The organism is Gaetbulibacter sp. M240, assembly GCF_043876815.1.
In the GTDB taxonomy this organism is placed as follows: domain Bacteria; phylum Bacteroidota; class Bacteroidia; order Flavobacteriales; family Flavobacteriaceae; genus Gaetbulibacter_A.
On sequence record NZ_JBAWKA010000005.1, the window covers coordinates 115,343 to 173,013 of the forward strand.

At 37.1% G+C, this 57,671-nt stretch carries 48 protein-coding genes and 1 tRNA gene (1 of these 49 cut by a window edge); 13 read left to right on the top strand and 36 right to left on the bottom strand.

Features of this window, described 5'->3' with window-relative positions:
* Positions 1–127 precede the first annotated feature (127 nt).
* The 6 genes from V8G61_RS13670 to V8G61_RS13695 all read right to left on the bottom strand — a co-directional run bounded on the left by V8G61_RS13670 (position 128) and on the right by V8G61_RS13695 (position 6,864).
* Entirely contained in the window at positions 128–481 is a 354-nt protein-coding gene (locus V8G61_RS13670) for a four helix bundle protein (protein WP_394876429.1), read from the bottom strand.
* A gap of 179 nt (positions 482–660) precedes the next feature.
* The gene (gene rfbB / locus V8G61_RS13675; protein ID WP_394876431.1) at positions 661–1,704 is read right to left on the bottom strand and encodes a dTDP-glucose 4,6-dehydratase; all 1,044 of its coding nucleotides are present in this window, start codon (positions 1,702–1,704) and stop codon (positions 661–663) included.
* Positions 1,705–1,707: 3 nt separating this feature from the next.
* Positions 1,708–2,784, bottom strand: a complete 1,077-nt coding sequence (locus V8G61_RS13680; RefSeq protein WP_394876432.1) for a hypothetical protein — start codon at positions 2,782–2,784, stop codon at positions 1,708–1,710.
* A gap of 4 nt (positions 2,785–2,788) precedes the next feature.
* Positions 2,789–4,474 (bottom strand): DUF6909 family protein, encoded by a 1,686-nt coding sequence (locus tag V8G61_RS13685; RefSeq protein WP_394876433.1) that lies wholly within the window; start codon positions 4,472–4,474, stop codon positions 2,789–2,791.
* 27 nt (positions 4,475–4,501) lie between these two features.
* Entirely contained in the window at positions 4,502–5,998 is a 1,497-nt protein-coding gene (locus tag V8G61_RS13690; RefSeq protein WP_394876434.1) for a GH3 auxin-responsive promoter family protein, read from the bottom strand.
* The gene (locus V8G61_RS13695) at positions 5,995–6,864 is read right to left on the bottom strand and encodes a M23 family metallopeptidase (protein WP_394876436.1); all 870 of its coding nucleotides are present in this window, start codon (positions 6,862–6,864) and stop codon (positions 5,995–5,997) included. Before V8G61_RS13695 ends, V8G61_RS13690 begins: the two co-directional genes overlap by 4 nt.
* A gap of 118 nt (positions 6,865–6,982) precedes the next feature.
* Between V8G61_RS13695 and tatA the strand changes: the two genes are divergently transcribed.
* Positions 6,983–7,165, top strand: a complete 183-nt coding sequence (gene tatA, locus V8G61_RS13700; protein WP_394876437.1) for a twin-arginine translocase TatA/TatE family subunit — start codon at positions 6,983–6,985, stop codon at positions 7,163–7,165.
* Between the two features lie 71 nt (positions 7,166–7,236).
* On the opposite strand, the gene V8G61_RS13705 is transcribed toward tatA, so the two are convergent.
* The 3 genes from V8G61_RS13705 to V8G61_RS13715 all read right to left on the bottom strand — a co-directional run bounded on the left by V8G61_RS13705 (position 7,237) and on the right by V8G61_RS13715 (position 11,062).
* The gene (locus V8G61_RS13705) at positions 7,237–8,220 is read right to left on the bottom strand and encodes a DUF4837 family protein (protein WP_394876438.1); all 984 of its coding nucleotides are present in this window, start codon (positions 8,218–8,220) and stop codon (positions 7,237–7,239) included.
* Between the two features lie 22 nt (positions 8,221–8,242).
* Positions 8,243–9,793 (bottom strand): LysM peptidoglycan-binding domain-containing protein, encoded by a 1,551-nt coding sequence (locus V8G61_RS13710; RefSeq protein WP_394876439.1) that lies wholly within the window; start codon positions 9,791–9,793, stop codon positions 8,243–8,245.
* A gap of 81 nt (positions 9,794–9,874) precedes the next feature.
* Positions 9,875–11,062, bottom strand: a complete 1,188-nt coding sequence (locus V8G61_RS13715) for a phosphoglycerate kinase (protein ID WP_394876440.1) — start codon at positions 11,060–11,062, stop codon at positions 9,875–9,877.
* Positions 11,063–11,247: 185 nt separating this feature from the next.
* On the opposite strand from V8G61_RS13715, the gene V8G61_RS13720 reads away from it, so the two are divergent.
* Positions 11,248–12,411, top strand: coding sequence for an ATP-binding protein (locus V8G61_RS13720; protein WP_394876442.1), 1,164 nt, complete (start codon positions 11,248–11,250; stop codon positions 12,409–12,411).
* 52 nt (positions 12,412–12,463) lie between these two features.
* On the opposite strand, the gene V8G61_RS13725 is transcribed toward V8G61_RS13720, so the two are convergent.
* From V8G61_RS13725 to V8G61_RS13745, 5 genes are all read right to left on the bottom strand, one after another.
* Positions 12,464–12,982, bottom strand: coding sequence for an OmpH family outer membrane protein (locus V8G61_RS13725; RefSeq protein WP_394876443.1), 519 nt, complete (start codon positions 12,980–12,982; stop codon positions 12,464–12,466).
* Positions 12,983–13,212: 230 nt separating this feature from the next.
* Positions 13,213–14,064, bottom strand: coding sequence for a class I SAM-dependent methyltransferase (locus V8G61_RS13730; RefSeq protein ID WP_394876444.1), 852 nt, complete (start codon positions 14,062–14,064; stop codon positions 13,213–13,215).
* Between the two features lie 85 nt (positions 14,065–14,149).
* Positions 14,150–16,021 (bottom strand): tRNA uridine-5-carboxymethylaminomethyl(34) synthesis enzyme MnmG, encoded by a 1,872-nt coding sequence (mnmG, locus tag V8G61_RS13735; RefSeq protein ID WP_394876445.1) that lies wholly within the window; start codon positions 16,019–16,021, stop codon positions 14,150–14,152.
* A 79-nt stretch (positions 16,022–16,100) separates the two neighbouring features.
* Positions 16,101–16,511 (bottom strand): rRNA maturation RNase YbeY, encoded by a 411-nt coding sequence (gene ybeY / locus V8G61_RS13740; protein WP_394876446.1) that lies wholly within the window; start codon positions 16,509–16,511, stop codon positions 16,101–16,103.
* A complete protein-coding gene (locus tag V8G61_RS13745) occupies positions 16,498–19,869 on the bottom strand; it encodes a DUF4175 family protein (protein ID WP_394876447.1) in 3,372 nt (1,123 codons plus the stop codon). The genes ybeY and V8G61_RS13745 overlap by 14 nt, the downstream gene beginning before the upstream one ends.
* Positions 19,870–20,021: 152 nt before the next feature.
* Between V8G61_RS13745 and gltX the strand changes: the two genes are divergently transcribed.
* Entirely contained in the window at positions 20,022–21,542 is a 1,521-nt protein-coding gene (gltX, locus tag V8G61_RS13750) for a glutamate--tRNA ligase (protein ID WP_394876448.1), read from the top strand.
* Between the two features lie 142 nt (positions 21,543–21,684).
* Entirely contained in the window at positions 21,685–22,614 is a 930-nt protein-coding gene (locus tag V8G61_RS13755) for an SPFH domain-containing protein (RefSeq protein WP_394876449.1), read from the top strand.
* Between the two features lie 60 nt (positions 22,615–22,674).
* Here V8G61_RS13755 and V8G61_RS13760 read toward each other — a convergent pair whose 3' ends face one another.
* The 7 genes from V8G61_RS13760 to V8G61_RS13790 all read right to left on the bottom strand — a co-directional run bounded on the left by V8G61_RS13760 (position 22,675) and on the right by V8G61_RS13790 (position 29,599).
* Complete coding sequence (locus tag V8G61_RS13760; RefSeq protein WP_394876450.1) at positions 22,675–22,839, bottom strand: hypothetical protein; 165 nt, start codon at positions 22,837–22,839, stop codon at positions 22,675–22,677.
* A gap of 112 nt (positions 22,840–22,951) precedes the next feature.
* Positions 22,952–23,545: an MCP four helix bundle domain-containing protein gene (locus V8G61_RS13765; protein WP_394876452.1), complete on the bottom strand. Its 594-nt coding sequence runs from the start codon at positions 23,543–23,545 to the stop codon at positions 22,952–22,954.
* 81 nt (positions 23,546–23,626) lie between these two features.
* Positions 23,627–23,929, bottom strand: a complete 303-nt coding sequence (locus tag V8G61_RS13770) for a hypothetical protein (protein WP_394876453.1) — start codon at positions 23,927–23,929, stop codon at positions 23,627–23,629.
* A gap of 99 nt (positions 23,930–24,028) precedes the next feature.
* The gene (locus V8G61_RS13775) at positions 24,029–24,661 is read right to left on the bottom strand and encodes a response regulator (RefSeq protein ID WP_394876454.1); all 633 of its coding nucleotides are present in this window, start codon (positions 24,659–24,661) and stop codon (positions 24,029–24,031) included.
* The gene (locus V8G61_RS13780; RefSeq protein ID WP_394876455.1) at positions 24,648–26,171 is read right to left on the bottom strand and encodes an ATP-binding protein; all 1,524 of its coding nucleotides are present in this window, start codon (positions 26,169–26,171) and stop codon (positions 24,648–24,650) included. Before V8G61_RS13780 ends, V8G61_RS13775 begins: the two co-directional genes overlap by 14 nt.
* Positions 26,172–26,370: 199 nt before the next feature.
* A complete protein-coding gene (locus V8G61_RS13785; protein WP_394876456.1) occupies positions 26,371–27,525 on the bottom strand; it encodes a GNAT family N-acetyltransferase in 1,155 nt (384 codons plus the stop codon).
* A gap of 82 nt (positions 27,526–27,607) precedes the next feature.
* On the bottom strand, positions 27,608–29,599 hold the full coding sequence (locus V8G61_RS13790) for a glutamine--tRNA ligase/YqeY domain fusion protein (protein WP_394876458.1): 1,992 nt from the start codon (positions 29,597–29,599) through the stop codon (positions 27,608–27,610).
* 140 nt (positions 29,600–29,739) lie between these two features.
* Between V8G61_RS13790 and V8G61_RS13795 the strand changes: the two genes are divergently transcribed.
* From V8G61_RS13795 to V8G61_RS13805, 3 genes are all read left to right on the top strand, one after another.
* A complete protein-coding gene (locus V8G61_RS13795) occupies positions 29,740–29,949 on the top strand; it encodes a zinc ribbon domain-containing protein (RefSeq protein WP_394876459.1) in 210 nt (69 codons plus the stop codon).
* On the top strand, positions 29,949–30,320 hold the full coding sequence (gene folB, locus V8G61_RS13800) for a dihydroneopterin aldolase (protein ID WP_394876460.1): 372 nt from the start codon (positions 29,949–29,951) through the stop codon (positions 30,318–30,320). The genes V8G61_RS13795 and folB overlap by 1 nt, the downstream gene beginning before the upstream one ends.
* Positions 30,321–30,358: 38 nt before the next feature.
* Positions 30,359–30,429 (top strand) — tRNA-Cys (locus tag V8G61_RS13805).
* 29 nt (positions 30,430–30,458) lie between these two features.
* Here the strand turns inward: V8G61_RS13805 and V8G61_RS13810 are convergent.
* From V8G61_RS13810 to rnr, 4 genes are all read right to left on the bottom strand, one after another.
* Positions 30,459–31,142: a LysE family translocator gene (locus V8G61_RS13810; RefSeq protein ID WP_394876461.1), complete on the bottom strand. Its 684-nt coding sequence runs from the start codon at positions 31,140–31,142 to the stop codon at positions 30,459–30,461.
* Between the two features lie 57 nt (positions 31,143–31,199).
* On the bottom strand, positions 31,200–33,473 hold the full coding sequence (bglX, locus tag V8G61_RS13815) for a beta-glucosidase BglX (protein ID WP_394876462.1): 2,274 nt from the start codon (positions 33,471–33,473) through the stop codon (positions 31,200–31,202).
* A 113-nt stretch (positions 33,474–33,586) separates the two neighbouring features.
* Entirely contained in the window at positions 33,587–34,264 is a 678-nt protein-coding gene (locus V8G61_RS13820) for a head GIN domain-containing protein (protein WP_394876463.1), read from the bottom strand.
* Between the two features lie 72 nt (positions 34,265–34,336).
* Positions 34,337–36,544, bottom strand: coding sequence for a ribonuclease R (gene rnr / locus V8G61_RS13825; RefSeq protein WP_394876464.1), 2,208 nt, complete (start codon positions 36,542–36,544; stop codon positions 34,337–34,339).
* Between the two features lie 633 nt (positions 36,545–37,177).
* On the opposite strand from rnr, the gene rpiB reads away from it, so the two are divergent.
* From rpiB to V8G61_RS13840, 3 genes are read left to right on the top strand one after another with little or no spacing between them, the layout of a single operon-like run.
* Positions 37,178–37,612 (top strand): ribose 5-phosphate isomerase B, encoded by a 435-nt coding sequence (gene rpiB / locus V8G61_RS13830; protein ID WP_394876609.1) that lies wholly within the window; start codon positions 37,178–37,180, stop codon positions 37,610–37,612.
* Positions 37,613–38,536, top strand: coding sequence for a cation diffusion facilitator family transporter (locus V8G61_RS13835; RefSeq protein WP_394876465.1), 924 nt, complete (start codon positions 37,613–37,615; stop codon positions 38,534–38,536).
* A gap of 3 nt (positions 38,537–38,539) precedes the next feature.
* A complete protein-coding gene (locus tag V8G61_RS13840) occupies positions 38,540–38,983 on the top strand; it encodes a GNAT family N-acetyltransferase (RefSeq protein ID WP_394876467.1) in 444 nt (147 codons plus the stop codon).
* A 7-nt stretch (positions 38,984–38,990) separates the two neighbouring features.
* Here the strand turns inward: V8G61_RS13840 and V8G61_RS13845 are convergent, their stop codons facing one another.
* The 5 genes from V8G61_RS13845 to rnpA form a co-directional block, all read right to left on the bottom strand.
* The gene (locus V8G61_RS13845) at positions 38,991–39,698 is read right to left on the bottom strand and encodes a PepSY domain-containing protein (RefSeq protein WP_394876468.1); all 708 of its coding nucleotides are present in this window, start codon (positions 39,696–39,698) and stop codon (positions 38,991–38,993) included.
* Between the two features lie 23 nt (positions 39,699–39,721).
* Positions 39,722–41,095, bottom strand: coding sequence for a T9SS type B sorting domain-containing protein (locus V8G61_RS13850; protein WP_394876469.1), 1,374 nt, complete (start codon positions 41,093–41,095; stop codon positions 39,722–39,724).
* A gap of 72 nt (positions 41,096–41,167) precedes the next feature.
* Complete coding sequence (locus V8G61_RS13855; RefSeq protein WP_394876471.1) at positions 41,168–41,962, bottom strand: OmpA family protein; 795 nt, start codon at positions 41,960–41,962, stop codon at positions 41,168–41,170.
* Positions 41,963–42,136: 174 nt separating this feature from the next.
* Positions 42,137–43,774, bottom strand: coding sequence for a S41 family peptidase (locus V8G61_RS13860; RefSeq protein ID WP_394876472.1), 1,638 nt, complete (start codon positions 43,772–43,774; stop codon positions 42,137–42,139).
* A 6-nt stretch (positions 43,775–43,780) separates the two neighbouring features.
* Positions 43,781–44,158, bottom strand: a complete 378-nt coding sequence (rnpA, locus tag V8G61_RS13865) for a ribonuclease P protein component (RefSeq protein WP_394876473.1) — start codon at positions 44,156–44,158, stop codon at positions 43,781–43,783.
* 191 nt (positions 44,159–44,349) lie between these two features.
* Between rnpA and V8G61_RS13870 the strand changes: the two genes are divergently transcribed.
* Positions 44,350–46,203, top strand: coding sequence for a CBS domain-containing protein (locus V8G61_RS13870; RefSeq protein WP_394876474.1), 1,854 nt, complete (start codon positions 44,350–44,352; stop codon positions 46,201–46,203).
* Positions 46,204–47,391 (top strand): succinylglutamate desuccinylase/aspartoacylase family protein, encoded by a 1,188-nt coding sequence (locus V8G61_RS13875; RefSeq protein WP_394876475.1) that lies wholly within the window; start codon positions 46,204–46,206, stop codon positions 47,389–47,391. It abuts the gene before it with no gap.
* Between the two features lie 47 nt (positions 47,392–47,438).
* Here the strand turns inward: V8G61_RS13875 and V8G61_RS13880 are convergent, their stop codons facing one another.
* The 5 genes from V8G61_RS13880 to V8G61_RS13900 all read right to left on the bottom strand — a co-directional run bounded on the left by V8G61_RS13880 (position 47,439) and on the right by V8G61_RS13900 (position 54,957).
* Complete coding sequence (locus tag V8G61_RS13880) at positions 47,439–49,277, bottom strand: M1 family metallopeptidase (protein WP_394876476.1); 1,839 nt, start codon at positions 49,275–49,277, stop codon at positions 47,439–47,441.
* Between the two features lie 29 nt (positions 49,278–49,306).
* Positions 49,307–50,914, bottom strand: a complete 1,608-nt coding sequence (locus V8G61_RS13885; protein ID WP_394876478.1) for a S8 family peptidase — start codon at positions 50,912–50,914, stop codon at positions 49,307–49,309.
* Between the two features lie 7 nt (positions 50,915–50,921).
* Positions 50,922–51,782: an MBL fold metallo-hydrolase gene (locus tag V8G61_RS13890; protein ID WP_394876479.1), complete on the bottom strand. Its 861-nt coding sequence runs from the start codon at positions 51,780–51,782 to the stop codon at positions 50,922–50,924.
* 122 nt (positions 51,783–51,904) lie between these two features.
* On the bottom strand, positions 51,905–54,109 hold the full coding sequence (locus tag V8G61_RS13895; RefSeq protein ID WP_394876480.1) for a SulP family inorganic anion transporter: 2,205 nt from the start codon (positions 54,107–54,109) through the stop codon (positions 51,905–51,907).
* A complete protein-coding gene (locus V8G61_RS13900) occupies positions 54,106–54,957 on the bottom strand; it encodes a universal stress protein (protein ID WP_394876481.1) in 852 nt (283 codons plus the stop codon). Before V8G61_RS13900 ends, V8G61_RS13895 begins: the two co-directional genes overlap by 4 nt.
* Positions 54,958–55,132: 175 nt before the next feature.
* Here V8G61_RS13900 and V8G61_RS13905 point away from each other — a divergent pair, with 175 nt between their 5' ends.
* Positions 55,133–56,983, top strand: a complete 1,851-nt coding sequence (locus tag V8G61_RS13905) for a cation:proton antiporter (protein WP_394876482.1) — start codon at positions 55,133–55,135, stop codon at positions 56,981–56,983.
* Positions 56,984–57,044: 61 nt separating this feature from the next.
* Here V8G61_RS13905 and V8G61_RS13910 read toward each other — a convergent pair whose 3' ends face one another.
* Positions 57,045–57,671, bottom strand: the 3' end of a protein-coding gene (locus V8G61_RS13910; RefSeq protein ID WP_394876483.1) for a glycoside hydrolase family 31 protein. 1,773 nt of this gene lie beyond the right edge of the window; the window shows 627 of its 2,400 coding nt (coding positions 1,774–2,400); the start codon falls outside the window, past its right edge; the stop codon is at positions 57,045–57,047.

The window sequence follows — 57,671 nt, forward strand, 5'->3', positions numbered from 1 at the left end:
ATTACCACGATATAACCTCTTAACTTTATAACCTTTTAAACTTCGTTATTGGTACACGGTTATAAAGTTATATGGTTTCTATTTAATTTTAAATTCATAACCTTGGAACTTTACAACCTTTTTCAAATCAACTTATACTTTTTATCAATTTTGAAAGCATATTTCTTATGAAATAAATACTCTGATTTATCATTTCTGTATCCTTGATGTATCCAAGTCGTAAAGAAATTTCTAATTGTGTTTCCAGTTCTGAAAGCGAACCGAAGGCTATAAATAGAAACCTTGAAAACTCTTTATTTCCATTCCGACCAGCACCTTCTGCTATATTACTCGATATGGATACTGCTGATCTTCTAATTTGTGAAGTCAATCCGTATAGTTCGTCTTTAGGAAAATCTTGAGTCAACTCATAAACTTTAGTAACCAAATCCATAGCCTCCTGCCAAACTCTCAAATCTTGATGTGACTTTACTTTTTCCATTTTTATAGTTATAAAGTTATATGGTTAAACGGTTATATGGTTATAGCGTTTCATTTCAATTCTAACTTTATCATCTAGTAACTGTGTAACCTTGTAACTCTTTAACTCTGTAACTCTGTAACTGTGTAACTGTATCACCTTGTAACTTCATAACTCCATAACCTCTTAACCTCGTAACCTTACAAATACTGCTTCTTATAATACTCCTGATACGCACCACTAGTCACATGCTCCAGCCATTCTGTATTCTCCAAATACCAGTCGATGGTTTTAGACAAACCTTCTTCAAAGGTCACCGAAGGCTCCCAACCTAATTCCTTTTTAATTTTTGAGGCATCGATAGCGTAGCGGAGATCATGGCCAGGACGGTCTTTCACATACGTGATTAACTTTTCCGAACTTCCTTTGGGTCTGGCTAATTTCTCATCCATTTGTTGGCACAATAAGGTCACCAGATCGATATTTTTCCATTCATTGAAACCTCCAATATTATAAGTGTCTTTGGTTTTTCCTTTATGAAACACTAGATCGATAGCTCTGGCATGATCGATTACATAGAGCCAATCCCGGGTATAATTACCATCACCATAAACAGGCAATGGTTTGTTATTAATGATGTTATTAATAAATAAGGGGATCAATTTTTCAGGAAACTGATTAGGTCCGTAATTGTTAGAACAATTAGAGATCACATAGGGCAAACCATAAGTTTCACCATAAGCGCGGACAAAATGGTCGGAACTGGCCTTTGAGGCCGAATAGGGTGAGTTTGGATCGTAAGCTGTAGTTTCAGTAAACAGACCTGTTTCACCCAGAGTCCCATACACCTCATCAGTACTCACATGGTAGAACAATTTATCCTTAAGATCATCGTTCCAGAATTCCCTAGCCGCATTCAATAAGTTCAGAGTGCCCAAAATATTGGTTCTGGCGAAGGCCAAGGGATCTTTTATAGACCGGTCTACATGCGATTCGGCAGCCAAATGAATCACGGCATCAAACTGATGTTTTTTAAACAGAGCGTTTATAAAACCCTGATCAATAATGTCCCCAAGAATAAAGCTGTAGTTCAGTTCTCCTTCAACATCCTTTAGGTTTTCCAGATTACCGGCATAGGTTAAGGCATCCAAATTAAAAATTTGGTGTTGTTGATATTTGCTAACAAACAGGCTTATCAGATGTGAACCGATAAACCCCGCGCCGCCTGTTATCAAAATTTTCATGCATTACAGCTTTTGTTGTTTACTTTCTTTTTCCAGGTAATTTCCGATGCCAAAAAACAGGAATAATAAAAACGTTAATGAAAATAAAGCAATAGGGAGCGTAAACTTCATTTTCTCATGCCATTTACTTATGTCATATCCTGTTTTAGGGAAACCTGCGAGCACATTCACAACGCTTTGTTGTTCAACTTTTTCAAGATTCACTTGAAGTCTTTGATTTTCTAGATTCAGACGTTTTTCTATAATTTTAGATTCATCGACCACTAAATTACCGGATTCGGCATCACCCATGTACAAATTAGTCCCCGAACCGGGTATGGGTTCTTTATTCGATTCATTTATTCTAATAGTAAGGTAGGCATCAACCAAAGAGTCTGTTTTTCGGACCTGCTCTAACAACGTCTTATCCCTGCGCTCCAAATTTTGTGTATTCACCTCTAAAAGATCTTCTAAATAACTATTATTAGCCAATTCCTCGGTAAAATATTTTTCAATTTTTTTATAAATGGTTTTATCCGTGGACGCCACTCCTATTCTATGAACTTTAAAATTGAATGAGTTCAATGACGCTTTATAAATATCAAAGGTCATGGTAGCACGCGATAAGGAATCTAACCTCAAATAAAATTCGGAATACATCTCGGCTATTTTATTCTCATCCAAATCAGGCTCAATATAAAACCCTTTGAGTTTAGCGGCTTCCGTTGGACTGATATTAAACCGTTTTGCCAGTTCAACTGTGTCCTTATCGACCTCCGCTAATTGATGGAACTGCTTGACATTCTCATACACCTGCCGAGCAGAATTAAAATTTGTTTCTATAAACATGTTGGCACCGTACATTTTATCAGAGTTCATGTCGATAATAAAACCTGCTATCGTCCCAATAAGGATCGCCCCGGCGTACCAGACAAAACGTTTATAAATATGGATGAGAAATAGTAATACAACTTTGTAAAGCCCAATAAAAATACTGGCTATAAATTTGAAAAAGCGGTCGAAAGCATTTCCTATCAACTTGAATAACTGCCCTAAGTCGACTTCCTCTGAAGCTTGTGGTTGTTGGTTTTCCTTGCTCATTATATTATGTTAAGATTTGTTCTAAAATGGTTCGTGTTATTAAATAGGTGGGTTTTACCCCTGAGGTTCCCAGACCACCGGAGGCTAGAGTTGCCCCCGTTTCTAATGGGTTATCACTGGCGTAGTAGGCGTAGCGTACTTTTACATCTGGACTGATACTACTGCGTACTTTGGCTGCTGCCTGGATCGCCTTTTGATAATGCGCCCCTTCCATTTCTAGGCCAATAACCTGCCAGGTTGAGTTATAAAAGAACTTCAATATGTCCTTATTCTGTAACGAGGTCCCTAATACCGTGACCATCGTACCTTCATAAACCGCCACACCTTTTCCTTCCAGATCCGCTTTTTTCAACTCGTTCTTAAAGGGGTAGTTATCTGCCGTGCCTTCAAAAATATGTGCCGAAGGGATCATAATATCGCCTTTGCCACCTTCTAAGATCCCGGCTTTTCCCATAATGGAAACGGAGTCCACATTCAGATGGTGTTTTTTCTTTTTTAATCCGTAGGGCTTCAATAGCTCATCAATAGTCTCATAAGCCTGCTCTCCGAAGGCATAATCCATCACCAGGATGACCGGTTTTTTCTCATGAACTACCTCTGCATTCACGGTAATATCCAGTCCTGACAGATCGATCTTCGTTGTATCAAATATTTGAACATCGATATTCGTTCCTGAAGTATCTTCAATATAGATCATTCCTTTTTCTTCTCCTTCTTTATACACACGATTTCTCAAGACCTGATTTCCTTTTTTGCTTAAGGATTCATAGACCTTAAATACATCTTTTTTCTCTGCCTCTGTTTTTAAGGCTTTAGGTGTGAACAAGGTATTCATCACACTATGCATGTTGGCACTTATAATATGTAACGGTCGATCAATCAAATTGTTTTTGAACAACACGTCTTTAATATTATCAGCCCAGATCTCTCCGTGTATATGATGCCCAATGCGCTCTCGCAACACCGGACTGAAAGTCACCGTACGTTTGTTATCATTCACCTGTTCGTCAATGGCTAATTTACCTAACCAATAGATCAAATGCAAGAGACGCTCAGGTTGTGAAGGTGTCGCAAAATCTTTATAAACCGCCGTAATTTCTTTAAAGGTATGCCCCAGAATATTTGCCATGTGGGTAATGGCTACCTCACGGTCTTCACGGGTAAGTTTCTTTTTTAATACCGCATTTTCCAACTTTACCCAATCACGGGTCGTCGCGCCATCTTCATTAATAACAACTTTATTACTGATCTTATGTGATTCGATGAATAAAAATGTAAGGTGTGTCAGGATATCGTAGATCTCAGAACGGCCACGTGTAATTTCAATATTCATTTGCTCCGCATCAATACGGTAACAGTTCCGACGTCGTTTTTCAGGGATAATGGGTTTAAAATGCGATGAGGCGTAGCCTTCATCACTGGTCAGGTTTATAAAGCGACATTCTTCAATCCCTTGCGGTAAGCGGTCTACCACATAATGCAAGCCCGCCAGTTCTGCTTTTTCTTCACCTATAGAACCATAAATTTCAGGCCGTAATAAGAGCAAAGACTGTCTCAAGGTTTCCCCCGAAACACCCATAGGTTTGTAAAACCCACGGTTAAACAAATGACGCATCGTGATGTACATCCGTTCAATGGCATTCGAACTTTCCTGCGCCCGTGTTCTCCCTTGTAATTTCTTTTTAGCCATCTTAAAATATTCTTGCCAAAGATAGTATTATTTCGAACTTTTGTAAGTAAATGTTTCTACAATTTTCCGGTCATTCGATAAGCGTGGAAGCTTGTTTTGACCGCCTAATTTCCCAACAGATTTCATATACTTTTTAAACCCATTCTTTTCAACCGATTGTATTTTAAGAGGTTGTAATACTTTCCCCTGTATTAAGTCGTAGTAGTAGCTATTTTGTTTTTGAAGGGCTTCGTCTATTTTTTTCGCTAAAGCGGAAAGGTCTTCCGGTTTTTTATCAAACTCGATGAACCATTCATGGTAAGGCAATTCGCCTTCAGTATTGATCTGTGGTGCTACCGTGAACTCTGAAACGCTGGCTTCCGAATCGGTTAAAGCTTCCTGCAAGGCCTGTTCCACTTCTTTTCCAATAACGTGTTCCCCAAACGCTGAAATAAAATGTTTGATACGCCCGGAAACGATCACGCGATAGGGTTTCAAGGACGTAAATTGTATGGTATCTCCAATATTATAAGCCCATAAACCGGCAGTACTGGAAATGATCATCACATAATTAACACCCAATTCAACATCCTTAATGGTAAGTCGCTTTGGGTTGTCATTAAAGAATTCATCCGCTTTTATAAATTCATAAAAAATACCTGAATCCAGCTGAAGCAACATGCCTTTTTCATTTTGCTTATCCTGAAAGGCAAAAAATCCTTCACTGGCCGGGTATAACTCGATACTGTCGACCTTCCGACCGATCAATTTTTCGAATTTGGCACGATAGGGTTCATAATTCACGCCGCCGAAAATAAACAGGTTGAAGTTCTCAAACAGTTTACCCACCGGCTTTCCGGTTTTTTCATTAAGTCTTTCAAAATACATTTGAACCCAGGAGGGAATGCCCGAGATCACCGTCATATTTTCGTTTTTGGTCTCTTCAACGATCGCATCTACTTTTGTTTCCCAATCTTCAATACAGTTGGTTTCCCAAGAGGGCATGCGGTTTTTTTGCAGATATTTGGGCACATAGTGCGCCACAATACCCGAAAGTCGACCTAATTTTATGCCGTTCTGCTCCTTTAAAACCGGACTACCTTGTAAAAAGATCATCTTTCCATTCACAATGTCACTCTTTCCTGTATCATGGATATACATGAGAATGGCATTTTTTGCCGCATCAATATGTGTTGGCATACTTTCCTTTGTGATTGGAATGTATTTTGCTCCTGAAGTGGTTCCTGAAGTCTTCGCGAAATACGTGGGTTTACCGAGCCATAGAATGTCTTCCTCACCGGCTACCACCCGCTCTACATAAGGTTTTAAGTCTTCATAGTCTCGGATGGGAACCTTTTTCGCAAAATCCTCATAGGTGTTTATGGACTCAAACCCATGATCTTTTCCAAATGCCGTGTTTTTAGCCTGACTGATGAGGCTTTTAAAAACCTTTTGTTGCGTTTCAACAGGGTTTTCAGACCATTTTAAGATCTGTTTATGGACTCGTTTTGCCAGAAGTTTTGCTAGGTATGCTTTAAAGATCATGCGCTAAAATCGATAAAATTCATGGGGTTAATGGGATAACCATCATTCCAAAGTTCAAAATGAAGATGTGGGCCTGTAGATAGTTCTCCGGCATCACCTGCCGTGGCGATCACTTCTCCCGATTTCACCAGGTCGCCCTGGGCTTTCGACAGCGCGGTATTATGTTTATACACCGAAATTAAACCATAACTATGCTCCAGAATAATGACGTATCCTGTGCTGGCAGTCCAACCGGCAAAAACAACAACGCCATCAGCCACTGCTTTTACAGGCGTATCTTTGGCTACCGCAATATCAACAGCGTAATGTTTCGTTTTTACATCATATACTGAAGTGACCTCACCACTTACCGGTGGAAACAAAACAAAATTTGTAGCTGTTGTAGCAGATTCGAAAAGGTTGTACTTATCTTCCTTGTCCACCCTTTCTCGCAACAGTGAATCTTCCGCCGAAGGCGCAAAATCCACTTTACTTGCTTCCACTTTGGTGGCTTCTATAATAGAATCTTTATTGAAATCCTCAGGGCTAACATCACCTTTTAACACTTTTCTGATAGATTCAAAATAGCGTTCATTCATAAGGATAACCTGAGTTAATGAATCGGTCTTGTAGCTTAGTTCCGTGGCCTTTTGTTTCAAGGCTGTAGACGAATAGCCCGGAATATATTCCCGTAAAGGGGTGTAGGCAATAGCGGCAAAAACGCTTACAGATAACACTATAGTGACCAAACAAGCAATAACAAAAACATTGAGGCGCGTGAGTTTAAGGGATAGTCGTTCTTCGAAAGTATCTTCGTTAAGAATGACTAGCTTGTATTTGTCAAGGAGCTTTCGTCCTATTTTTTTCTTCTTGTTCATTTTCGCCATAAAAAACAAAATTAAATAAAATTACGCCACAACCTATTTTTTTAAACCTATTAAAGTTTATGCCAAGAACGCTTTTATTTCACTTTAATTATTAACTTTGTAACCTAAATTAGAAATTATGAGTTTATACATGATTCCATTAGCTATAGGGCCTTGGCAAATAGCTTTAATTGTTGTGGTAGTATTGTTATTATTTGGAGGAAAGAAAATACCAGAACTCATGCGTGGGTTAGGCAGTGGTATCAAAGAGTTTAAAGATGCCAGTAAAGAAGAAGATACCGCCGACAAAAAGAAAGAATAACAACATATAACCATAAAAAAAAGACCAATTTTTGAAAAATTGGTCTTTTTTTTGTTCTTGATTTTCCGGGTTTATTGGAGCTTTATAGATCTTAAAATAGCTTCAACCTCCAGCATATAATTGCGTTTATCAACCGAAGGGGCAAATACAAAACCTTCGGCTACAACCCAGCGATTGTTCTTTTTATCTTCAATGGTGTAATTTAAGAATGGCCCGGCCATAAAGGCGTTTTTCAAGTCCCACAATCCTTTCGTTTCATAAGTAAATTTTCCATCTACAGTGGTTTCCCCATGAAACGGTGCATAGGCATCCTCCGTACCCATGTAGGATCCTTCCAAACGTCCTGGAACCTCTGTTTTTCCCACAGAGTCTCTGATCTTTATGATCTGATGTATTGTACTGTCATTCTTCTTAATGGCATCTAGCGGAAGTTCATAGAACATTAAATGCATTGATCCGGTATTGATATCTTTAGAGTACCAGAAAAAAGGACCATCTTTTTTAATGAGTTCATAGATCGAAGGAAATTCAAGAGTTATCCCTAAGCTATCCTGTAAATTTTTTGTGCTGTGCAGCGATAAGTTCATTTGACGCAGGCGCTCAGCCATTTCTTCATTTCTGAATAATTTGATGATCTCGTCCTTATTCATTTCCAGTCCCTTGATAATAGCCTCCTGAGATTTCCCTGATACAGTGATCACTTTTTGTGGCTGCGCATATACGTTATCTTTAATGGTTACGGCTGCATCTTTTCCGGGCTCGATCATTAAAATGGTTCTGTTCTTTGTTACAAAACCTGAAAAAACAGACGGCGGAATATGTGCAATGGTGAACATGGGTTCGTCTTGAGGCAGGCCATAAATAGGCGTTGCCAAAACATTGCGAACGGCATCACCCACCGGACCATTCCAAAGCTCATTTGAGATCACAACCGACACATGATTTAAGTTTCCTGTTGAATTGAGCAGGACGGTTTCTTGTGATCCTTTTTTGTCATTGCACGATACAATGACCATACAAATTAAGGCTATGCCTAGAACATTTTTTATTGTCATAATGAAATTCATTTTAAAGGACTTAGCTCTTCGAAATTTTCAAAGTCATCCCCGGTTTCAATTTAGTGCCACTAATACCGTTCCAATCTTTAATATTTTGGACAGAAACTCCAGGAAATTTTTGAGAAATGCTCCAAAGTGAGTCGCCACTTTTCACAACATAGCTTGTTATGTCGCCTGATAATGGCTTCGAAGGTGTTGTATTTACTGTCTTTTTCGGCGGTGGCGCCACATAAGGTTTACGTGGGTAAATGGTGAGTCGCTGTCCCACACTTAAATTGTTAGATCTAAGACCATTCCAGCTTTTTATATCACTGACACGAACTCCATAGCGTCTTGAAATCAGTCCTAGATAATCACCGGAAACCACACGATAACGAATACGATCATTAGCATTAAAGAACTGCGGTAGTGGTTTTTCGCGTTTTTCAAATTCCGCTTTAGCGTAAGCATAGATACTATCCTCGTTAGAAACAAATTTCCCAACAACCTCGTTTGGCAAACGCAAACTGTAATTTTCATCTTTTATAAACGGAATGATATCAAGCTTGTAAGATGGATTTAAAAATTCCAATTGTTCGATAGGCGTTCCCGTGACTTCTGAAACCTGATCGAGACTGATCATTTGTTTTACCCGAACTGTATCGGTCTCAAAATAGGTTAATTCCGGTTTGTAGCGTTTGAATCCATGCTCATTGGCATATTCAAAAATATACATGGTGGCTAAAAAGGCAGGTAGATATCCTGCGGTTTCCCGAGGTAAATAATGTCGTAGATTCCAATAATTCTGATAGCCTCCCGAACGCCGAATGGCTTTGGTAACATTTCCTGGACCCGAATTATAGGCCGCCAGGGCCAGATCCCAATCACCAAAAATCTCGTAGAGCTTGGCTAAATATTTTGACGCTGCCACCGTAGATTTTATCGGGTCGCTGCGTTCATCTACATAACTGCTTACATCTAAGCCATACATTTTTCCTGTGGCAAACATAAACTGCCACAAACCCGTTGCGCCAACACGCGATTTCGCGCGTGGTTTCAAAGCCGACTCTACAATAGCCAAATACTTGATTTCGAGAGGAATGTTTTGGTTGTCCAATTCCTGTTCGAACAGGGGAAAGTAAAAGGCGCTCAGCATCATAAGGTGTTGCAAATGCTCATGACGGTTTTTTAAATACGACTTGATAACGCTTTCTAACGAAGGGTTATATGCCACATTAAATGGCGTTTTCGCATTCAATGCTTCCAGCCTGGCCTTTAAGGTATCTGTTGGTAATTCAGGATAGTCAACAGGTTCGAAATCCACATCGGCCAGATCGCCGTTAATGCTATCGAAACTATTTTCTTTGTAAAGTTCCTGATACCATTTTTTGTCAATTTTAGCCAATAATGGATCGTCTTCAAGAGGTTTCTCAGGCATACTGTCAACCGCGATCATTGGTTTGATCGTCGTTGGGGTGCCATCAATAATGGTGGTTTTTGGGGTTTGGCCTTCTTGTGTCCCACCTCCATTGGTTTGGGAAAACCCAATCAATCCGCTTAAAAAAACTAAAATAAAAATTCTCATAACCATATAACTAATCTGCTTTCACTTGTGAACGCTATCATGGCTAAATTCGTATTTTTTAAGCGCAATTAAAAGCTAATTTTTAATTTATTCTAAAATAGCAGCGATACCCGGGAGTGTTTTTCCTTCTAAACTTTCAAGCATAGCCCCACCGCCGGTGCTTACATAACTCACCTTTTCTTCAAAACCAAACTGTTTTACAGCAGCTACAGAATCACCGCCACCAACAAGTGAGAATGCGCCTTTTTTGGTTGCTTCTGCGATAGAATTTCCTAAAGCGATCGTTCCTTTTGAAAATGCTTCCATTTCAAAAACACCTAAAGGTCCGTTCCAAAGTATCGTTTTAGATTGTAATACAACATCATGAAATTGTGCTATAGATTTTGGTCCGGCGTCAACACCTTCCCATCCATCTCGAATGGCGTTAATAGGCACGATCTGCGTATTGGCATCATTGCTAAACGCATCAGCTGCCACCGTATCTACCGGTAAATGAACCTCAACATTTTTCGCTTTAGCTTGTTTTAATATATCGAGTGCTAGATCCATTTTATCATCTTCGCAAATAGAATTTCCAATACTCCCACCCTGTGCTTTAATAAAAGTGAAAGCCATACCGCCACCAACAATAAGGTGATCGACCTTATCTAAAATGTTTTCGATAATAGTAATTTTTGAAGATACTTTCGCGCCACCTAAAATGGCTAATACCGGTTTTTCTCCCGTTTTCATTACCTTATCAATGCTTGCGATCTCTTGTTCTAATAATTTCCCAAAACATTTAGAGCCTTCAAAAAATTTGGCAACAATTGTTGTTGAAGCATGCGCACGATGCGCTGTTCCGAAGGCATCATTCACATAAATATCACCTAATTTAGAAAGTTTTTCGGCGAAAGCCTCGTCACCTGCAGTTTCCTCTTTATAAAAACGTAGGTTTTCCAATAATAAGATCTGACCGGGTTCTAAAGAGGCTACGGCTTTTTCGGCTTTTTCTCCAACACAGTCGTCCACAAAAATGACTTCAACACCTAAAATCTCTTCAACTTTAGAGGCAATATGACGTAATGAAAATTCGTCCTGAACGCCTTTTGGGCGGCCCAAATGTGACATCAGCACACAGCTGCCGCCATCTTCTAATATCTTTATAATCGTTGGTTTTGCTGATACAATTCTGGTGGCATCGGTAACCTCAAATTTATCATTTAACGGCACATTGAAATCCACGCGGATTAAAGCCTTTTTATTTTCAAAATTAAAATCCTCTAAAGTCTTCATCTATATATAATGTTTTTGTTTTTAAGCTATTGAATCACAAATGTAACTAAATAAACAAGCAATTAAAATGGGTTTTTTTACGAAAACGTTTGAAGTGTCAAAGATTTTTAAAAATTGGCTAATTCATTTTCTTCGAATGACCTATTTCATTAGAAAAGTTTTAAAAAATTATGTAGGTTTGTTTTATGCTATTCTCAGAGATCTTAGGCCAGGACCACATCAAAAAACACCTTACGCAATCCGCGGATAACGGGCGTATTCCTCATGCGCAATTGTTCGTTGGACCCGAGGGTTGTGGCACCTTACCTATGGCTATTGCCTATGCGCAATATATCCTCTGTGGCAATATTAATGGTGAAAATAATAGCGGGAATGAAACCTGCAATTTGAAGTTCAACCATTTATCGCATCCCGATCTGCATTTTGTCTTTCCGGTTACCACGAGCGATAAGGTGAAAAAACACCCTGTTTCAGCACATTATATGGAAGAATGGCGGCAATTACTAAAGGAACAGCCTTACGGCAATCTGTTTGACTGGTACCGTTTGCTGGGTGTTGATAACAAGCAAGGACTGATTAGTGTTGATGAGGCTCAGGATATTATAAAAGCCTTGTCTTTAAAAGCCTATGAAGGCGGTTATAAGATAATGATCATTTGGATGGCAGAGAAAATGAATGCTGCCAGCGCCAATAAATTATTGAAACTTATTGAGGAGCCTCCAAATAAAACCATTTTTATATTAATTGCTGAAGACGAAGAGCAAATCATCAATACCATCCGATCGCGATGCCAGGTCTTACATTTTCCGCCCTTGGCGGAAGCCATCATTAAAAAAGCTTTGATGGAAAAACAAAACGTTCCGGAAGCTGTAGCCACGAAAATAGCACATCAAGCACATGGTAATTATAATAAGGCCTTTGACCTGATAAACAAAAGTTCTGAGGACCTGCAATTTGAAACCTGGTTTATTTTCTGGATCAGAAGTGCCTTTAAAGCCAAGGGGAATAAAGCAGCTATCCGTGATCTGATCTCTTGGAGTGAGGACATTGCAAAATCCGGTCGCGAAACTCAAAAACAATTTTTACATTTTTGTTTGGATTTCTTCCGGCAGGCCATGTTACTTAATTATAAAGCCCACGATCTGGTGTATTATGAACCTGAAACTGATTCATTCGACCTTAAAAAATTTGCCCCTTTTGTTCATGGCGGAAACATTATAGAAATAAACAACGAGCTTCAAGACGCCATGTATCATATAGAGCGTAACGGTAACGCTAAGATCATTCTCACCGATCTCTCTATAAAGCTCACTCGATTACTCCATAAAAAGGAAACTCCCGCCCAATAAAAAACCCTGAAAAAAGTTGTTATTCAGGGTTAATTATTTGATAATCAGTATTTTAATTTGTTTTGTACGCAGCATTAAGGGAATCCAAAATGGTCTGGGTAAGGTCGTATTGTTCGTCACCATAAAGAACCGAAGAGGTTGCATCGGTAGTTCCAAGAACGAACGAATACCCATGACGTTCGCCATAAGCTTTTTCATAGTTACGAACTTTCTGGATGATCGAATCAAGTTCTGCCTGAAAGGACTCTCTAAAGTTTTGAGCTTCCATCTGCTTTCGCTGATCTTGCATTTGCTTTTTCTGACCTAATTCCTGGTACTTTTTCTGAGCGCTGTTCTGAGACATTTTACCAGCGTTATTCTGAAAGTCCTGAACCTCGGTTTGAAAGGAAGCATCAATACTATCGAATTTTTTTCGGAAGGCATCTTCCTTTTTTTGGAACTCTTTTTCAAGATCCAATTTTTCTTCATACTTATTAATTATAACACCGTTGTCTACAAATCCGATTTTAGTTTGTTTCTGACACGACGTAAAAGCCAAAAGGGCCAAAGCTATAACAGCGAAATTTTTCATGGTTTGTTCATTTAACTGAAACAAATGTAATAAAGTAAAACTTAAGAATTCCCTAAATATATATTGTGGTTTTGTTAAATAGCTAAAAACTATTTAAAACAAGAATCTCGATAGTTTTTTGTTATTCAATTTGAATTGAAATAAAGCGATTTAAGCTCGTTTCAATTTTTGGAAGGGTAATGTCATCTCCTTTAACCAAAAAAACAAATTAAACCAGTCTCAAGCTTTTTTTACTCCTTTTTTAGAATATAAATCAAGGAAGAGGCTTCTTTTGTGAAAAGCGCCTTAATGTTTGAGCGTAAGCCTGTCCAAAAACCTTTCACCGGATTCATTTTTCCGGTTTTGTATTTTTCTGAAAGCATGCTTACATAAAATGCATCAAACCACATGGGTTTTATTTTTATAAGTTTTAATTGAAAATGATCGGCCAATTTCTTTATCGCGTTTTTATTAAAATGCCACAAATGTCTGGGCACATCATAAGCGGCCCAAAATTTATGGTAGTAGCCCGCATCAAAACTATTGTGATTGGGTACAGCGATCACTAAAACACCGCCAGGTTTTAAAAGTGATTTAAAATGTTGCAGCTGTTTTTCAAGATTGGGTAAATGTTCTAATACATGCCACAAACAAATAATATCAAATTGCCCCTTTTCAAATTGAGATAAATGGTCGGTATCAAAAACAGTATTACCTGTTTTCTGGTTAGCAATAGTCCGCGCTTTTTCATTTGGTTCAATACCATAAACAGCCCATTCATTTTTTTGAGCAGCTTGTAAAAAATCTCCAGTGCCACAGCCAACATCTAAAAGTTGTTTTCCGTTTGAAGCGTACTTCGAGATTAATTTTATTTTTTGCTTTACAGAATATGCCCGAACAGCATGATATACTTTTTCAAAAAGATTTCTTTTGGAATCGGTGTGTGAAATATAATCTTCACTTTCATAGTAGTCTGAAAGCTTATCCGGTTCCGGAGCGGGAACGGTCTCTAAATAGCCGAAGGTTTCGTTTTGTTTTAAACGAAATAATTCTCCAGAAACCGAGTAATCTTTAATATGTAAATCTGTTGGTTTGTAAATCATGAATTAAAAAACAGCTATTTTTAAGCCTTAAATTTTTTTGAATAATGAAATTGTTCCACGTGGAACGATGCTTATTCAGAAAATATCAGCGACCCATATAAACCAAAAGTACCGAAATATCATTTGGGGAAACACCGCTAATTCTTGAGGCTTGTGACACCGTTGTAGGTTGGATTTTCTTTAACTTTTCTCGAGCCTCAAAACTCATTGATTTGATTTTAGAATAATCAAAACCCTCGGGTATTTTTACATATTCTAAACGGGATAATTTATCCGCGTTATTTTTTTCCTTGGCAATGTAGCCGGAATATTTTACCTGAATTTCTGTTTGTTCAATCACTTCATTATCCAAATTATTGGACACAATATATGCATCTACAGCATCTACTTTTCGAATATCAGACATAGAAATATTTGGACGTGCAAAGATCTTAAAAAGTTTTCCGGATTGATTTACCGGAGACGATTCATTGGCTTCCAAAATGGGATTTATCTTCTCAGGACTAACACTCGTTTCTTTAAAAAAGCTAACAAAATTTTTAGCAGCTTCATGCTTCTCCTCCATCCGTCTTAACCGTTTTTCTGAAGCCAGACCCAATTCGTAACCTTTGGGCGTTAAACGTAAATCAGCATTATCCTGTCGCAACAAGGTTCTATATTCTGCTCTGGATGTAAACATTCGGTACGGCTCTTCCGTACCTTTTGTGATCAGATCATCAATCAAAACCCCTATATAAGCTTCATCCCTTTTTAGAATAAACGGTTCTTTTTCCTGGACCTTTAAACTGGCATTAATACCTGCCATTAACCCTTGCGAACCCGCTTCTTCATAACCCGTAGTTCCGTTAATCTGACCGGCAAAATATAACCCGGAAACTAATTTGGTTTCTAGTGTATGGCGTAATTGGGTTGGTGGAAAATAATCATATTCTATGGCATATCCAGGTCTAAAAAATTTCACATTTTCAAAACCGTCCACAGACTTCAAAGCACGATATTGCACATCCTCAGGTAAGGACGTCGAGAATCCATTGACGTAAACCTCAACCGTATTCCAACCCTCGGGTTCAATAAATAATTGATGTCGATCCTTATCCGCAAAGCGATTAATCTTATCCTCAATAGAAGGACAATAACGTGGCCCTAGGCTCTTAATTCGTCCATTGAACATTGGCGAACGATCAAAGCCTTCACGAAGTAAATCATGTACTTCCGGACTGGTATAAGACATATGACAAGACCGTTGTTTCGTTAACGGTTTAGTAATATCCAAGTAAGAGAATTTCTCAGGATTTTCATCACCAGGTTGTTCTACCATTTTAGAAAAATCCAAACTTCTTCCATCTACTCTTGGTGGCGTCCCCGTTTTCATTCTGCCTGAATCAAATCCCAGACTCACCAATTGCTCGGTAATACCTGTGGCAGCTTTTTCACCTGCACGACCACCACCAAAATTTTTATCTCCAATATGGATCAATCCATTCAAAAAGGTCCCATTCGTAAGCACCACAGTTTTCGATCGAATTTCAATCCCTAATGACGTTTTCACCCCAACAACTTTATCTCCTTCCAATAAAATTCCAGACACCATTTCCTGGTAAAAATCTAAATTAGGAGTACGCTCCAAAAGAAGTCTCCAGTCTTCTGCAAAACGCATTCGGTCAGATTGAACACGGGGACTCCACATAGCAGGGCCTTTGGATTTATTAAGCATCTTAAATTGAATAGCAGATGTATCTGACACGATACCACTATAACCACCCAATGCATCTATTTCCCGAACAATTTGCCCTTTAGCTATACCACCCATAGCAGGGTTGCAAGACATTTGGGCTATGTTCTGTAAATTCATAGTAACAAGCAATGTTTTGCTCCCCATATTAGCAGCGGCAGCAGCAGCCTCGCTACCAGCATGTCCGGCACCAACAACTATTACATCATAAACATCATGAAACATAGGCTTGTGAATTTTTTAGATGTTCCACGTGGAACATTGTATAATTTTAAGTGTGCAAATATAAGACGTTTAGAACAAACTAACCTAACAATTTCAAGTAGTGATTTTCCTTTTCGCGCATCAGTTTAGCATCTTGTTTGGTTTTATCTTTATACCCGCAGTAGTGTAATATACCGTGAACCATAACACGATGTAATTCCTCCTCGAACGACACATTATATTCTTCAGCATTTTCTTGTACCCGTTCCACTGAAATATAAATATCCCCGTGAAGGGTTTTTCCTAAACTATAATCGAAACTGATAATGTCGGTAAGGGTGTCATGATCCAAAAATTCCACGTTAATTTTATGAAGATATTCGTCGTCACAAAACACATAATTAAGGTCACCTAAAACACAAGATTCTTCGGAAACAACCTTGTGTATCCAATCAGATAATTTATCCTGATCCTTCAATTCAAAATCGCTCTCAAAATTATATTGAATCATTTCTTTCCTTAAAATAATCTTGAACTTTTTTCTTATAATTCTCCTGCAAAGGTAAGGCTTGTTTATTCAAAATTTCTAGAGAATTAAAAAAACGCTTGGATTTTGGCGTCATATCATCAACCGTATTTTCAAACTGTAATCCATTGGTTTTGGATTCCCTTGAATTATCCTCGCCTTGCAAAAATGTGGCGCTATCTAATTTTAATAATTCATGTTTTAAATCCAGCATCTTTTGAAGTGTCTCATTATTGAAACCATTATTCAGTAAATCAGATTCCACTTCTTCCATCTGATCCAATACATTAGATTCATCTTTACCTAGACCTTGTTTGCTCATTTTGTCTTGCAACGCCTGGCGCAGTTCTTGTTGCCTTTGATAAATTTCATACAACAATCCATTCATCATTTCATCACCACCTTCATTAGTTCCCGACGATCCTTTATTATCACCCTCCGAGCCTTCACTTGGTTCATTGCCCTCCTTTTCTCCTCCTTTATTTTGGGGCTTACCATCATCGCTGTTCTTCATGCCTTCCTGCATCATTTTATTAAGCTCTTCCTGACTCATAATAATATCCGGTAATTGCATATCCCCTTCACCAGACTGACCCGAGCTCATACTCAAATTCTCCTCCATATTATCTAAAACATCACTTAAGAAATCGGATAAATTATTTGCCGCAGTAACCGCAAATTGTTGCCTTGACACACCTTGATAAACATCGGCTTCAGAAAACAGATCTAAGGCCTTATCGATGTTATAATAAACATCCGTAATATTCTTATTTACCGTTTCAGACAACTTTGGTTGCCGTAAAGACAATGCAAACAAACTATCATCAACATGTTCAAAATAAGTTTTTAAATCATTTTGTTTAAGCAAAAAAGAAGCGAACTTATTATCGTTTTGTGAACTATTCTCGAAACTCTTCATTAGCTCCTCCTGATCGAATGAAAAAACAACAACATTATCCAAAATTTGCCGTAACATTTCCGTGTCTTCCTGAAGTTGTTCCTGACTCATAGACATTGCCCTACTCTCCATTTTATTCTTTAATTCTTTCATCTTTGCAGCGGCACGCTTTTGTTGTTCCCTAGCTTTATTCAATTCTGCATTATTATTGGGGTCAACCTCTCCTGATTCCTTTTTCTCTTCCTCTGAATCTGATAAAGATTCCAAGGCCTCCTTTTGATCATTTTGTATCGCATTTTCATCCAAAACATCTCTGGGAATGGATATAGGTTTGCGCAGGTCTTTACTATCCTTTTCAAGATCTTCAAGTGCCTCTTTAAACTCATCAAACCTTTCGTTTAAAGCCTTTTGCTTTTCACTTGAATTGTCAGTTTTTTCTTCCGAAAGTTTTTCTTGGTCTTCAGCCAGCTTCTCTAAATCGGAAGTTAACTGATCTAGTTTCTTTTGCACATAAAACCGCTTTGTTAACTCTAAAAGTTGTTCAAGACTACGTTTTTTATTTTTGTTCCGTTTAGCTAGTTCATCCAGCTTTTCGGTCAAGTCCTCTTTAGCTATTTTATCCTTAATTTTATTTAATTCGTCAAGAAGTTTTTCATCTCGTTCCAACTGCGCTTCATTCTCTTTAAGCCGGTTTTCCAGATCCTCTTTGAAGATATTATCATCTTCCCTATCTAGGTTATTTACATTTTCCTGAAAATTTTTATTAAAGCGTTTCATTAAAGCGTCCTGTTGTTTCTGCCGTTCTAAAAAACGTTCTAATTTTTTCTTGTCATTAAAATTTAAAGACCGCTTTTCCTTTTGTGTTTTAGAAAATTCTTCAAGGGCTTTTTCTTGCTTTTCAAATCCGTCAAGGGACTTATCGATACTTTTTATTGTATTACGTTGTTGTTCTAATTGCTGGTTCTCTAATTCTTCAACGGTATTTTTTCGAAAAACAAACGTATTGCTTCGCGATGTTTTGGACCCGTTAACTTGATCATTATCGGTAACTTGAAAATAAATTTCATAGGTTGTACCAGGTAAAACATCCTGACTTTCCGGAAAGGCGCTAAAAAACTCCCCTATTGTTCCCGGGCTAATCATTATAGGAACTTCCCGTTTAACTTCTGTTTTACCTAAAGGATAATACACCATTTTTAAAGCAGATAAGCCATAATCATCTCTAACCTGTCCATAAAAATACATGGCATCATTATTCAAACTATCTACTTCAGAACGCATTGAAATTTCAGGAAAGGCATCTTTCACAACCACAATATTAAAGTTCAAAGATTCATAGTCTTTCAAATTCTTATTACTTGCAGCAATCATATAATCAAAGCTGGTTCTCACGTCCTTTTCAAAACTAAAAACATCATTTTCTACGACCTTGAACGCCACAGTATCCTTAGCGTAAAAATGTACCGTTTCGGTATTATTAGTTCCAATAGTCCAATTGATTTTTGTTCCTTCTGGAACCGTGGCATTTCCTGAACCCTTCAGGGTAGCATCCGGCTTTTTGGTGTAAGAAGGATAATCTAGGGTCATATCAAAACCTAACAAAGTAGGCGCCTCAATCACTTTTAAGGTATACGTTTTGGATACGACTTTATTAGCCGATAGAACAAAATCCAATGACCTAAACGGTCTTCTAAAAGCATATTCGAATGCCCCTGGCCCTGTTTGTTTTAAAGAATAGGTTTGGTTGTTGAATTCTATTTCCACCCGCTCAGGAACCACTGTACCGGCTGTATTGACCCTAAGCGTGAATGTCTTGTTTTGAACTGTTTCCAAGGCATCATTCAACACAAAGAACTGAAAGGGTGCAGGCGGCTCATAGGCTGTTTTGTAATGAACAACCCGTGTATAAGAATCACTAAACCAACTCAAGTTCCCCGAGATCCATACCAATAGAACAATAACCAGCGGAATAACAGTATATTTTAAGTATTTAATATTCCCTTTAAGGTTTATGGCATTTCGAAACGGAATAGGTTCCAGGGCGATGGCTTTTTGATCGATACTAGCTAATACCAGTTCAGATTGCGCTGCGCTTTCATGAAGTTGAAGCACATTAAGCAACTTATCATTAACTTCGGGAAACTGGTTTCCTATAATGACTGCGGCGTCCTTATAATTTATCCCCTTTTGAAGCTTCACGAGTTTGGCTAAAGGTATCAGAATGAAATACGCCAAAAGCACAAAAGACACCACAACGCAGGTCCAAAAAAGAATTGTCCTGGCCGTCGTACCTAACCACAGTACGTTCTCAATAAAAAGTATTGTTAGCACATAGATCGTCCAAATAGAAAAAAACAGAATAAGTCCCTTTAGCAGCACATTAATATAGTACCGCGTAATAAAAGCCTCAAGCTTGTGCTCAATATTTTTAAAATGACTATTCATAATTCTTTTTCAGTATCAAATACTAGACTTTTCCACGAAACAAACCTAAGGTTTCGATTGGCTTTTCTATAACCCTCTAAACTACAATTTTATTTTTTTTCCGCCCCACTAAATTAGGTGTTAATTGTATCTTTGTAACAAATTTAAGAAAGATGAGTGATACTGTTCGTGTTCGATTTGCACCCAGCCCTACAGGGCCTTTACATATTGGCGGCGTTCGTACCGCACTTTTTAACTATCTATTTGCGAAAAAACACAACGGAACTTTTGTTCTTAGAATCGAAGATACAGACCAAAATCGCTATGTAGAAGGTGCAGAAAAATACATTATTGATGCATTGAACTGGTGTGGTATACCTTGTGATGAAGGCGTTGGTAAAAACGAAAAACTTGGACCCTATCGCCAGAGTGAACGCAAACACTTATACAAAGAATACGCTGATAAATTAATCGCCTCAGGACACGCTTATTACGCTTTTGATACCGCCGAAACACTAGACGCCCACCGTCAAGATCATGAGGCTAAGGGTAAAACATTTATTTACAATTGGCACAACCGCATGAAGCTAAATAATTCATTAGCCCTTAGCGCGGAAGAAACCAAGGCCAAATTAGACTCCGGCGAGGATTATGTGATCCGTTTTAAAAGCCCCCAGGACGAAACCCTTCACTTAACCGACCGGATTCGTGGTGCTATGACCATCGACACTAATATTCTCGATGATAAGGTTTTATTTAAAAGTGATGGTATGCCCACTTATCATCTAGCCAATATTGTTGATGATCACCTTATGGAAATCACACACGTTATTCGTGGTGAAGAATGGCTACCTTCTTTGGCTTTACACCAACAACTATATGATGCATTTGGCTGGAAAGCTCCAGAATTTGCACATTTACCATTGATATTAAAACCTACAGGAAAAGGGAAATTAAGTAAGCGTGATGGCGATAAGCTAGGCTTTCCGGTATTTCCTTTGGAGTGGAAAGATCCAAAAACCGGCGATATCGCGATAGGATATAGAGAGGCAGGTTATTTCCCGGAAGCCGTAACCAACTTTTTAGCTTTTTTAGGCTGGAACCCGGGAACGGAACAAGAACTATTTAGCTTAGAAGAACTGGTTGAGGCCTTCGATCTGGATCGTGTTCACAAATCCGGTGCCCGTTTCGATCCGGATAAAACCAAATGGTATAACCACCATTACATGCAAACCAAAACAGATGATGAATTAGCCGAAAGTTTTAAACTTTTTTTGGATGAAAAACTCCCGTCTAATGACATTGACCTAAATTATATTACGTTGGTTGTCGGCCTTATAAAAGAGCGCGCCACTTTTGTTTCAGACTTTTGGGCGTTAAGTGATTTCTTTTTTACGGCTCCTAAGACCTATGACGAGAAAGCTTTCAAAAAAGCCATTAAAGAAGACACTCCGGAAATTTTAGAAAAGGTTAAATCCCTAATTCTTCATATCGACAGTTTTACGGTTGGATCATTACAAACGGATATTAAGGGTTGGATCACAGAGAACAATATTGGCTTTGGAAAAGTTATGATGCCTTTGCGCCTGGCTCTTGTTGGGGCTCTTCAAGGTCCGGACGTTTTTGAAATTATTTTTATGATCGGGAAATACGAATCTGCTAACAGAATCGATGCTCTCCTTGATAAAATCTAGACGAACGGGAAAATCTAAGAATCTCTTAAAATGTTTTGTAACAAATTATACGCTTAAAGCTACCAATACAGTAGATTATCCTTTTTTCATTGTATCTTTAAGGATAGTATGTAAATCTTAATTTAACCGTAAATATTTCGTTATGAATTTCTATCTTATTCCCTTTTTAATCATAGGATTATTTGTATTAATATCTTCCTTTTTTATTGTAAAACAACAAACCGCCGCTATTATAGAGCGCTTTGGGCGCTTTGAAAGCATACGCCACTCAGGGCTTCGATTAAAAATTCCAATTATAGATCGTGTTGCCGGTCGTTTAAGTTTAAAGATCCAACAACTTGATGTTTTGGTTGAAACCAAGACTTTAGATGATGTATTTGTGAAACTAAAAGTATCTGTCCAGTATCGCGTTCTCAGCGAAAAAGTATATGATGCTTTTTATAAACTCGATTATCCGCATGAACAGATCACCAGTTATGTTTTTGATGTGGTGCGTGCCGAAGTGCCTAAAATGAAGTTGGATGATGTATTTGTTAAAAAAGATGATATTGCATTGGCGGTAAAAGCCGAATTAAATGATGCCATGCTAGAATATGGTTTCGATATTATTAAAACCCTGGTAACCGATATTGACCCCGATGCCCAGGTTAAGGCGGCTATGAACCGAATTAATGCCGCAGATAGAGAAAAAACTGCTGCGCAATATGAAGGAGACGCTGCGCGTATTTTAATTGTTGAAAAAGCCAAAGCAGAAGCTGAAAGCAAGCGTTTACAAGGCCAGGGTATTGCTGATCAGCGTCGTGAAATTGCACGTGGCCTCGAGGAATCTGTTGATGTTTTAAATCGTGTAGGTATTAATTCCCAAGAAGCTTCAGCATTGATCGTAGTGACACAACACTATGATACACTTCAGGCTATTGGTAGTGAAACCAATAGCAACCTTATATTGTTACCTAATTCGCCTCAGGCAGGAAGTAATATGCTCAATGACATGGTAGCTAGTTTTACGGCAAGCAACCAAATAGGAGAAGCCATGAAAAAGGCGCGTAAAGACGAGGGGGGTAAAAAGTAACTTCCGTACAACAACCTCTATAAAAAAACCTCTTGAAATGGAATTCAAGAGGTTTTTTTATTAATCTTTATTGTCGTATTTCGTTATGAGATCACGCAAGGTGTTTCGATAATCCTTGAGATCTTCCAGATTAATATTTTCTTTAGAATTACCCACAGGAATTGTACTTCGAGATTCCTTGAGATATTTTTGAAGTTCCGGATAATCGGTTTCAATTGTTCTCATTAAACTTGAAATTTCACTTAATATATCTTGATTCTTTTGTTCCATAATTCTCTTCATCTGTATCTATAAAATATAGAAAAAACCTGAAAAAGTCTCTTAAAGAAGTATTAAATTATGATCTTGGCTGATATATGATAATAATTTGAATAGCAATAGCTAAGAAAATCAAGAAATATATTTCAATTTGAGTAAAGAGTTGGACAATGCCTAAAGCGTGCTGACTTATAGACATTTGCCGTCTACCCTCTGTAATTTGAACTTTAAACAGCGCATCAAGATTCTTATTCATTAATCCTAGTTGCTTTTCAAACATGTCGTTATCGAAATCATTATTTTGTTTAATTCTCAATTCAACATCTTTAAGTTCTTCAAAATTCAACTTAAATGTTTTTAAAATAACCTCTTCCTCTTCGGTTAATTTAGTCAACTCAAACCTTACAATGAGATCAGCTATAGCGTAATTAATAATGTTATTTTTTGATTTAAATAAAGTGCTGTCTGTTACTTTTAGGGTCCGTTCTTTATTCTGGATAGCTTTGTGCATCTCAAACACCAAATCACTTGCAATTAACCTGTCCTCGTAGATGGTTACAACCGAATCTCTTACGCGTTTAAAATTATTTCTATCTACCAGATTGGTGATTAATATAATTGTAAAAACCATAAGAATTCCTAGTATCCACTTGATCTTGTTATAAAGCTCCATAAGGTTTGTTTTAAAATTAAAAAGCCGCTAGACTTTTACGACTAGCAGCTTTAGCTATTTATTAATCTCAATTTGAATTAACTAATCATTTTTTCGCCAGGGTTTGTAGTTCTTGTAGGCTGGACCGGTTAATTTTGAACGTTCAGAACCGAAGGTTATAAGGGTCTTTTTGGTTTCTGTATCTCTATTCCAATGTTTTTTATTCTTAAACGCCGGGCCAGTTAACTTTGCTTCCGGGTTAATTGAATAAACTTTAACGGGTTCGCTTTTGTGCATCCAGGGCTTATAATTCTTGTAAGCTGGTCCTTTAAGGTCGTTTCGGTTTTGAGAAAACCCAGCAAAAGAAACCAATAATACCGCCAGTGTTAATATAAGTTTTTTCATAGTATTTGTTTTTAATTATTAACAAAATTAACTATGAATACACTGGTTTAGAATTACAGAGATTTACGTATTTGGTATCCGTATAAATACGGATAAAAATTATATCAATTTAAGTTCTGTGGCTTTTTTAATAAGTTCAGCTGTGTTTTTTACCTCAAGTTTCCTTAGGATATTTCCTCGATGTGTTTCAATGGTTCTGGTGCTAACAAATAATTTTGCTGATATGTCCTTTGTAGTAAACCCTTGAGAAATAAGCTCCAGAACTTCTTTTTCTTTTTGAGAAAGAATGTTTTCACTTATAACATTCTCAGACATATAGTTGATCATTTTTTCTGAAATATTCGGGCTAAAGTATTTTTTACCCTGACTCACAATTCTAACGACCTTAATCAGTTCTTCTTGATCTGTGTTTTTAAGCAAATAGCTATACGCTCCCTTTTTGGCACATTTTGCAATATAATTACCTTCATCATGCATGGATATGATAATGGGTTTGATGGCCGCGTTCAAGTTTTTTATTTTGTCTAGAACTCCAAAACCATCCAGCTGTGGCATGGTAATATCCAGAAGAACAATATCAATATCTTGATGATCCATAATAAAATCTATAAACGATTTACCGTCACCAATTGCCGCTACAACGTCAATATCATTGTACTTCATCAATAGCTCTTTCAAGCCATTTCTAAAAAGCTCATGGTCATCTACTATAATTATCTTAATTGGTTTCATACTCCTTTTCAATAGGTAATTCAATTTCAAACGTGGAATTATTCGGTAAAGATGAAATTTTAATTTTCCCTTGACATATTTCTACACGTTCCTTGATGTTAATTAATCCTGAGCCCAGTTTAATGGTGTTAATATTAAATCCAATACCGTCGTCGAAGTAAAACAAGGAAATGAAATCGTCAAATTCTGATAATGTTATTTTAATGTTTTTAGCCTTAGCGTGTTTTAAACTGTTATTTATTAATTCTTGAGAAATTCTAAAGATATGTATTTCCTGAGTTTTGGTGATTTTACTCTCGTCTTGTTTAGTAAGGTCTTCAAAATCAATATTTATAGTTGTAGAGTTGTTAATGTTTTCAACGAAGTTTTCTAAAGCAGCACCTACTCCAAAATCTTCAATTATTGAAGGCATCAAAGCGTTGGACATCGACCGAATTTCCGATATGGTGTCATCAACAATAGTTTTCATTTGTTTCCGTTCCTTGTCGTTTTCGATTTTATTCTCAATATAAAACTTTAATGACGTTAAAAGTGGGCCTATGCCATCATGAAGTTCCCTAGCCAATCGTTGTCTTTCTTTTTCCAAACCATCAACCAACTGGCGTTTCGTATTAATTCTGTTTTTACTTTCTTTATTTCTAAATTCAATTAATTTATCCCTCATTTTTATTAAACTCTTCCCTAATAAATCATTTTGACTCTTCGGAAAGTATTGCGTATTCAAGTTCATCTTACCGATCTCATTTGAAAAATTTACAGCGCCCTGAAGAGACTTCTTTAAATTATCAAGCGCTTGGAACATCTCTTTTATTTCATTTGAGTTCTTGCCAAAATCATTGCGCTGTTCATAATCTCCTTCAGCCATTATTTTTAAGCTTTTCTTCATATTGATGATGGGATTAGCTATGATCCTTGTAAGAAATAAGGACAAAACAACGGCCAGAAAAGTAATTACAGCAATTAAAGTTAAAAGCCTTGTTCTAAGCTCTATAAGCGGTGCCATAACCTCAGACTCATCTATTTCTGAAAGGATAACCAAATTTAGTTTCGAGATTTTTATAAGGCTGAATACCCCATAAACATCTACATCCCTGTAATCTTTATAAAGTCCACTACCAGACTTACCTTCCAAAGCTTGTTGTACCCCCTTAGTTTTAACCAAAATGGTATTAGGAACTTTATCCGGTAAAAAACGCGATTGAGATCGCATGCGGTAATCTTCCCCAACCAAATATGATTCTCCTGTTTGGCCCATCCCTGTTCGTTCAAGTAAAATATTCTTGATTTTACTATAGGGTATTATTTTTACTTTTGATTGATATCCTTCTTTTAAAACTAATCCTATTGAGGTTTTGTTTTGATTATGGTAGGGTGTTAAATCATATATTCCTGAAGCCGGAAATTTAGTATTAGGGAAGGTAAATTCTAAACTATCTATTAATCCCTCAGGATTAGAGTCTTCAAAAAATTGATTCCATTCGTTTTGAATTAATCGCTCTAATTGAACCATTTTAAGGGTTTTAATAGAATTTAATTGCTTAAGGATCCGATCGTCTAAAACCTTGGAAAATTGATTGTAGAACGTAACCGATAACGCTATAGTTACCAGAAAAACAAGGCTATTTAAAATGATAAGTATTAAAAACCTTAAGCTCATTATTGGAATCTGTTATTGCGGGTAAACCTGAAGTATAAAAATACGACTTTAATTATTTAAAAGGGTGGCGTTCCCTCCATTCTTGTTTTGGGTTAACCAAACTGAAGACTATTTTAAAAATCATATTCAGAACAGGGTTGGTATGTTTCATAAACACCCACATGTCTTCCGCTTTAGCGCCTACAGAACTTTTAATAGCCATGGCGGTACGAGCGTAAACCACGGTTTTAAATGAATTTTGAATGCCAAAATCCAACATATCGTAAAGCATATTCAAATACAATTGATTCGGGTATTGATGTGCTTCATCATAACCTAAAAAATACGTTTCCAGATCAGTCTGGTTTAGAAGCAAACTATAAAAGCCAACAAGCTTTCCCTGGTCGTAATAGCCAAACAATCTAAATTGACCCTTTAAATGTTTCTTCAGGCTATAGAAGTGATTTTCAGGTAAAATAAAGGTATTGAACTTCGCATTGTCAGAAACATTCAAATACAATTGATGTAACGTAGCACTGTTTTCTTTAATTGTCTCCAGATCCAATTCGACGGGTTTAAGAGCTCCTCTTTTCTTTCTGGCGCGTTTGTACCTGTCCCTATATTTCTTTGTTAGAACAGCCGTATAATCGTCTATACTGACCCAATTCTTCGGTATTTCCAGAAGCATATTGGGTTGCAGATTTAAGCGATGAAATTTGTGGGTTAGAAAATACTCGGTGTTTCCGTGAAAGGTGTCATGAGAAAAGTAATCCTTAAAAGCTATAATTTGGATCCTTCTTTGATATTGCTTTTTAATTAAAGGCTGGAGCTCAACCAATGCTTTCTGGGTTGCCGTTAAGAATTGGGGATAGTTTAATTCTTTTTCATCAAAATAAATACCGTGTTGCCCGGTGTGCATAATGTTTCCCACAACAAGCGCACACCCCTTGATTAGCGATGATATCGAATGCCGTAATACTTCTTTAAGACTCCCAGACTGATGTTGCCGGAACATATCATTTAAATCCAATTTCACCAATTGTACAACAGCGACACCAACCAGCTTTTGATCTTTATAAAATCCAATAAAAAACAGGTGGATGTTTTTGGGTGAAGCCTCCTCTACAGAACGTAAATAATTTGTTTGCAGGAACAGGTCATGATTCACCAAAGTATCCCAGTCCCGGGATAATTCTTGCGTTGTATTAAATATTTTATGTTGTATCACTTAAAAATGAAAAGACTGAAAATATTAATTTCAGTCTTCTTATGGATTAAAAATTAAAAACACCCGAATTGTTCATTGGGTTTTAAAGGGCTTGTGCTTCAGTTACCAGAACCTGATTATTATCCACCAAAGCCTTATTGATAAAGTCGAGGATAGCTTCGTTCTTGTCCTGACCTTTTTTTAACATAACCCCCAAAACCAGAGTTACGGCAATACGGGTTCCAGCCTTTTTTACAGCGGTGTTGAATAAAGGTTCAAGCTCATCATAACTTACTTCTTCAGCTAGCTTCTGAATTTCTGCCTTTACCTTAGCTTGTTTATCCTCTGGATAATTAGTGTATTTTTTTCCAAGTTGTTTGATGACATCAATTGCTTTACGCTTAGATTGTGGTTGGTTTTGGTTTTTATTAGCCTGTTGGGGTTGTGGTTTTTGCTTAGCCCACGAATCTCTTAAACCAACCGTTTTATTGAAAATCAGATGATCTTCAGTCGAATCTTTATCGACACAAAAATAGCCTAAACGTTGAAATTGATAGCGATCGCCGACCTCCGCATCTTTCAAGCCTGGCTCTAAATAAGCTTTAATGGTTTTTAAAGAATTAGGGTTTAAAAATTCCATAAAATCCTTATCTTCATAACTATCAGGCGCTTCATCCATAAATAATCGGTCATACTCTCTAACCTCAGCTTCTAAAGCATGTTGAATGGAAACCCAGTGCAGTGTTCCCTTAACCTTTTTCTCTGTGTCTTCGGAATAGGTACAATGAATTTCCTGAATGGTACCATCCTCTGATTTTACCACAGATTCACCTTTGATAATGTAAGCGTTCTTAAGGCGCACTTCACCGTCAAGCGTTAAACGGAAAAATTTCTTACCTGCAGCCTCTTTAAAGTCGGCTCTCTCAATATAAATTTCTCTTGAAAACGGTACTTTTCGATAACCAGCACTCTCGTCTTCCTGATTATTTTCCGCATCCAGCCACTCTATCTTATCTTCAGGATAATTCGTGATCACAATTTTTACCGGATCCAATACCGCCATCACACGAGGTGCAGTTTTATTGAGATCTTCCCGAATGCAAAATTCCAATAAAGAGACATCGATAACGTTGTCTCGTTTGGCAACGCCAACAGTTTCTACAAATTTGCGCAGTGCTGCCGGTGTATATCCGCGACGTCGTAAACCTGAAATAGTAGGCATCCTTGGGTCATCCCAACCATTTACAATATTATCGTTTACTAATTGGAGCAACTTACGTTTGCTCATAATCGTATAACTTAAGTTCAACCGGGCAAACTCACGTTGTTTAGGACGTAATTTATCCGGTTCAACCAATTGATCCAAGAACCAGTCATACAATTCACGATGCGGTTTAAACTCTAAAGAACATAAGGAGTGTGATATCTGTTCTATATAATCAGACTGGCCATGCGTCCAATCGTACATAGGATACACACACCAATCGTTACCGGTACGATGATGACTCTTTTTTATCACGCGATACATAATGGGGTCACGCATCAACATATTGGGGTGCTGCATATCTATTTTAGCACGTAAAATATGTTCCCCTTCAGCAAATTCACCATTTTTCATGCGTATGAAAAGATCTAGGTTTTCTTCAACAGACCGATTTCTGTAGGGTCCATCAACACCAGGTTGTGTTGGGGTTCCTTTTTGTTCGGCCATCACTTCACTAGACTGAGAGTCTACATAAGCCTTGCCTTCTTTGATAAGTTCGATAGCCCAGTCATATAACTGCTGAAAATAATCTGAAGAAAACAAAACCTGATCCCATGTATATCCCAACCACGCGACATCGCGCTTAATGGCATCCACATACTCCTGCTCTTCCTTAGCCGGATTCGTATCGTCGAATCGCAGGTTTACAGGGGCGTTGTAATACTCGCCCAACCCAAAACTAATACCAATTGCCTTGGTATGGCCAATGTGTAAATAGCCGTTGGGCTCCGGTGGAAATCGAAAACGCAAAGCCTTTTTGGATAAACCTTGTGCCAGATCTTCTTCTATAATTTGCTCAATAAAATTGAGTGATTTTCTTTCTTCAGACATTCTTGAAATTTATTTCATCGCAATAGGCCTCAAAATTAAGGAAATTCAGGTTATTTTTGCTGAATAAGTTAGAGAAGCGTAACAAATTTTTGAATTGGTGCATAAACCATGACACGCTTTTCTTAAATACACTTTCTAAAATGGAAAATTTAAATTATAGGTGCCCGAAGTGTGGTCACACAGATTGTTCGGTTGATGAGATGCGAGCTACCGGTGGAACATTGTCAAAAATTTTCGATGTTCAAAATAAAAAATTTACCTCGGTAACCTGTTCGAATTGCACGTACACCGAGTTCTATAAAGCTAAAACGTCTGCGCTTAGCAATATTTTTGATTTATTTACAACGTAATGGGAATAATTAAAGTAGAAAACATTCGGATTTATGCTTATCACGGATGCTTAAAAGAGGAGAAAAAAATAGGTAGTGATTACCGTGTCGATCTTCAGGTAGAAGCAGATCTAAGAACGTCGTCAGAATCTGATAAATTAAGCGATACGGTTGACTATGTATTTCTGAATAAGGTGATTAAAGAAGAAATGCTTAAGCCCTCGCACTTGCTAGAAACTGTTGGAAAGCGTATCTTAGATCGGATCTTTAACGAAGATCCACGTATAGAAAAGGCAACTGTTTGGGTGAGTAAACTAAACCCTCCTATAGGTGGTGATGTTGCACGTGTTACGATAAAAATGTCGGATAAGCGAAAAAATCATTTAAACTAAAGAAAAGTCTTAATTTTTTTTACATTTGCACTCAGAATGGCGTCGTGGCCGAGTGGCTAGGCAGAGGTCTGCAAAACCTTCTACAGCGGTTCGAATCCGCTCGACGCCTCAAAAAAGCTTTCAAGATTTTGGAAGCTTTTATTTTTTTATAGGGTTAATTTGTTCCAATTTCTCCTCTATTATTTTTTTCTCCTTAGGAAAAAACCCTTGAACCAAAAGAAGGATCCCAAAACCGAGAATGACCAGTGAAATTATTTTTTTGGCTTTAAAGATTAGTCGTGGCGTTAAACGATTCTTTAATTGCTTGGCAACGACAATCTTAATTAAATCCATAAGAAAATAGGTTCCTAAAATACTGCCAAGAAAAACAACTACACCGTTATTTGAGCTCGTTAAACTATTTGCTAGTACAATAAATGCCACCCAACCTAAAAGGACGCCAATATTGATGAAGTTTAGTAAAAAGCCTTTTAAAAATAATTTACCATACCCCTTTTTGATCTCTACCCGGTGATAATCCCGAAGAATGTCCCGAAAGGACTTAGAGGTTTTTATAAAAGAAATAAAACCATAAACAGAGAGCAAAACACCACCAAATATTAGAAAATTAGGATCGTCCTTTATTTTATCGAGTAGTTTGTTCGTGCTGAAAAAAGCCACTATTATAAAAACAATATCCGCTAGGATCACACCTAGATCAAAAATCAAAGCGCTTTTAAATCCTTTTGTGGCACTTGTTTCAAGAAGCACAAAGAAAACAGGCCCAATGGTGAAGGCTAAAATAATACCAAACGGAATGGCTGTTAAAACATCATCCAACATAAACATTCTGGGTTTTAACAAAAGTAATTAAATCTGAAAACAAATGTAAGTCGTTGATTATAATGATACCATAGTCTCTAAACTTGTGTTGGAGCTTCCACCTACAAAAACTTTAAAATCGCCAGGCTCTACAAGAAAATTTCCTTGATTGTCGTAAAACCCAAGTTCCTTATCAGTAAGTGTTAAGGTAATGGTTTTTATTTCTCCCGATTTTAGAGGCACCTGTTCAAATCCTTTAAGTTCCTTAACGGGTCTTGTAACACTTGCAACCATATCACGAATGTAGAGTTGCGCGGTTTCTTTTCCATCCCGTTCCCCTGTATTTTCAATATCCACAGAAACTTCAAATGTCGTTTCACCTGTTTTAGAAACCTTTAGATTTGAATAAGAAAACGTCGTGTAGCTCAAGCCGTACCCAAATGGATAAAGCGGGGTGTTTTCAACATCAATATAATGTGACCAAAAGACATCACCGGGATTCTTTGGTTTTGGTCGTCCGGTATTTTTATAATTATAAAACAAAGGTACCTGACCAACGCGTCTTGGAAAGGTTACAGGTAATTTTCCACTAGGGTTATAATCACCATAAAGCACTTGAGCAATAGCATTACCACTTTGGGTGCCCAGTTGCCAGGCTTCTACGATAGCAGGAATATGTTCCGCAGCCCAAGGAATAGCGACAGGACGACCGTTATGTAACACTAAAACAATGTTTTTGTTCACGGCATAGACCGCTTCCAATAAGTCTTGCTGCACACCTGGTAATCCTAATTCGGAACGGCTTCTCGCCTCCCCGCTTTCAAAAGCTTGTTCACCCAGAACCATCACAACAACATCGGCGTTCTTGGCTGTTTTAATAGCTTCAGGAAAACCACTTTTATCTGTAGTATTGATCTCTATTTCTTTAGTAAATTCTGTGTTACCCACAACAACATCAGCGCCTTTTACATAATTTAAAGTGTTATCAGGATAGGCTTTCATGCCTTCTAAAAAAGACACTGCTGTTCCATTATCCGCGGCTATACGCCAGTTCCCTAACGGACTCGTTTTATCATCAGCTAAGGCTCCTATAACTGCAATAGTTTGACCTTTCTTTTTTAAAGGCAAAAGTTCGTTTTCATTTTTTAGAAGAACAATAGATTTTTTAGCCATATCTAAAACAGCATCTTGAATTTCCTGACTTCCCGTAACTGTTTTTTCGCGTTCTTCATCACAATACCTGTAAGGATCATCAAATAATCCTAATTCATATTTAACCTTTAAAATTCTTGAAACAGCATCATCAATAAGGGCTTCAGAAACCTTACCGGATTTTACTAAACCAGCTAATTTTGTAACATAAGCATCCGATTCCATATCCATATCACAACCTGCAATAGCTGCTAATTCAGCAGCATGCTCTAAGTCTTTCGCGTAACCGTGATTTTGCATTTCTTCTATAGAACCCCAATCCGAAACCATAAAACCTTTAAAGTCCCATTTTCCTTTTAAAACTTCCCTTTGTAGATATACATTTCCTGTGGCCGGAATACCATTAAGTACATTAAAAGCGTTCATAAATGTTTTCACATCAGCATCCAGCGCTGCTTTAAAAGGCGGAAAAATGATGTTATTCAAGGTTGAAGTTCCTACATCAACAGTATTATAATCACGACCACCTTCTACAAAACCATAACCGGCAAAATGTTTGGCACAGGCTGCAACTGTATTAGGTTTGGAAAGATCATCTCCTTGAAAACCATTTACACGCGCTTTAGCGATCAAAGACCCTAAAAAAGGATCTTCTCCGGCACCTTCCATAACACGACCCCAACGAGCATCTCTGGAAATATCAACCATGGGCGCGAACGTCCAATTTATCCCGGCAGCAGAACATTCTAAAGCAGCCATTTGCGCAGAGGTTTTTATGGCTTCAAGATCCCAGCTCGCCGCTTCCGCTAACGGAATAGGACTGATCGTTTTATATCCATGGATCACATCAAAACCAATAATCAAAGGAATTCCCAATCGCGTTTCTTCAACGGCAATTTTTTGTACCGCTCTTACATCTTTAACACCTCTCACGTTCAGCATTGAACCTACATAACCTTTTCGTAGATCATCATATTTTTTAGCAGCATCACCCGTTGATGGTGTTGGCCCTGTAACCTCCCAAAATCCATTATACTGGTTCATCTGACCTATTTTTTCCTCTAAGGTCATTTTTGAAAGTAAGGACTCTATTTTTGAATCTATAGATTCTGGTTCCTGTTGTGCTTCTTGTTTGCAAGATGATAATATCGTCATACCAATAAAAATAAAAGGATATAAAATGTACTGTATTTTGGTCATGATCTGTGTTTTAGTTGGAAAAAAGCAAAGATATAAATTTAAGGTCTGATTCATAATTATAAAAAATCCCTACTTAGTAAAGTAGGGATCATAAAATTTAATTCCATTTCATATTACGAATCGACACGTTTAACACGTCCGCCTAAAGCTTTGGATTCATTTATTGTTTCCGGTTGGCCGTAAATATAAACATCACCCCCGGCTCTGATGTTAATATCTAATACCTTTGAAGCTCTAACATGGCCTTCTCCACCGGCTTTAATGGATATATCAGTATTTTCGGTATCTACTTTACTTCCCTTATAAATACCACCTGTTGATATGGTAATATTTTGGGTTTTCGCTTGACCTGTAGCATTAATAATACCACCTGTTACTGATTTTATATTAGCATATTTTACAGCTATAGGAACTGAAATACTGGCGCCTTCCTGAGCTTTGAGGTCGATCTCGAACTGTTCAATAGTGTCTTCCGATTTTACGATAGCGCCTTCATTTACATCAATCATATCAACATTGGTGTAATGTAATTTAACATGGGTTTTATCGCCATCAAAAATCTTACCTATATTCATTTTAATTTTTAAAACACCATTCGTGTTTTTTAGAATAACGTCTTCGGTATTATTACCAGTGATAATAACTTTATTTTGGTCTGATTTAATGAGCTCCACATGGATTAAATCATAAACCTTAAGTACTGTAAATTCACCTATTTCACGTTCTATCGAATTTTGTGCAAATACTGATGTAGATATCAGCAGCACAACAAGTTTCACTAAAGTTTTCATTTGTTGATTTGTATTTTGATTTCTACAAAATTATCAAGAATTATTCCGTTGTTGCTATCCTTTAATAAAAATTTAATTTGTTTGTGCTTCTACTTTTTCCATTAGTGTAAAATCGAGGTGTTTTTTAACAAGGTCGGTATTCTTAACCTTTACCACAACCTCATCACCCAACTGGTAAACTTTTTTAGATTTACGACCAACTAAAGCAAATAAATCCTGATCAAAAGCATAATGATCATCCGTCATATCACGAACACTTACCATACCTTCACATTTATTTGAAATGATCTCTATATAAATACCCCAATCTGTTACACCGGAGATGACACCAGTAAAGATTTCATCCTGATGGTCCTGCATAAATTTAATTTGCATATACTTTATAGAATCGCGTTCCGCTTTTGTAGCCAGATATTCCATATTACTGGAGTGTTGACATTTTTCTTCATAAGCCTCTTCACTGGCTGATTTACCTTTATCTAAATATCGTTGTAATAAACGGTGTACCATAACATCAGGATAACGACGAATCGGTGACGTAAAATGACTATAATAATCAAATGCCAAACCATAATGGCCTATATTGTGTGTGGTATATTCCGCTTTACTCATACTACGGATCGCTAAAGTATCTACCAGGTTTTGTTCTTTTTTACCAACCACATCTTGTAATAAAAAGTTTAATGATTTTGTGGTGGATTTTCGGTCCTTAAAATTTAATTTATATCCAAAACGAGCCACAATACCCTGGAGATTTGCTAATTTACTTTCATCAGGTTCATCATGAACACGATAAATAAAGGTCTTTTTAGGGGATTGTTTACCAATAAACTCCGCTACTTTTCTATTGGCTAATAACATGAATTCTTCAATTAACTTATTAGCATCTTTACTGGTTTTAAAAAAGACTCCTAAAGGATTACTTGACTCATCCAATTCGAACTTTACTTCAACTTTATCAAAAGAAATAGCTCCGTGTTTCATTCGGTTACGGCGCATGATCTTAGCAAGTTCATCCAATTTTAAAACAGCATCTGCAATATTTTGTGAGGTTTGATAACGGTTTCCGGTTAAGGAAACGTCTTCAGGAATATTATTAGATTTACTTTCAATGATAGCTTGCGCTTCCTCGTAAGCGAAACGAGCATCACTATAAGTTACGGTTCTGCCAAACCACTGATCTTTAACTTCTGCCTTATCATTCAATTTAAAAACTGCAGAAAAAGTATATTTTTCTTCATTCGGTCGTAATGAACAAGCATTATTAGATAACACTTCCGGGAGCATCGGTACAACACGATCTACTAAATAAACAGAGGTTGCACGCTCATAAGCTTCATCGTCAAGCACAGTACCTTCCTGAAGATAATGCGACACATCCGCAATATGAATACCAATTTCATATAAACCACTCCCTAGATCTTTAAAGGATAAAGCATCGTCAAAATCCTTAGCGTCTTTCGGATCGATGGTAAACGTTAGATCTTTACGCATGTCCCGACGTTTTGCTATTTCTTCTTTAGTAATTGACGTATCTAATTTATTTGCAAAATCTTCAACTTCATAAGGAAATTCATATGGTAAACCATACTCGGCTAAAATAGCGTGAATCTCGGTGTTGTGTTCTCCTGGTTTTCCTAAAACCTGAATCACTTTTCCATTAGGAGAACTGGCATTTTCAGGCCAATCATCTAAGCGTACTAAAACTTTATCGCCATCTTCCGCTTTAAGCGTTTTATTTATAGGAACAAAAATATCGGTATACATTTTTCCACTATCCGGTATCACAAAAGCGAAATTGCTATTCTTTTGAATTTGAATAACACCTACATATTCACTTTTGGCACGTTGAAGAACCTGGGTGATTTCACCTTCCAGTTTTCCGTTTTTTCGGCGTTTGTAAACGTAGAATTCTACTTCATCATTATGAAGTGCTTTATTTATATTGTTTGAAGCAATAAATATATCGTCATCAAAATCATCGCTGATCACATACCCGTTACCTTTGGCTGCTAAATCTAATTTACCGGTGAAATATTCCGCGGTAACCACCGCTTTAAATTTACCTCGATCAACTTCCTCTATTTCATTTTTTCCTTGAAGGTCGCGTAAGCTTTTAATGATCTGGTTACGGCTATTCGCATCATTTACATCAAGCTTTGCCGCTATTTGTTTATAATTGAACGTTTTATTACGTTCCTTTTTTAAAATACTTAATATTTTATTTGTTAGGTTTGGAATTCCTTTTTTCCCGGATTTCCTTTTTTTATTTTTACTCATGTAATGGTTGTGATCATTATAATTTCCTAAGATACAGGAAATTGTGTTATTTATAGCAGCTGTAAAAGGTGAAGACCGTGCTATTTTTTTACAAAGCTACGCTTTTTAATGTTAATCTAATGTTTACTGAGGTTTAAATATTGATTCTTGTTTTTTTTAAGTTGTTAACACTATATATTAAATACATAATTCTTTTTTAAAATTTTAAAAATAAAATGATGATTATGATAGCTTGTTAATAGCGGTATAACTTTTTACTAAAAAATTTTGAAAGGTGTTTTATTTCTTTTTATTGATAAGTAATTAACATATATAATAACTATTAAACACTTATAAATGAATCGATTTTGTTTTATTATTAACAGTTGTTTACAACTGGATTTAACGCTGTTTTTTTAATAAATTTTTTAAAATGATTATCTGATAACTCCCATTTAAAAGCTGAAAACTTATCTAAAAAAAGAGTCTTATTTTTTAGGTTTATTTGAATAGTATCTGGTTGGAAAAATTTAATAAATTTTCCAAATTTTTATTTCAGAAAAGAATCAACACTTATTAACAAGTAATGAATACATTAATCCACATCGCTTAATAATTATTACCTTTGTATTCGGATTTAATACAATTCATATGATGACCATTTCAATAGGTAACGACCATGCCGGAACCGACTATAAAAAAGCGATCGTAAAACACTTAAAAAGTGAAGGATACACGATTATTAATCACGGCACCGATAGTAGTGATAGTGTGGATTATGCAGATTTTGTGCATCCTGTTGCCGACGATGTGGAAAACGGAAATTCTACTTATGGTATTTTAATTTGTGGTAGTGCTAATGGTGTGGCGATGACAGCGAACAAACATCAAGGTATTCGTGCCGGTTTATGTTGGAATAAGGAAATTGTTGAACTTATCCGCGGTCATAATAACGCTAATGTTTTATGTATACCCGCGCGATTTACTGCCATTGAACAAGCTGTTGATATGGTAGATGTTTTTTTAAAAACAGAATTTGAAGGTGGTCGGCATTTAAGACGTATCAATAAAATACCATTATCTTGTTAAATGGGTCATAATCACAATAACACCCATAATCATTCACACATCCATACAGATCTAAAGGGAAAAAACCTTTTGATCTCCATTATATTAAATATTCTTATCACAGTATCTCAGGTTATTGGTGGTTTGATCTCTGGAAGTTTATCTTTATTAAGTGATGCTCTTCATAATTTTAGCGATGTTATTTCGCTTATAGTAAGTTACATTGCTAATCGTTTATCCAGGAAAGAAGCTTCAATACATCGTACCTTTGGTTACAAACGCGCAGAGATCCTGGCAGCTTTTGTAAATGCTTCAGCATTAATCGTCGTAGCTATTTTATTAATAAATGCGGCTATCGAACGTTTTTCACATCCTAAAAATATCGCCACAGAACTGGTAATTTGGTTATCTCTTTTTGGAATTATTATGAATGGTTTAAGCGTATTATTACTTAAAAAAGATGCGCAATCAAATTTAAACATGAAAAGTGCGTATCTCCATTTATTTACAGATATGATGGCTAGTGTGGCAGTGCTAATTGGGGGTATTTTTATGAAAATATATGGGGTGTTTTGGGTAGATAGTGTACTAACCTTGGCTATTGCTGTTTATTTAATTTACATGGGTTATGACCTACTGAAAGATTCTACTAAAATGCTTATGTTATTTACACCTGATAACATTCCTGTTAATAATATTGTAACGGAGTTGAATGGTTTTGAATCTATTGAAAATGTACATCATGTGCATGTTTGGCAACTTAATGAACGTGAATTACATTTTGAAGCCCATATCGATTTTAATGAAGATATTTCCCTTTCAAAATTTGATGATATTCTTCAAAAAATAGAAGCCTTTCTTTTAGAAAAATACGAAATTAATCACGTGAATATTCAACCTGAATTTCGTAAAGATGATCCTAAAGATATGATCGTACAAGATTAAATTATGATGACAATAGTAGTTAAAACCTTTGATGAACTTACCAACCAGGAATTGTATGATTTATTACAATTACGAAGCGCCGTTTTTGTTGTGGAGCAGGATTGTGTGTATCAGGACCTCGATGGAAAAGATTCAAAAGCATTACATGTGTTAGGGTTAAAAAATGATAAGCTGGTGGCTTATACCCGAATTTTTGGTCCGGGGATATATTTTGAGGAGGCTAGTATTGGTCGGGTTATTGTTGCAAAGGATGAACGACGTCACGACTATGGCAATCAAATAATGAAAGCTTCTATTAAAGCGGTAAAAGATCACTTTAACGAAACAAGCATCAGGATCTCAGCCCAGTGTTATTTGGAAAAGTTTTATACCAATCTAGGGTTTAAAGCATTTGGTGATACCTATCTTGAAGACGGAATTCCACATGTTTCCATGATGAAGGAATAAAATCTAATTAACGAAATCGCTTAAATAATCTTCTTACAGATAGTGATGACGTGTACCATAATAGAAAACCACTAAGCACCGTAATGAGCCCTAACAAAGAAAAAGCTCTTAAAATTATATTATTAAAATCATCTCTGGTTTCGTAATCCATGGTGTGGGTCATCCATAAAAAATCAAACCAACGCCAACTGCGATGTCTTACGGTTTGAAATTTTCCATCTTTTAAAGAAATATATGCTTTTAATGCTTCATTATTTTTATACGAAATAACATAGGCCGGCAGGAGTCTTTCTCTGTATTCATGATGTTCATCAACCGTATTTATTCTATAAATAGAGTCTACTTTTAAATCAGAATTCATATAATTTCCAGCAACATACAGAGCCTCATCTTCTGTGATATTTTGTTTTAGGCTACCATCAAGAGCGCTGTATAATTGTTTATTATTAACCCAGTAGTAGGGCGTGTTATTTAAATCTCTTATTTCAATGGAATGAACAGCCTCAGGAGTTTCAAGCTGAGAAGGGCTAATTAAATTTTTAAATGACTTCGGTTGATATGAAAGATTTTTATATTGATCACCATGAATATCATCAATATCAGTCCAACTGAAATAGAGGCCACTAATTGTCCAAAAGAGGAATTGAATTCCAATAAAAAGACCCAAATACCTGTGGGTTTTTCTAATTTTTAAAGCTGTTTGTCTGTTTACCATGCTGATATTAAGAAATTTTTCAATTATCGTTTAAGTGTAAAATGGCCCTTTAGAATTTGCCCTGACTTTAAATTTATAACATACCAGTAATCACTGGTTGGCAAGGCGTAACCGTTGTACGTGCCATTCCAGCCCAGATCGTTAGGGTATAAATACTTTATGAATTTTCCATACCGGTCATAGATTAGAATATTGAATACCTGGTCAGCATTATCGGTTACCGTCCAGTGATCATGACTTCCATCATTGTTAGGGGTAAAAAAAGAAGGAATATAAAGTTCGTCGTCTATAATTAAAATATTGAATTGTGACTCGTTACCTCCACATGGTAATTCATTATAAATATAAATAGTTTGAGATGTGGTAATAATAGCACCAGCATTTAATAGCGTGCCCGTACCACCCGATCCTGTGAAATAGTTTCCAATGGTGAGGCTTGGTAAAGTATAGGATCTAATACTAACAACATCGCTAAAAGTATCAACTGGGATTGCGTTATTACAATCCTCAACAGACGATACAAATCCCGCGTAATTAGACGGTGTCCAGCTGTCGTGGGTGGCTAGAATATTATCGATAATTACACAAACCAGAGAAATATTAAAACCAAAATCGACAACCATGTTAGTGTTATTTCCATTCTTTAAATTTAAGGTACAGAGTAAATTATTACTGCAATTTAGCGTTGTAAGCGCTAGGTTATTGGACAGGTCTAAATTCACCAACAAGTTAAATCCACAGGAAAGGTTGTTTAATTGATTATTATTACTCGTATTTAAAACAGTTAATTGGTTATCGTCGCACAATAGTGTTGAGAGTTTGGGCGCATTAGAAAAATCTAAATTTGTTAAGTTATTTCTGCGACAATCAAGTCTGATTAGGTTTATGTTCTTACTAAGATCTATGGAAGCGATATCATTGAACCCGAAGTCCAAAACCCTAAGATCAACCAGAGGCTCGACATTAAGATCTGTCAGAAGATTATAACCACAGATCAAGGATATTAAACCTAGATTTTGGGATACATCCAAGGCACTTAATTGATTGTAGCTACACCAGAATATTTTTAAATTCTGAAGCATTGAAACATCCAAAGAACTAAGCAGATTATTGGAGCAGTAAAGTTCAGAAATTAAGATATTACCACTAATATCAAGATTTGTAAGGACATTATGTTCACATCTAAGATTCGTAAGAGCTGTAAAATCTTTTATACCCGTAAGGTCTGAAATATTACTTCCGGAAACATTTAAATCAGTAATCGAAGCAATATTTACCGTAGGAACGAAACCATCTATTGGTGCTGAATCGTAACCCAAATTGATCAACGCTTGTTCAAAATTAGGATCAGGGATGGCGGTGTTTTGACCCAGACCAACATAGTGTGCTAGTCCCACAAAAAACACATATAGATATCGTTTTATGTGCAATGGCCTTGGAGTATTGGTGGTTAGTTAATAAACGTTGTTCTATTCTTCTTTGCCGGCATAAGTAATTACAATTTCTACACGACGGTCGTATTTAGGATCACCACCTAGCGGAAATTTTCTGCGCATTCCAAGATGTCGCATGCGTCGGGTGCTGATCCCTTTTTTAGCAAAATAATCATAAACATATTTGGCTCGAGCTTCGGATAGATTGCGTTGCATGGTTTTCCGATCTACCGCATCACGACTGTAGCGCGTACAACAAACGTGGCCCTCAATGGTGAAATAAATATCGTCTCGTTTTAAAAGAGTTTCAGCAATTTCATCTAAAAGAGGTTTCGATTCCGGAATCACATTGCTGTAACCGGTTTTGAATAAAATGTTTTGAAACACAAATTTATCACCGGCTTTCAGCGGTCCTTTAAGTTTTTCCTGTGGTGGAATTTCTTCCTTTACTACCGCAGTAGTATCCTGAACAACTTCTTTGGGTTTAGGTGGTTTAGGTGAAACTATAATTTCTACTTTACGGTTAAGACTGCGTATTTTTGGAATATTCTTCTCATTTATAATTTTAAGTAAAACCTCACCTCTACCATCGACATTAGAAATAAGGTTTTCACTTATTTCCTGATTTGCAAAAAATGCTTTAATCGCATTTGCGCGCTCTTTTGAAAGCTTCAAATTATAGGTGGAAGCTCCTACATCATCACAAAAACCATAAATAGCTATAGAAGCAATATCGATGTTATTCATCTTTGCAATAAAATCGTAAAGCCTGCTTTCTTCCGTGGGTGTAACTTCATATTTATCTGTTTCAAAATACACTTGATGTATCATTTTTTCTTGTGAAAAACAGACGCTTACGTAAAATATAAAAAATATGTTAATTAATAGTTTGTTCATCATTTAGGGAAAAAAGAAGTGAATAAATATACCAAAAATTGAGAATTAAAGGTTTTTTCACCTTAATTTTTGGTGAATTACCCACTAAAAGGGATGAACAACAGTAGTTTATCTTAAATAATCATAATAAACCGAGATATCACTTACTATGTCATTGGCCTTTTTTACAGCTGGATCGTGACGTTTATAATAATCGTATAAACCCTCACTATAACCATAGCGCTTCACAATTTCTTGGGTAAGGGCCTTAACTAAAAATTCTTTATCATCGTCAATATTAGAAATCTTAACTTGTTTCAGTTTTTCAACCAAAGCGTTATAATCTTTAAGAATGGCGTCACTTAAATTTTCTTCTTGGGCTGTTTTATAGACTTCATCCAGTTCTTTTTCGGTATCGGTTTCAAATGAAAAATTAGCAGCTTTTAAATAATTTTTGAAGTCTTTAAAGTCAGCATCGGTAAATTGGAACGCATTTAAGTCGTCAATCTCATGGCTATAATAATATTTGGTGGCAAAATTGAACACAAAATCATTGTTTATTAGCGCTGTGGTTATTGGTGATTTTTTATTTGGGCCAACAATAACTTCTGGTAGAACACCACCACCATCATAAACCTTTCTACCATTTTTAGTTTTAAACTCGTTATAACTCTCTTGCTTAACACGCACAGCTTCACCATTTTCATTGCGATGCCAATAATCAAGAGCCTGTATGCAGCGCCCTGAAGGCGTATAATAGCGCGAAATAGTTATTTTTAACTGTGTTCCGTAAGGTAATGATTTCGGGCGTTGAACCAAACCTTTACCAAAACTTCTGGACCCAATGATCACGGCGCGATCCAAATCTTGTAAGGCTCCGGAAACAATTTCACTAGCCGAAGCACTGTTACCATTTATTAAAATCGCCAGAGGAATTTCAATATCAATAGGTTCGTTTTGAGTGTAATATGTACGGTTGTATTTTTGTACTTTCGATTTTGTGGTCACAATTAGTTGCCCTTTAGGAACAAATAGGTTCACAATTCTAATAGCCTCGTTAAGCAAGCCGCCCGGGTTACCGCGGAGATCTAGAATTATACGTTTGGCACCTTGAGCTTTCAGATCGCGTAAAGCATAATTAGTCTGTGAGTAGGCTTTATCTGTAAACTGGCTTAATACAATATAGCCCGTTTTTGAATCGAGCATCGAAAAATAAGGAACAGCATTAATTTCTACCTCGGCGCGTTTTATGGTTGCTGTTTGCTCTTTTCCTTGGCGTATAAACGTTACTTCAACCTCCGTGCCTGTAGAGCCTTTCAATAGATTTCCCGCATCCTCTTTGTAACTACTTACAGCAATGGAACCCACTTTGATAATTTCGTCACCAGCCTTTAAACCCGCCTGATCGGCCGGGTAATCCTTATAGGGCTCTACAATAAGTAACTTGTCTTCCATGGTTTTCACCCTGGCGCCAATGCCGGTATAATCGCCGGTGTTGTTAATCCGAGCCTCTTCAACATCCTGCTCGTTCATAAAATTAGTGTAAGGATCCAATTCCACCAGCATGTTTTTAATAGCCGTATCCATAAGTGCCCCCGGGTTGGTGTCATCAACATAATTCATGTTGATTTCCTTGTAAAGGGTTGTAAATATTTCGAGCTGTTTCGCTATTTCAAAAAAATCGTTTTTGAATGCGGTAGTTGTTAAGAAAACCACAGCAGCCAATGCTGGGATTATTATAAATTTTTTAAAAATAAGCTTTTTCATAGGATCTTATTTATCAGATATTTTTTTGGAAAATGCAAGAAATAATTGTGCCATTTTAGCTTCTACTTCTGAATACGTTGGTATTTCCTTCCCATTATATAAAATCATAAACGCATAGGGCTCAGAAATGTTGTTCAAATATTCAGTCTTATTCAAGCGGTAAGCTTCACGCATCAAACGTTTTATGCGGTTCCTGTCTACCGCTCGTTTAAAGGATTTTTTACTTACAGAAACACCGGTTTTTACTTTTGCACCATCTTTAAAATGGGTAGTTATATAAACCAGCCTTAAAGGAAAAGAAGAAACGGATCGACCTTCTTCAAACAACTGTTCGATAAGTTTTTTGCCTTTTAATTTTTCAATGGAATTCAAAGTAAATATCAAGTCTAAACGATTAAAATCCAAAGGTAATAAAATTAATAAGCGCGGTACTATCAATTTGAAGTTGCTGGGTATAAAATACCAAGACTGTTTTTAGACCAATTGAATCAAGTTCCGGTTTTAGGGTCATATGATAAAAATCATATTTAAAATGGGCTGGCAGCTGTATATTGAATTCTGAAAATTTGAAGCGTATGGGACAAACGCATGTTACCAGACTAAAATCAAAGAAGGACCGAGCGAATTATATCCATCATCTGTTGAACGATCTTAAAGCCCTGGATCAGATGATTGAAAATGATATGATCGAATCAGGTCCAATGCGTATTGGTGCCGAGCAGGAACTATGCATAGTAAATAACCAGTTTTTTCCGGATGGAAGCGCCGAGGCCTTATTAGAGGCTATTAATGATGATCATTTTACCACCGAAATAAGCAATTTCAATTTAGAGCTTAATTTAGACCCTTTGATTTTAGAAAAGGACTGTTTTTCCAAACTTCATAAGCAGTTAACCGGCTTTTTGGAAAAGGCTAAAAACGCCGCAACTAAAAAACAAGTCCATCTTATTTTGACAGGGATATTACCATCACTTTCTGTCGATAAGATCTCTATTAATAATCTAACCAATAGGCCCCGTTATCAATTGCTTAATCAGGCCCTAAGAAAACATCGCAGCCAGGATTTTGATGTCCATATTAAAGGGGTTGATGAGGTGAACTTAAAATCTGATTCTGTGATACTCGAAGGCTGTAATACAAGTTTTCAAATGCATTTACAGTTACCTCCGAAAACATTTGTAGACGACTATAATTGGGCTCAGGCTATTGCAGGACCTGTATTGAGTATTTGTGTAAATGCGCCTATTTTATTTGGGAAGGAATTGTGGAAAGAAACCCGAATTGCCTTGTTTGCACAAAGTGTTGATACTCGGTTCAATTCATTTTTACTGAATGAAAAACAATCCCGGGTTAACTTTGGTAATGCTTGGCAAACAGGATCTATCAGCGATATTTTTAAGGATAATATTTCGCGTTTTCGAAGTTTCTTGAATACCAATTTTAGTACTGACAGTACAGTAATGTTGGAGGAAGGCAAGATTCCTAAACTAAAAGCTTTGGCCATACAAAACAGTACCGTTTATCCCTGGAACAGGGTGTGTTATGGAGTCCTTAACGAACGGCCCAATCTGCGTATTGAAAACAGATATATTCCGTCCGGACCAACGCCTGCTGATGAAATAGCTAATATGGTGTTTTGGGTAGGTTTGATGCTGGGCCGATCGAAAGTGTACAACCAAATTCATAATAAATGGGATTTTAAAGATGTAAAAACTAACTTTTTTAACGCAGCACGGTATGGCATGGCTTCTCAATTTTATTGGAATGGGGAATATATTCCTAGTGCCAAACTTATCCTTCAGGAGTTATTACCTATGGCGCATAAAGGGCTAAAAAAAGCAGGTATCAATATTGTTGATATAGATTATTATTTAAATATTATAAAGCATCGCGTAGAAGGGCATACGGGATCGGAATGGCTTATTCGAAATTACAGAAGCTTGTTAAAAACACACAAACGCTATGATGCTATGCAAATATTAACCGCCAAAATGTACGAGAAACAAGAAAAAGGATATCCTGTTTCAGTATGGGGCAAAATACCATATCCTGAGGAGTCCCTATTTAAGGATGAGCGAGTTGTTAAGCATATTATGAGTTTCGATATTTTTTCAGTATCAAAAAAAGATAGTATCAAACTTGTATTACATATTATGCTTTGGAAGAACATTCATCACATGCCTGTTATTGGAAATAACCGCACCTTGGAAGGTTTGTTAACCTGGTCTGATTTAAAAACCTACAGCGAGAATCCTTACAGGCAAGATGAAAGCGTTAGTAGTTTAATGAAAACAAACTTGATCACCACAAAAGAACATATGCCAATAAATGAGGCAAAAGCTCTTATGGATAAGTACGAGATTGGTTGTTTACCGGTGCTGAGAAACCAAAAATTAATAGGATTGATAACCCGAAACGATTTGAATTAAATGACAAACATTTTCAGTAATGCTACATTTGAACGAGTTAAGGTAAATCGGTTGGTGGGCCGTGTTAATGGTTCTCGACCCGGGCCGTCAATTATTTTCTTTGGAGGTATTCATGGGAACGAAAACTCCGGGGTATTGGCCTTACAGAAAGTGTTTAGCAATCTGCGGCCTGAAGATGTTTGTGGTTCTATTTACGGTATTTTAGGGAACTTAAAGGCTCTTGAAAGCCATAAACGCTATATTACAGAGGATCTAAACCGCTTGTGGACACTAGAGAATATCAAAAAAATTAAAAACAAAAAACAACGGAATAGTGAAGAAAAGGAGCTCTTAAAAATTTTAAATATTATTGAGTTTATTATTTCCTATAATACCCCCCCTTTTTATTTTATCGACTTACACAGTACCTCAAGTAGAACACTGCCGTTCATCACCATAAACGATGCCTTAATTAATCGTAAATTTTCTAAACAATTCCCAGTGCCTATAGTTCTTGGTATTGAAGAGTATTTAAACGGTCCTTTATTAAGCTATATAAATCAATTAGGATATGTGTCACTTGGTTTTGAGTCTGGACAACACGATGATATAGCAGCCATTAATAACAGCGTTGCCTTTATTAATTTAGCTTTGAAGTATGCGGGGATCATAAACACAGAAAACTCTAAAATGAGGGCGTATTACAATGAACTAAAAACCCAAACATCCCACTTAAATAACATATTTGAAATAGTATATTTATATCGGATTCAATCGAAGAACTCATTCAAAATGATTCCTAGTTTTAGGAGTTTTCAGGCCATCATAAGAGGTCAGGCTTTAGCTAAGAACAGCTCTAAAACCATCAAATCACCATACTCGGGTCGTATTTTTATGCCGCTATATCAAGAAGAAGGGCAAGAAGGATTTTTTATCATTAAGGCTATTCCGCGGTTTATTTTAAACCTATCTAAATGGTTCCGTCGGTTCAGGTTAGATCAATTACTAGTTATTTTTCCCGGCGTTTCTTGGGCGGACAAAAAGAACGGAGTCCTTCAGGTGAATCTGGGAATAGCCCGGTTTTTTGCAAAATCATTATTTCATTTATTAGGATATCGCCATAAACAAGTAACGCGAAACCATATGCTTTTATTTAACCGTGAACGTGTAGCAAAAACAGGGATGTATAAAAAAGAACCGTGGTATTAATAACGGATGTTACCAATACCACGGATGTATATTTTATTATAATCTTCCTAGTTTTTTTCTAAGGATTCTGCCATTGAATTCGGCATCGTAACCGTTCCGGTATTATTACTTCTATCAACATCTGCCATTTTATTTTTGGGATCTATAGTTACAGATCGAACGGCTTTTTCGGTTTGGAAGGCATAGAATGGATATGCCCAAGCCCAGTCTGCAATAACAGTTGCCGTTGTAGGCTTTTCACCCCGCATGATGCGTAGAGGGATATAAAACTGCTCCATGGTACTATCATCGTAGGTTACGGTTAGATCTATAGGCATGGGCATAAGGCCTATACGCTCTAAAACTACAGTGTTGTCTTTTATTATCTTCACGGCATAATCGATGGTATTAGTAGTCTGACCAAAATCAGTTAAATACCAGTCCAATTCCAAGCCTGAAACTTTTTCTGCGGTACGAATGAAATCTAATGGAGTAGGATGCTTAAAAGCAAATTCATTGAAATACCTTTTAATGGTTTTTTTCAAATTTTCTTCCCCAATAACATATTCTAATTGCGCTATAAAAACTTCACCTTTGTTGTAAGCGGAATCGCTATATGCGCTGTTGTGTGCGTAGCGATCCGCGTGTGTGGTAAGTGGTTGCTCGATGCCGGAATTAGCATATGAGATGTACGAATCATACGCAGGGGCCACGGGATTATCAGCTTTCTTATTCATAACCTCGTCGTTTGCTAAATCACTTATATAGCTCGTGAAGCCTTCATCCATCCAGGGATGTGCGGATTCATTCGACGCCAACAAGAACTGGAACCAATTATGAGCCAACTCATGAGCAGTAACACCTACTAGACTGCCAAAACTACGATCGCCGGTGATTAGGGTACACATGCCATATTCCATACCACCATCCCCACCTTGGATCACTGAATACTGCATATAAGGGTAGGTTCCGATGTTAGTGCTGAAGTAGTTCATTAACTCAGCAGTTTTTGGTTGCAGTTTCTTCCAACTTTCTAAACGATCTTTTGGGAGTGTACTTTTGTAATAGAAATGTAAAACTGGCCCGTTAGGCATTTCAAGGGTATCATGGATGTAATCAGGATCGGCTGCCCATGTAAAATCATGCACTCGAGGCGCTACAAAATGCAATTGCTTTTTATTGTTTTTAAGTATTTTTTCGTCTTTTAGATAACCTGTACCGCCCACTACGTAATCTTTATCAATGGTCAGTGTTAATTCAAAATCACCCCACACCCCCAAAAACTCACGCGCAATATAGGGGTCGGCATGCCACCCTTCAAAATCATACTCCGCTAATTTCGGGTACCATTGGGTCATGGATAGAGCCACACCCTCCTTATTATTTCTTCCAGAACGACGAATTTGTACCGGTACCTGACCTTCAAAATTTAAGGTAAAGGTAGTTTTCTCACCGGGCATAATTGGTTTAGCAAGCTTTACCTCCAATACAGTTCCAACGGTCTCAGACACTAAAGCAAGTCCATCCTGTTTAAGATTGGTTACTTTTAAATAGCCAATTTCATCAGGTTGTAATTTACTAATTCGGTCCATTACCCGAGAATCTGGATCGGCAATTGTACGTGAATGAACATCCATTTCACTGCCGGGTTGAAAGGCATTAAAAAACAAGTGATAGTAAACATTGTTCAATGTATCAGGAGAGTTATTCGTGTAAACCAGAGTTTGTTCTCCGGTATACTTATAGGTCTCAACATCCATATCAACATTCATATCGTAATCGACATGTTGCTGCCAATAACCAGAACTCGATGTAGGTTCTACATTGGAAGCGTTCGCTATAGTCTTTGAGCCAGAGCACGCCGTTAAAAGCATGGCGGCACTCATTAGGGAGATAATATATTTCATAACAATATTCTAAACGTTGTTTATTGTTTTTATTTTGCTTTTGAGGCAAAGATCAGTGCATTGTAAGCATTCACGATCTTACCTGAACGCGATAATTCAGCATACGGTTTAACGTTACCCGAATCACCACCAATCATTACTTTCGTTTTTATGGGAAGTCCGGAATCAATAATCACTTTTTTAACCTGAGCGGCACTTAATTTTGGAAAGTACGAGCGGATTAAGGCCGCTACTCCAGCCGTTGAGGGAGCCGCCATGGAGGTTCCGCTTAAAAACTCATACTCGCTAAACGGAACAGTTGAGTAAATTTTTCCTCCCGGAGCGAAAATATCAACATTTACTTTCCCGAAATTTGAAAAGGTAGACACCATTTTTGAGCCATAACTTGATTCGATAGACCCAACACTTAGAAAAGTGTTTGACACTTCCGGACCCACACCTATAGCGTCGTTAGGGTATACTTCTTTATTGTCCAGATCCTCTGTTTCGTTACCTGCAGCATTAACAATGAGAACATCGTTTTTCCCGGCATAAGCAATAGCATCGCGAACCCAGTCGCTGTGTGGCGAATAGTATTTACCGAAACTGGTATTTATTATTGAAGCGCCGTTATCTACAGCATAGCGTATGGCTAGCGCAATATCCTTATCGTACTCGTCGCCATTAGGAACTGTTCTTACCGACATGATTTTAACGTTGTTGGCCACACCATTAGCGCCCAATCCATTGTTGCGAACTGCCGCAATAATACCGGCTACATGAGTCCCGTGTTTTTCGCCTTTTTCGCTTGGGCGAACATTATTATTGCCATAGATTTTTTTCGAATAATCATCGGGGTCATCACCATTTTTACGTCCTTTGAAATCTTTGTTCAAATTGTAGTCTAGGCGATCATTTATTTGTACCAGGTCATTATTGATCTCATCTTTAAAAGCCTGAGCGGACTCCATATCCAGACTGTAAACATATTTCATAATGTTCACGGCTCTACTCAATTCCTGGTCTTCAGATTTAATGGTATCAACATCAGCCTTAGTGTATTCTTTACCTTCCAAATAAGCAGAAATAATACCGTCAGCTTTCGTTACCTGTTCCAGTATTTGGGTATAATTAGCCCTGTAGTTGGCATATTTTTCATATTCTTCTTGATATTCCTTCTCAGCTTTTTTATAATCAGGATTGGATGTATCGCCTTTCACAAGGATTCTAACGAATTCTAATTGCTCATCATAGCCATCTCCAAGAAAATTCCAACCATAGACATCATCAATAAAACCATTTTTATCGTCGTCGATACCATTGTTTGGGATTTCATCTTCATTTACCCAAATTTGGCCTTTAAGGTCTTCGTGATCGATATCAATACCTGAATCTAATACCGCTACAATAACATCGTTGCCTTTTCTATTTTTAAGAATTTCGTTGTACGCTTTATCAACGCTCATCCCAGGAACAGTGTCCTGAATTAAATCCAAATGACCCCAATTTTCTTTTTCTGCCTCTGTTAAAGGCTGAACTTTTAATGGAATATTGTCAACCGCTGCAATAGGCGTTGAGATAATAGGCGCTGTACTACCACAACTGTAAACTAGCGCGGCCAATAAGCCAATAATGGCGTATGATTTTATTGTTTTCATATATAACTTAATTAAAAAAATCTTTTGTTTTAAAGGTTTCGTGGAGACGCACCCCTTTTTCGGTGTGTCTCAAGGTAATAATTTCATTATGGGCATCATGTTCTAAAAACAGATACAAGTTTTTATCGACAGCCATATTCAAAAAGGCTTCTTTTTCATCTAAAGTTAATAAAGGCCTGGTGTCGTATCCCATTACAAAAGGCAATGGCAAATGTCCAACAGTAGGTAACAGGTCGGCCATAAACGCAAGGGTTTTACCTTTATAATCAATTAAAGGGATCATTTGCTTATCAGTATGCCCATCAGCAAAAAAGATATCAAAGCCTAAAGCTGAATTTTTTAATATTGCGTCTTCCGGTATCGCCGTTTGTTTTAGTTGGCCGCTTTCTTCAATAGGTAAAATGTTTTCCTTCAGAAATGACGCCTTTTCTCGCCGGTTAGGCTCTGTAGCCCAAAGCCAATGGTCTTCATTGCTCCAAAAACGAGCATTTTTAAAAACAGGCTCATAGCCACTTCGGTCCTTATTCCACTTTATGGCGCCACCACAATGATCGAAGTGTAGATGGGTTAAAAAGACATCCGTAATATCATCGGGATGAAATCCATGTTTTTTTAAGGAAGATTCCAATGTAAAATCACCCCAGGGATAATAATAACCAAAGAATTTATCAGATTGTTTGTCGCCCATACCAGTATCGATCAAAATGAGACGGTCACCTTCTTCAATAAGCAAACAACGTGCCGCTATATCAATCATATTGTTGGCATCTGCAGGGTTAGTACGTTGCCACAATGATTTTGGCACAACGCCAAACATAGCGCCTCCATCTAGTTTAAAATTTCCAGCATTAATTGGGTACAGGTTCATAGGGATGCAAAACTAAGAAATCTACAGCAAATCACTGGAAATGTTAAGAATATATTAAGAAAATACCCTTTAATTTTTACCAGATACGAATTCCTTTCGTTAAAAAGCTGTTTTTACGAGGATTATTGTTTGGATATAACAGAATTTAAGCGTTTACCATAATCGAATAAAGCCTTGAGTTCTTTCATGCCGGCAACCCGCTCTTTACTGAATAATAATAAGGCGTTTCCGTTCGACTCCACATGGTAATATGGGTTGCTTTCAAAAAAATGAATGAGATCAGCATTAAATAAAGCTACAACCTCTTTTTTATTGCTTCCATACAAATGAAAACGCTCTGAGAAATCTTCATGATGTTCCACATCAATATCCTGATGATACCCAGAAAATGCAGCTATTCTTTCTAAAAACCCCTCTTTGTTTAAAGTAAATTCAGGGATTGGTCGCCCTAGTTCAATATAAAACATTGTAATACGCCCCATTCCTTTTGCAATGAATTCACCTTCAGAAAATTCAATATCAAATAATTTCAAAGGCAGCTCCCGGTGAGAAATCACATTATAAATATGATTAATTTCTTTCGTTTTAAAGAACTGAAAATCCATTAAGAAATCAAACGACTTGATTTTTTTGGACTTGTAAATTAAGTCATATCTATTGGCAAAATTCTGAATGTTTTTTTGGCGTTTTGTAGGGCTCTTTTTGATAATATGAGGAACGGGCAACAGACGCCGTAAGGCAAATGGATGGAATGAATTTGCGTCATGAAGGTCGAGGCCCACAACTTCAAAGTGGCCGCCGCGTTTCACAAAGAGTTCCTGGAAATCATTCATATTTTCCATAACCGTGTGATCAACAAAGGCACAGAGTGAAAAATCAACGATCACATCCTGATTTTCAGGTACAGCATCCAACTGTTTTTTTAATCTGTAATAGTTTAAAAAGCTGCAAAAATGCTTCACACTCACATAATAAGTCAGCTCATTATCTGGCTCTCTATACATTAGAACATTTGGTTTCAGAACATTTCTTAAGAAAAGCCCCATGCTTCTATTTACAAAAAAATGAATGATAAGTGTTGTTAGAACTCCGGCAAAGATTCCTGTAATTAAGCCAATAATAAGCGTCGTAAAAAGAGTAACAAAAAAGATGATCACCTGTTCTTTTCCTATTGAAAATATTTTTCCGACCACCTTTGGTGAGGCGAGTTTATACCCTGTATAGACCAAAATTGCCATTAATGCAGGTAGAGAAATGTGTTTTAATTGCGTGCTAAAAAGAACAATAAACAACACTAAAAACACAGCGTGAAAAAAGTTAGACGAACGATTTGTGGCACCATTATTAACATTTACAGAACTACGCGCAATTACGGCCACGACGTTTAAACCGCCCAGTAAACCACTTCCTACTGAAGCTAGGCCTAAAGCTTTCAAGTCTTTGTTGGCATTGGAACGGCGTTTTTCAGGATCTAATTTATCTACCGCTTTGATGCTTAAAAGCGATTCGATACTTGCAATTAAGGTGAGTGCCAATACGGAGCTCCAAAAGTCCAGGCGTCCAAGGGCATCAAATTTTGGTGTGTGAATGTCTGAAATAATATTTTTTACAGGAGGGATTCCTGTAAGCATATATTCAGGAGAAATGGGGTTAGGTTGTTTTAAAACGAGCTCAAAATAATAACTGAACAGTATGGACAATAAAACAATCCACATGGGAGCCGGAACAAGCTGTAAATATTTGTTCCTAATCTTTGCGTAAAACACCATTATAGCTAAACTGATCAGGCCGACTACCGCGGCATAAACCAGACCTTCAGTTTCATGATTTATAGCCTTTTGAAGGGTTGACGGGATCGCTAATAAATACTCCAGAGCTGTATCACGTTGAATTTTATTGCCAAACATAATATGAAACTGCTTTCCTAAAATGATAAGGCCTATGGCCGCCAACATACCTTGAATGGCTGAAGATGGAAAAAAGTCGCTAAGAGTACCCATGCGTAAGAACCCTAAACACATGACTAAAACACCGGAACACACAACGGCCATGTAAGTGTTTTGTAGGCCCAAAGTGGCAACAGCCACGAGTAAAACACCAACCAGGCCATTTCCTAGCCCAGCAATAGTTACGTGGCTTCCGCCTAAAACCGACACTATGAGTCCTCCCATAACCGCGGAAATAATACCGGCAATAGGTGGTGCCTCACTGGCCATAGCAAGCCCCAGACCCAACGGCAATGCAATGAGGCTTACCACAAATCCAGAGAAGATGTTTTGTGGTAAGGTTTTAAAAAATTGCCTAGTATGTTTTTTTCTACGATTCATTGTAATATTAGAACATCAGTGGGTAATTCGGTTAATATGTACTCGATATCGTGGGGAAAGAGCCGATCCCAAAAAGTCATTTTTGACGGGCCGTTCATAACTAGTAAATCAGCCCGCGATACCTGTGCATAGTGGCCTATTGAATAACCTCTTTTTCCAAAAATGGGCTGTAACTTTACCGTCATATTTTTAGTGTACTCTTCGGGAATATGACTGATCACCTCTTTTATTCTGGAATCTTCGCGCATACGTAAACGCTCTTTTTTAATTCTAAAGCGCCGCAAGGATTTGTGGTCTTCCACGGTAACGCCTACCTGAGAGGTATTAATTTCTTCAACAATAGTAATCTTTTTGGCCTGTAATTTATTGGCCACATAGAAAGCAGCTGTTATAGTTTGTTCCGTTTTTGGATCTTTTAAACCATTCACCACAATATGCTCACTTGGAACGCGTTGCACCGATGGTTTTATCAGTAGTAAAATGGAGCATTTCGCCTTACGGGTTATTTTCCGGGCGATAGACCCAACATAATATTTAAAAATCCCCTCGCGTTTTAAAGCGCCTAAAATAAGCAAATCGATGTTATTGCTCTTGGTAGCTGATAGAATGACATCGACCGGATTTCCATCTTTAAAAACTATTTCATAATCCAAACCATCCTTTAAAAAGGACTTCAAAATATCCTGAATTATGGTGTGCTTTTCCTCTTCATATTTACCAACATGAATCAGGTATAGCCTGGCATTAAAAAAAAGAGATAATCGCGCAGCTTCATAAAGATTGGCTTTCATGTTTGGTGAAAAAGCAACACCAATACCAATACTTTTAAATGGTTTAAAAACGGCCATAGGAAGGATAAAAATAGATCGGAAAGGTAGGGTTTTTTAAAGGGAAAAGGCAAACATTCATCAGGTGTTTTGTCGAAACCTTTTTGATGTTATTTTATTGAAAATTGAAAACAAATACTTTAAATGTGTTGAACTGGGTAGTTTTATTTAAATTAGTGACCTTAATCGTACACTTATGATAGAACTTGCAGGAATTATTATATTAGGAATCTTGGCCCAATGGGTAGCTTGGAAATTTAAAATACCAGCAATTCTGCCACTGATTCTAATAGGTCTGCTCGTAGGGCCCATATCGGCCACCTATATTTCGGAGGATGGCACCAAATGGATAGAGCCTATCTGGAATGGTAAAACAGGCTTGTTCCCCGGTGATGGTTTGTTTTACTTTGTTTCTCTTGCTATAAGTATTATTTTATTTGAAGGCGGGCTCACCTTGAAGCGATCAGAAATCAGGAATGTTGGTTCTGTAATCACAAAACTCATTACGCTGGGCTCAGCCGTTACCTTTTTTGGTGCAGGGATCATTGCCCAAATGATCTTTGGATTAGGCTGGCGATTATCCTTTTTATTTGCGGGTCTGGTGATAGTAACGGGTCCAACGGTAATAACACCCATATTGAGAAATATTCCTTTAAAAAAGGACCTCTCTGCCGTTTTAAAATGGGAGGGTATTTTAATCGACCCTATTGGCGCCTTGGTTGCCGTATTGGTTTTTGAATTTATTAGTGTTGAGGGCGACAGTGGTTTCACAAAAACAGCTTTAATCGAGTTTGGAAAAATTCTTTTATTCGGGATCACCTTCGGATTTACTTTTGCTCATGCCCTGGCCTTTTCAATCAACAGAAAATTCATTCCTCATTATCTTTTAAATGTTGTTTCATTATCTGCTGTTTTGCTCGTGTTTGTGGCCTCCGAAATGTTCGCTCATGAATCCGGATTACTTTCGGTTGTGGTTATGGGTATGGTTCTGGGTAATGGTAAATTAAAAAACATCAAGGAGCTTCTCTACTTTAAAGAATCTTTAAGCGTATTGCTTATTTCCATACTTTTTATTCTTCTGGCAGCCAACATTAATATGGAGGACCTGATGTTGCTATACACATGGAAGACGCTTACATTGTTCGCTTGTATTGTTTTTCTTTTACGACCGTTAGCCGTATTCCTGAGTACCTTGGGTTCTAAAATGAAATTAAACGAAAAACTATTTATCAGTTGGGTAGGGCCACGTGGTATTGTAGCTGCGGGGATCGCATCGCTGTTTGGCAGCAAGCTAATGCGCCAGGGTGTTGACGGCGCTGAATATATTACGCCTCTAGTTTTCATGGTCGTGTTGGGAACCGTACTGCTTAATGCTACAACAGCGCGGATGTTTGCTAAAATCGTGGGTGTTTTCCTCACGAAGTCGGAAGGTATTTTAATCGTTGGGGCGGCTAAATTTTCAAGATTAATAGCCCATTACTTAGAACAAAACGGACGTCATGTGGTCTTGATTGACAGTAATGAAAAAAATATTGAGAAAGCGAGGGAATTAGGCTTAGAGGCTTTAACCACTAATATTTATTCAGACACATTACTGGATAATATTGAGTTGAACGATATGGGTTATTTAATGGCGTTGACAGGAAATACAGATATTAACAAATACGCCATTGATAAGTTTGGAGAACATTTTGGTGAAAACGGTTCTTTCAGACTGGTAACTACCCAAGAGATGTTGGATAAATCGAACTCTCCTAAAGAAGGGTTGTTTTCTCATAATGATGATTTTAATAGCCTAACGGAAGTAACCAGAAAGAATCCTTCTATCCAGGAGATCGATCTGGAAGATAAAGCCCATTATAAACAACTCATTGAAGCCACCAACAAGGATAATGATATTATTCCTTTGTTCATTAAAGACAAAGAAGGTGTATTGCATATTATTTCATCCTATAATTTGAAAACGATGGAGGGTATTGGTGAAGGCTTTCAGTTGGTGTATTTAGGAAAGCCGCTGGATGTAGAAAAGGCTGCACCAGATAATTAAAAATTAAAAAAGCTCAGGAATTATCCTGAGCTTTTTATTTTATTAAGGCTACTTGATTGAATTACATAATATGGATATCATTAAAATCCTTATGTACTTCCAGTACATTATCACCGTTTAGTTTCAAATCTTTAAAGGAGTATTCCACCTTGTCAATTTGAACTTTTTTAATTTTGAAAGGCAGGCCATGAAGTTTTAGCTTGAACGTTTCATAAGGAGCTGTATATTTTCCAGATTTATGCTGATGGATAATAAGCTCATTCTTTTTTCCTTGTAAAGAAAAGTTCCTTAAACTATAACGTCCTTTGATGTAATCATAACCATCATGAGCATCTTCATAAACTTGCGACGCTTCTTTACCTTCTTTAAAATAAACATCAATTGTTAATTCCTCGATCTCCTTTTCACCCACATATTGTTGTACAGGGTATTTTGGGATCATGGCACCGGCTTTTACAAAAACAGGCATACTGTCTAGGTCGGCATCAACCCATAATTCCTGACCACCGGTAACAAGTTCATCGGTCCACCAATTATACCAGTCTCCCATAGGGAAATACATGCGTCGCCCTTTAGCGTTAGGTTCGTTAATTGGACAAGCTAATATTTTTTCACCAAAAATAAATTCATCATTACGATAATGCGTATGCGAATCATGCTGATCGTACAATACTAAAGATTTTAATAT

Coding starts and splice junctions, on each gene's coding strand:
- V8G61_RS13770 (WP_394876453.1), bottom strand. CDS start 23,929: ATGAAAAAACTTATATTAACACTGGCGGTATTATTGGTTTCTTTTGCT.
- V8G61_RS13780 (WP_394876455.1), bottom strand. CDS start 26,171: ATGGTTCAATTAGAGCGATTAATTCAAAACGAATGGAATCAATTTTTT.
- V8G61_RS13705 (WP_394876438.1), bottom strand. CDS start 8,220: ATGACAATAAAAAATGTTCTAGGCATAGCCTTAATTTGTATGGTCATT.
- bglX (WP_394876462.1), bottom strand. CDS start 33,473: ATGACCAAAATACAGTACATTTTATATCCTTTTATTTTTATTGGTATG.
- V8G61_RS13900 (WP_394876481.1), bottom strand. CDS start 54,957: ATGGCCGTTTTTAAACCATTTAAAAGTATTGGTATTGGTGTTGCTTTT.
- folB (WP_394876460.1), top strand. CDS start 29,949: ATGGGAATAATTAAAGTAGAAAACATTCGGATTTATGCTTATCACGGA.
- V8G61_RS13860 (WP_394876472.1), bottom strand. CDS start 43,774: ATGAAAAAGCTTATTTTTAAAAAATTTATAATAATCCCAGCATTGGCT.
- V8G61_RS13885 (WP_394876478.1), bottom strand. CDS start 50,914: ATGAAAACAATAAAATCATACGCCATTATTGGCTTATTGGCCGCGCTA.
- V8G61_RS13670 (WP_394876429.1), bottom strand. CDS start 481: ATGGAAAAAGTAAAGTCACATCAAGATTTGAGAGTTTGGCAGGAGGCT.
- V8G61_RS13870 (WP_394876474.1), top strand. CDS start 44,350: ATGGGACAAACGCATGTTACCAGACTAAAATCAAAGAAGGACCGAGCG.
- V8G61_RS13875 (WP_394876475.1), top strand. CDS start 46,204: ATGACAAACATTTTCAGTAATGCTACATTTGAACGAGTTAAGGTAAAT.
- V8G61_RS13745 (WP_394876447.1), bottom strand. CDS start 19,869: ATGAATAGTCATTTTAAAAATATTGAGCACAAGCTTGAGGCTTTTATT.
- rfbB (WP_394876431.1), bottom strand. CDS start 1,704: ATGAAAATTTTGATAACAGGCGGCGCGGGGTTTATCGGTTCACATCTG.
- V8G61_RS13690 (WP_394876434.1), bottom strand. CDS start 5,998: ATGATCTTTAAAGCATACCTAGCAAAACTTCTGGCAAAACGAGTCCAT.
- V8G61_RS13905 (WP_394876482.1), top strand. CDS start 55,133: ATGATAGAACTTGCAGGAATTATTATATTAGGAATCTTGGCCCAATGG.
- V8G61_RS13835 (WP_394876465.1), top strand. CDS start 37,613: ATGGGTCATAATCACAATAACACCCATAATCATTCACACATCCATACA.
- V8G61_RS13855 (WP_394876471.1), bottom strand. CDS start 41,962: ATGATACATCAAGTGTATTTTGAAACAGATAAATATGAAGTTACACCC.
- V8G61_RS13895 (WP_394876480.1), bottom strand. CDS start 54,109: ATGAATCGTAGAAAAAAACATACTAGGCAATTTTTTAAAACCTTACCA.
- V8G61_RS13845 (WP_394876468.1), bottom strand. CDS start 39,698: ATGGTAAACAGACAAACAGCTTTAAAAATTAGAAAAACCCACAGGTAT.
- V8G61_RS13775 (WP_394876454.1), bottom strand. CDS start 24,661: ATGAAACCAATTAAGATAATTATAGTAGATGACCATGAGCTTTTTAGA.
- V8G61_RS13725 (WP_394876443.1), bottom strand. CDS start 12,982: ATGAAAAATTTCGCTGTTATAGCTTTGGCCCTTTTGGCTTTTACGTCG.
- V8G61_RS13790 (WP_394876458.1), bottom strand. CDS start 29,599: ATGTCTGAAGAAAGAAAATCACTCAATTTTATTGAGCAAATTATAGAA.
- V8G61_RS13890 (WP_394876479.1), bottom strand. CDS start 51,782: ATGAACCTGTACCCAATTAATGCTGGAAATTTTAAACTAGATGGAGGC.
- V8G61_RS13880 (WP_394876476.1), bottom strand. CDS start 49,277: ATGAAATATATTATCTCCCTAATGAGTGCCGCCATGCTTTTAACGGCG.
- V8G61_RS13755 (WP_394876449.1), top strand. CDS start 21,685: ATGAATTTCTATCTTATTCCCTTTTTAATCATAGGATTATTTGTATTA.
- V8G61_RS13760 (WP_394876450.1), bottom strand. CDS start 22,839: ATGAGAACAATTGAAACCGATTATCCGGAACTTCAAAAATATCTCAAG.
- V8G61_RS13685 (WP_394876433.1), bottom strand. CDS start 4,474: ATGGCTAAAAAGAAATTACAAGGGAGAACACGGGCGCAGGAAAGTTCG.
- V8G61_RS13695 (WP_394876436.1), bottom strand. CDS start 6,864: ATGGCGAAAATGAACAAGAAGAAAAAAATAGGACGAAAGCTCCTTGAC.
- rpiB (WP_394876609.1), top strand. CDS start 37,178: ATGACCATTTCAATAGGTAACGACCATGCCGGAACCGACTATAAAAAA.
- tatA (WP_394876437.1), top strand. CDS start 6,983: ATGAGTTTATACATGATTCCATTAGCTATAGGGCCTTGGCAAATAGCT.
- V8G61_RS13840 (WP_394876467.1), top strand. CDS start 38,540: ATGATGACAATAGTAGTTAAAACCTTTGATGAACTTACCAACCAGGAA.
- V8G61_RS13720 (WP_394876442.1), top strand. CDS start 11,248: ATGCTATTCTCAGAGATCTTAGGCCAGGACCACATCAAAAAACACCTT.
- rnr (WP_394876464.1), bottom strand. CDS start 36,544: ATGAGTAAAAATAAAAAAAGGAAATCCGGGAAAAAAGGAATTCCAAAC.
- V8G61_RS13680 (WP_394876432.1), bottom strand. CDS start 2,784: ATGAGCAAGGAAAACCAACAACCACAAGCTTCAGAGGAAGTCGACTTA.
- V8G61_RS13820 (WP_394876463.1), bottom strand. CDS start 34,264: ATGAAAACTTTAGTGAAACTTGTTGTGCTGCTGATATCTACATCAGTA.
- gltX (WP_394876448.1), top strand. CDS start 20,022: ATGAGTGATACTGTTCGTGTTCGATTTGCACCCAGCCCTACAGGGCCT.
- V8G61_RS13765 (WP_394876452.1), bottom strand. CDS start 23,545: ATGGAGCTTTATAACAAGATCAAGTGGATACTAGGAATTCTTATGGTT.
- mnmG (WP_394876445.1), bottom strand. CDS start 16,021: ATGTTTCATGATGTTTATGATGTAATAGTTGTTGGTGCCGGACATGCT.
- V8G61_RS13810 (WP_394876461.1), bottom strand. CDS start 31,142: ATGTTGGATGATGTTTTAACAGCCATTCCGTTTGGTATTATTTTAGCC.
- V8G61_RS13710 (WP_394876439.1), bottom strand. CDS start 9,793: ATGGTTATGAGAATTTTTATTTTAGTTTTTTTAAGCGGATTGATTGGG.
- V8G61_RS13730 (WP_394876444.1), bottom strand. CDS start 14,064: ATGATTTACAAACCAACAGATTTACATATTAAAGATTACTCGGTTTCT.
- V8G61_RS13715 (WP_394876440.1), bottom strand. CDS start 11,062: ATGAAGACTTTAGAGGATTTTAATTTTGAAAATAAAAAGGCTTTAATC.
- V8G61_RS13795 (WP_394876459.1), top strand. CDS start 29,740: ATGGAAAATTTAAATTATAGGTGCCCGAAGTGTGGTCACACAGATTGT.
- ybeY (WP_394876446.1), bottom strand. CDS start 16,511: ATGATTCAATATAATTTTGAGAGCGATTTTGAATTGAAGGATCAGGAT.